Source organism: Blautia sp. BIOML-A1 (assembly GCF_009883055.1).
GTDB lineage: Bacteria > Bacillota > Clostridia > Lachnospirales > Lachnospiraceae > Blautia_A.
Genome location: NZ_WWVR01000012.1, coordinates 323 through 57993, shown reverse-complemented (window position 1 = coordinate 57993; position 57671 = coordinate 323). Strand labels below are relative to the sequence as shown.

Sequence of the window (57671 nt, the reverse complement as noted above, 5' to 3'; positions counted from 1 at the left end):
GTTATAAGAATCAAAATTTGCATCATATCCGATTGGAAATACAATTGGCAGGAAGTCTTTTTCGAGAAGATCATGAAGAACTTTCGGATTCACCTTCTCGATATCCCCTACGAATCCAATATCCTCTCCTCCGGAGAGTTTCTTATGGCACTGAAGAAGACCGCCGTCTTTTCCGCTGATACCAACCGCCTGTACACCAAGAGATTCTACCAGTGCAACCAGTTCTTTATTCACTTTTGCAAGAACCATTTCCGCAATCTCCATCGTATCCTTGTCTGTCACACGAAGTCCATTGACGAAACGCGGCTCCATTCCTACCTTGTTTACCCAGCGGCTGATTTCCTTGCCGCCGCCGTGAACGATGATCGGTTTAAACCCGATCAGTTTCAGAAGAACAACATCCTTGATCACATTTGCCTTGAGAGTTTCATCAACCATTGCACTTCCGCCGTATTTTACCACCACGATCTTACGGTTAAAACGCTGAATATAAGGAAGTGCCTCGATAAGTGTTTCTGCCTTGTCCAAATATTTCTGATTTACCATTTTTCATTTCTCCTCGATTCCATTATTTATAACTGCTGCCGCTGTCTGATATCCTATGATCTGTAATCCGCATTGATCTTGACATAATCATAGGTAAGATCGCATCCCCATGCAGTGGCACTGCAGTCGCCCATCTTGATGTCTGCGATCGCTGTTACGGCATCTTCGGAAAGAATCTTTGTCGCTTCTTCTTCACTGTAGTCTACTGCCACACCATTTTCGATGATCTGGATCTTTCCTGCTTTACTTTCAAAATAGAGATCTACTTTTTCCGGATCAAACTGTGCTCCCGAATATCCCATTGCACAGAGGATTCTTCCCCAGTTTGCATCATGACCATAGATTGCCGCTTTCGTAAGAGAAGAAGTAACAACTGACTTACTCAGGGTCACAGCCTGTTCCTTACTCTCCGCTCCGATGATTTTTACCTCGAACAGGGCAGTCGCACCTTCGCCGTCCCCTGCAATTTTCTTCGCAAGTGTGGTATTGATATAATTCAGTGCCTCACAGAACTTCTGATAATCTTCATTTTTCTCACTGATCTCAGGATTTTCTGCCATTCCGTTTGCCAGAAGAAGCACCGTATCATTTGTAGAAGTATCTCCGTCAACAGACACCATATTGTAGGTATCCTTAACATCCTGGCTCAGTGCCTCCTGGAGAAGCTGTTTGGTAATGCATACATCTGTCGTGACAAATCCAAGCATGGTACACATATTCGGATGGATCATTCCGGATCCCTTGCACATACCGCCGATGGTAACCGTCTTTCCACCGATCTCGATCTGCACAGCAACTTCCTTTTCTCTGGTGTCTGTAGTCATGATCGCTTTTGCCGCTTCATTTCCTGCTTCCAGAGTTCCCTGAAGCTTCGGTGCCATTGCTTTGACACCATCTGAAAGTTTCTCGATCGGAAGCTGCATTCCGATCACACCCGTAGATGCAACCAGCACACTGTTTTCATCTACCTTCAGTGTCTCTGCTGCTGCTTTGGCAGTTGCCCGGCAGTAGCTGAAGCCTTCTTCTCCTGTGCACGCGTTGGCAATGCCACTGTTGCAGATGATCACCTGTGCTGTCGGATGTTTATATACGATCTCCTGGTCCCATTTTACCGGTGCAGCTTTTACAATGTTGGTTGTGAAGGTTCCTGCTGCCACACATGGCTTCTCACTGTAAACCATTGCCATATCCGTTCTTCCCTGATATTTGATCCCGGCTGCCGTTGATGCCGCCTGAAAGCCTTTCGCTGCGGTAACTCCACCTGTGATAATTTTCATAATATATTTCCTCCTCGTTATATGAAAAGTGCTCCGCTTTCTTTGTATTTACGGAAGCATCGGAATCTGATGAAGACCTTCCGCCTCATCAAAACCAAACATCAGGTTCATATTCTGTACAGCCTGTCCTGCAGCACCCTTTACAAGATTATCCATTGCTCCCATCATGATGATACGTTTCGTTCTCGGATCGATCTTGAAATTAACATCTACATAGTTGCTTCCTTCTACACATTTTGTCTGCGGACACACATCTTTATCCAGAACACGCACAAATGTCTCATCTTCATAATATTTGTCATAGACTGCCTTCACTTCCTCATAGGAAACTTCTTTCTTAAGAGAAGCATATGCAGTTATCAGAATACCTCTGTTCATTGGGATCAGATGCGGTGTAAAGTTGATCAGAACTTCCTGTCCGCATGCATATCCAAGCTGATCCTCTATCTCCGGAGTATGTCGGTGAGTTGCCACGCCATATGCTTTGATATTTTCATTTACTTCGCAGTAAAGATTGGCAACCTTGGCTCCTCTTCCGGCTCCTGAGGTACCGGATTTCGCATCAATGATGATCGTATTCGGATCGATCAGTCCTTCTTTGAGAAGCGGATAAACAGATAAAGTAGAACAGGTAGGATAGCATCCCGGATTTGCGATCAGTCTTGCCTTCCTGATCTCCTCACGGTTGATCTCGCACAGACCATAAACCGCTTCCTCAATAAACTGAGGAGATTTGTGCTCGATGCCGTACCATTTTTCGTATTTCTTTACATCCTTGATACGAAAGTCTGCACTCAGGTCAATAACCTTAGCTTTAGAAAGGATCTCTTCATTAACAAGAGAAGCACAGAGTCCCTGCGGTGTTGCCGTAAAGATCACATCTACCTCGTCAGCCAGTGCTGCCATATTATCATCCATACATTGCGCATCGATCAGTCTGAAAAAATTCTGATATACATCTGCGTATTTCTGATCAATATAGCTTCTTGATCCATACCATGCCACTTCTACTTCCTTATGTCCAAGGAGCAGTCTTGCCAGTTCATTTCCTGCATAACCGGTTGCTCCAATGATTCCTGCTTTTATCATTTTCTTTCCTCCTGAATCACTAATCAGCAGTTATCTCCTGTCCATAACTGCCTGAGACTTTGTATTTTTATACAATCCTCTCGTGTAAGTTGTATAGATTATACATCTTCGTTGCATAATATGCAATATATATTTTCATGGTTTTCATGCCTGATTTTTGTGATTTTATCCAATTTTATCATGTGTTTCCTATTTAAATATTATCTTGCCACAAAAAAATTTTTTTTATTTTTTTTGCATATTGCTATTGCATATTTATAACAATTGTTGTATATTAACTATTGTCAAAGCACGACAGAACCCATTTCTTTGCTTTACCACTAAGTCACACTAAAGCAAAGAATTCTTTATCATTTATCATAACAAATATTTACGCATCTGCCAAGTGCGAAGCGTTATTTTTCAGGAGGAATATATTATGAAAGAAAAAGTTGTACTTGCATACTCAGGCGGTCTTGACACCACAGCACTGATCCCATGGCTGAAAGAAACATTTGATTACGAAGTTATCTGCTGCTGTGTAAACTGCGGACAGGGTAACGAATTGGATGGCCTGGATGAGAGAGCCAAACTTTCCGGTGCTTCCAAGCTGTATATTGAAGACATCGTAGATGATTTCAGTGAAAACTATATCATGCCATGTGTACAGGCCGGTGCTGTATATGAACACAAATATCTGCTCGGAACTTCTATGGCACGTCCTGCTATCGCCAAAAAGCTTGTCGAAATCGCACGTAAGGAAAACGCCGTTGCCATCTGCCACGGTGCTACCGGTAAAGGTAACGATCAGATCCGTTTTGAACTGGGTATCAAGGCACTTGCTCCTGATATCAAGATCATTGCTCCATGGAGAATGACAGATGTATGGACCATGCAGTCTCGTGATGACGAGCTTGCATTCTGCCAGGCTCATGGAATCAATCTTCCATTTGATGCAAGCCACAGCTACAGCCGTGACCGTAACTTATGGCACATCAGCCATGAAGGTCTGGAACTTGAGGATCCTTCCCAGGCTCCGAACTATGACGACATGCTTGTTTTAAGCGTGACTCCTGAGAAAGCACCTGACAAAGAAACAGAAATCACCATGACTTTCGAAGAGGGCGTTCCGAAAACAATCAACGGAAAGGCCATGAAGGTTTCCGAGATTATCACTGAGCTCAACCGTCTCGGCGGCGAAAACGGCATCGGTATCATCGATATCGTAGAAAACCGTGTTGTCGGTATGAAATCCCGTGGTGTATATGAAACTCCTGGTGGAACTATCCTGATGGCAGCTCACGAGCAGCTTGAAGAACTGATTCTTGACCGTGATACAATGGAAGCCAAGAAGAAACTTGGAAGCCAGTTTGCACAGGTTGTATATGAAGGAAAATGGTTCACACCACTTCGCGAGGCAATCCAGGCATTTGTAGAATCTACTCAGAAATATGTGACCGGTGAAGTCAAATTCAAACTTTACAAAGGAAACATCATCAAAGCCGGCACTACATCTCCATACAGCCTGTACAACGAATCTCTTGCATCCTTCACAACCGGTGATATGTATGATCACCACGATGCAGACGGATTCATCACCCTGTTCGGTCTTCCGCTCAAAGTTCGTGCAATGAAATTACTGGAAGTAGAACAGAATAAAAACAACAAATAATCTTCTTTCTTATTTTCCGGCAGTCTGAATGATCAGACTGTCGGAATTTTTTTCTTTATTCTGCATATAGAATTTTATAGGTTTTTTTTGTATATTATTACCCGCAAAACTGATGATTTTGTATTTGACAGAAAACATTTCCTAATTTATAATAATTTTATAAACAAAAACCGTAACTGTTCTGCATCTTTACAGTTACACAACATCAAACTTATATAGGTCCATAATTGGTTGGACGTTTCTACCAACTACCGTAATAGTTGCATCTATAAGTTTCTTTCGGGGAACTTTTCGGGCATAAATATTCGGTATTTTTTTTGTCTGGAAATCCCCGACAAAAAGGAGGTAGCCCATATGAAACCAACCACATTTGCCATCAGAGGTGCCGTCTGCTTCAGTACAGCACCAGAGAAACTGACCTGCTTTGAAAATGCTTTTGTCATCTGTCAGAACGGTCGCACCGTCGGTGTTTTTCCACAGCTTCCGGCACAGTTTGACGGAATTCCTGTCAGAGATGTCGGTGAACAGCTTGTCATTCCCGGAATGAACGATCTTCATCTTCATGCCCCACAGTATGCATTTCACGGTATGTACATGGATCTGGAACTGCTGGAATGGCTGAATCAGGTCACCTTTCCTGAAGAAGCCCGGTACAGAGATCTTTCCTATGCCAGGAAGGCTTATTCTATCTTTGCCGAAGATCTCCAAAAAAGCTCCACCACCCGTGCCTGCATATTTGCGACTCTGCATGTGGAAGCCACTGAACTTCTGATGGATCTCATGGAAAACACAGGTCTCAGAACCTATATCGGCAAGGTCAACATGGATCGCAACGGAACTGCTGAACTTCAGGAAGAAAGTGCTGCTGTTTCCACGAAAGATACAATCCGCTGGATCAATGACACTGCTGAAAAATACGAGAATGTAAAACCGATTCTCACACCACGTTTCACGCCTTCCTGCACAGATGCGCTTATGCATGCACTGGCAGAGCTTCAGAAAACTTATGGTCTTCCGGTACAGTCCCATCTTTCCGAGAACCAGAGTGAAATTGCCTGGGTGCACGAACTGTGCCCAAATACTTCTTTTTATGGAGAGGCATATGATCAGTTTGGGCTTTTTGGCGGTATCAACTGTCCGACGATCATGGCACACTGCGTTTACAGTTCAGATGCCGAGATCTCTCTCATGAAAAAACGTGGAGTATTTATCGCACACTGTCCACAGTCCAACACCAATCTTTCTTCCGGTATCGCCCCTGCAAGGCGCTATCTTGACGAGGGACTTCGCATTGGACTGGGTACAGACATCGCAGGCGGGCATTCTCTGTCTATGCTTCGTGCGATCGCTGATGCGATCCAGGTATCCAAGCTTCGATGGAGACTTGTGGATGATTCCCTGAAACCACTTTCACTGGAAGAAGCCTTTTATATGGCTACTATGGGAGGTGGGGCTTTCTTTGGAAACGTCGGAACTTTTATGGAAAACTATGAGTTTGATGCTCTCATCCTGGATGACAGTATTCTGCGCCATCCCCAGCCATTAACGGCAAGGGAGCGGCTTGAACGGCTGATCTATCTTTCGGATGACAGATGCATCACCGGAAAATATGTTTCCGGAAATAAAATCTTTTAGTACACAGACTGTGTACTGTATGAAGGGGGTATTTATATGAATCTCGACAAACTTTTTCACCTGAAGGAAAACCACACGGATGTCAAAACTGAAATCATGGCGGGAATCACTACGTTCATGACAATGGCTTATATTCTTGCCGTAAATCCCAACATCCTGTCCGCTTCCGGCATGGACCGCGGCTCAGTCTTTACTGCCACCGCGCTATCCGCTTTCATCGCAAGCTGCCTGATGGCACTCCTGTCCAATTATCCATTCGTTCTCGCTCCTGGAATGGGTCTGAACGCATACTTTACTTACACAGTAGTCCTTGGTATGGGATATACCTGGCAGCAGGCTCTCTCAGCAGTATTTGCTGAAGGTATCATCTTCATCCTGCTCTCCCTCACCAATGTACGTGAAGCGATCTTCAACTCTATCCCGATGAACCTGAAACATGCTGTATCTGTAGGAATCGGACTGTTTATCGCATTCATCGGACTTCAGAATGCCAAGATCGTTATCGGAAATGATTCCACTCTGGTAAGCATCTTTTCCTTTAAGACTTCCATGTCCGATGGAACATTTTCCTCCCAGGGTATCACAGTCCTTCTTGCGCTGATTGGAATCCTGGTCACTGCCATTCTTCTTGCCAAGAATGTCAAGGGCGGCATCCTCTGGGGTATTCTGATCACCTGGATCCTCGGTATCATCTGTCAGCTCACACATCTTTATGTGCCGAATGCTGACCTTGGATATTACAGCCTGCTTCCTGATTTTTCAAACGGAATCTCCATTCCAAGCATGGCTCCGACCTTTATGAAGATGGACTTTTCGATTGTATTTTCACTGGATTTCGTAGTCATCATGTTTGCATTCCTGTTTGTAGATATGTTTGATACTCTCGGAACCCTGATCGGCGTAGCTTCCAAAGCCGACATGCTTGATAAAGATGGTAAACTTCCTCAGATCAGAGGGGCACTGCTCTCTGACGCTGTCGGAACAACCGTAGGTGCCATGTGTGGAACCTCTACCGTTACAACCTTTGTAGAAAGTGCTTCCGGTGTTGCAGAAGGCGGACGCACAGGTCTTACCGCCCTGACCTCAGGTATCCTGTTTGCACTCTCTCTTCTTCTCTCACCGATCTTCCTGGCAATCCCTTCCTTTGCCACAGCACCGGCGCTGATCATTGTTGGTTATCTGATGCTGACCTCTGTTACAAAGATCGACTTTGATGATATGACAGAAGCTGTTCCATGCTTTATCGCAATCATCGCAATGCCGTTTATGTACAGCATTTCCGAAGGTATCTCCATGGGAGTTATCTCCTACGTGATCATCAATGTAGTCACAGGAAAAGCAAAAGAAAAGAAGATCAGTGTACTGATGTATGTTCTTGCTGTTGTATTTATTCTGAAATATATTTTCCTGTAAATTCAGGAGCATTTATGGGGCATCCAGGTGCCCCATAAAATATTTTATAACCACGAGGAGACATTTATTGTGAAAAAAGAAACCATTTCTGTCAGAAATTCTCTTCTTCTTTTACTGACAGCAACTATCTGGGGTGTAGCTTTTGTTGCTCAGAGTGTCAGCATGGACTACATCGGAGGATTTACTTTTAATGCCATTCGAAATCTTATGGGATCTGTTACTCTTTTACCTGTCATCTGGGTACTCGGCAGGACAAAATCCACCGGGGCAAAGGCTGAAGCTTCCCCGGCAGAGCGCAAAACCTTACTCACCGGAGGCATCTGCTGTGGTATTCTGCTCTGCCTTGCAAGCAATTTTCAGCAGTTTGGAATCAAATATACCACCGTTGGAAAAGCCGGTTTTATCACTGCCTGTTACATCATCATTGTTCCCATACTCGGGATCTTTCTGAAGAAAAAATGCAGTTCCTTCATCTGGATCGCGGTGATCCTTTCCCTGTGTGGCCTGTATCTTCTCTGCCTGACACCAGGTGAGGGCTTCGCCATCGGAAGGGGCGAACTGCTCGTCCTGATCTGTGCGGTACTTTTTTCTCTTCATATTCTGGTCATCGATCATTTCTCGCCTCTGGTGGACGGAGTAAAAATGTCATGCATACAGTTCCTTGTCTGCGGCATCCTCTCCGGAATTCCGGCACTGCTCTTTGAAAGCCCGGATCTCAGTGGCATTCTTGCTGCCAAGATCCCGCTCCTCTATGCCGGAGTCCTGTCCTGCGGTGTTGCCTACACTCTGCAGATCGTCGGTCAGAAAAACATGAATCCTACCGTAGCCTCTCTGATCCTCAGTCTCGAATCCTGTATCTCTGTGATCGCCGGATGGCTGATCCTGGGACAGAGTCTGAGCGGACGCGAGATTCTGGGCTGTGTGCTGATGTTCGGTGCGATCATCCTCGCTCAGCTGCCTCAGAAAAAAGCAACCTGCAACACCTGTATTTCATAAAAAGAAGGTCATCACTTTCAGATTTCTCTGATTGTGACGACCTTCTTTTATTTCGTATCCTTTAAATTCTCACCTTTCGCGGTCAGATGTTCTTTGATCTTTTCAAAGCTTTCATCGCTGACATCATGCTCCATCTTGCAGGCATCTGCTCTGGCATTCTCAGGTGTAACTCCAAGTCCCTCAAGCATCCTGGTCAGAACTGTATGTCTTTCATAAATTCTATGTGCAATCTCTGCGCCTTTCTCAAGCAATGTAACTGTACCATAACGGTCCATTGCGATATAGCCATCTTCTCTTAATAACTTCATTGCATGACTGACACTTGGCTTTGAAACCCCCAGCATAGATGCAATGTCAACAGAGCGCACTCCTTCGCCTTTTTTGGATAAAACCAGAATCGCTTCCAGATAATCCTCCGCTGATTCTCTAATCTGCATAAAAATACCTCCCACTTATGCTATCCTATCATAAAAATCGACATATTTCAACTCTCATGGCGGTTATATAGATAACTGTTGTAACTGTTCACAGGTAATATTCCGCGAGGTGTTTTGTCATGTATATGACAAAATCCCGAGACATACGGGGCAAAATGCCATCACCGAAGGTGATTTGGAATGCATTTTGACCAAGTTACTGCGAACGGAGTGAGCAGTAACTAACTGTTTTTATCATTAAGATTGCTGCCATTCTCTTTACAATTCCTATTTATCATCACCTGTCAGGCGCAGGACATCTCGGATCTCATCTACTTTCATGTCAAGAATGATCGCAAGTTCATCTATACTGAATGCATTTTTATCATCTTCATCATCATTCAGTTCCCGAACAGCACTTTCCAGTTTTTCTACTCTGGCCACCAGGCTGTCATCTGCAAATTTTCTCTGGGTCTGTTCCTCCAGAACCCTGATAAGACCTTTTCTTACCTCTCCCATGAGCCATTTTTCATCTCTTAATTCCGTTCCGGCCTCTCCCAGTGCCTGAATCAGGGATAAATTGGCCTCCTGGATCAAATCCGCAAGAAAAATCTCCTCGGCATTCATATCCGCTGCCATCCTTGCAGTTTCTTTCATATAATGGGCTGTAAGAGCCTGTAATGCTTCCTGATTTCCCTCTGCAAGTCCTGCAAAAGCCTGCTTTGTATCTATGGAAAGCTCCGGAAGCTCTGAAAGATAATCCTTAAAATATGCTTCTTCTTCCGGAGTCAGCGGAACCTTCTTATACTTTGGTTCTTTTGTCTCTTCTGCAGCCGTTTCTTCCATTCCCTCAATCTGAATTCCCTGTGAAGTCAGATATTTGAGTACTCCAAGGAGCTGACTCTTATCAAGCTCCAGTCCCGCAAAAGTATCTCTGATCTGAACAGTCGTGAGAGAATTCTCGTTTTCTCTGGCAACAGACTGTATCTCTTTTAATTTGTTCTGAAATTCCTGTACGTTCATTTTGTATCTCCCTCTGATTTGAGTGTCCTGTTCTGCAACTGTCGTGGTATTGCATAATCATTTTTATTGTATCATTTTCATAGATTTTTTCCAACCAGAAGCGACATCAAAGTAATTTTTTTTGCCCGCAAACCCGCATAAAATAAGGCTTTGCGGCGTTTCGAAAATTTTTTTAAAAAAATTTCAAAAAAGTTGTTGACATTTGGATATGCCTAATATATAATATGTCTTGCGTTGAGCGACAGAGCGAAGCGCAAACAACTAAATACCGTTAGCGGGGTGTGGCTCAGCTTGGCTAGAGCGCCTGGTTTGGGACCAGGAGGCCGCAGGTTCGAATCCTGTCACCCCGATGCTGTAAACAACTTTTACCGTTTCAGCGAATTGCGGGTGTAGTTCAATGGTAGAACACCAGCCTTCCAAGCTGGATACGTGGGTTCGATTCCCATCACCCGCTTCTCTGTAAGCGAAGCAGAGAAATGTGTCTGTAGCTCAGCTGGATAGAGCAACGGCCTTCTAAGCCGTGGGTCGGGGGTTCGAATCCCTTCAGGCACGCTGTGGTGGGTATAGCGCAGTTGGTTAGCGCGCCAGATTGTGGCTCTGGAGGCCCAGGGTTCGAATCCCTGTATCCACCCTTTCGCCTTTGGGCTATCGCCAAGCGGTAAGGCACAGCACTTTGACTGCTGCATTCGCTGGTTCGAATCCAGCTAGCCCAGTCTAATACTATGGGATATTAGCTCAGTTGGTAGAGCACTTGACTTTTAATCAAGTTGTCCGGGGTTCGAATCCCCGATGTCTCATTTGGAACACTATCACTCATATGATAGTGTTTTTTATTACTCTTCTGCGGATATGGCGGAATTGGCAGACGCGCCAGATTTAGGTTCTGGTGTTTTGTGACGTGCAGGTTCAAGTCCTGTTATCCGCACACGAAAGAAAATGGTTTGTATAAGTTCTTCTTCAGACTTATACAAACCATTTTTTAGTGGTGGATTACCAGTGCAACAGCTATAACACTGACTTATTATTCGCTGCACCGGACTTCAGACATTAATAATAATAATATGTATGAGTATAAAATGCACTGATCGGAAGATTCCATTTTCCTCCATTTACATTTCTGTAAGGAATCAGTTTAAAATAAGTATACCCTGATAATCCTGTAAGTTTACAGGATGTCGCACCTCCTGACAATGTCTTGTAGAGGGAATATCCTGAATTTTTTGATTTTGACCTATACAGTCTGTATCCATTGGCTCCATAAAGCTTTTTCCATCTGATTGTCATATTTCTGCCGGAACTATTGCCCGCAGATACATTTCTTGATGAACATACATATTTCTGAGTTGCTGTACTGAACGCTCTGTTTCCATTATAATCATAAAAATATGCACTTACCAGTACACGGTTTACCTTGTTTCCATCTCTGTTTATTGTATAATAAACTTCGGAATACTCGCTTGCATAATTCTCATCAATATATACTTTCTTGACAGCTCCGGTTACCAAATCATAATATTTGATCAGATAGCCGTCCGCATCACTCTGTGTTTTCCACTGTACCCTTAATTTGCCATTGCCGGAATATCCGCAATATGTCACCCGCGGTTTGGATGGGGCATACGCACTTACCGGAACCTGTACAGCTAATACAAGCATTACTGCCAGTAATACCGCCATTAATTTTTTCAATTTTTTCATATATTCTCCTTTCCATACTTTCTGAATATTATTTCCACCACCTCTTTTATTTCCTCAACTTAAGAGTAACTTTTTTATTGTGTAGTGTCAACCTGATTTTCACAGATATCTGATTTCCGCTGTCATTTTACCCTTCTCATCCATCTCCAGGACAGCGTAGCTTGGTCTTTTGCCCCTTTGTCTGGGATAGGTAAGACTTCCCGGATTAAGGGTCAGAATACCGTCTATATCCTCCAGAAACGGCTTGTGAGTATGTCCAAAAAGAGCAATATTACATCCGCGGTCCCTGGCCTCATCTACGACTCCTGAAACATCCATGGAGACACCATAATAGTGCCCATGAGTGACAAAAATCCTGTTGTTTCCCACCTCTATGATCTCTTCTCTTGGAAGGTCTGAGAAGAAATCATTGTTTCCGGAGACAATATGGCAGGGACATTCTATAAATGCTTCTATAAAAATCTCTCTGCCCTCTACATCCCCACAGTGGATCAGCATATCAAACGGTGTTTCCTGCATAACCGCCTGTTCCAGATTTTCATCTCTGCCATGGCTGTCACTGACTACAAGGATTTTCATCGAAGTACGTCCTTAATAGCACGCAGAGCCTTCCCTCTGTGGCTGATCTTATTTTTCTCTTCCATGGAGAGTTCTGCCGAAGTACAGCCATATTCCGGAAGATAAAAGATTGGATCATAGCCAAAACCATTCTCTCCTCTTTCTTCGTATCCGATTCTTCCTTCCATCGCTTCTCTCACAGTTCTGATGTTTCCATCCGGAAAGGCAGCTGCAATGGCACAGACAAATCTTGCCGTTCTCTCTTCATCCGGAACCCCCTCAAGACGTTCGATCAGCTTTGCGTTTTTGATATGATAGGAAGTATCCTCTCCCATGTAGCGGGCAGAGTAAATTCCAGGCTCTTTGTTCAGATGATCGATCTCAAGTCCTGAATCATCTGCAAGAACGATCTCTCCTGTCAGATCACAGATTGCCTTTGCCTTGATCTGTGCATTTTCCTCGAATGTCTTTCCATCTTCTACAATGTCAGCATGAATTCCGGCATCCTTTAAAGAAAGAAGTTCAATATCAAGATCTCCGAGAATTTCACGGATCTCTTTCATTTTTCCCTCATTTCCTGTAGCAAAAATTACTTTTTTCATCAGTCTTTCCTCCTCTTTGGCGGCTTCGGACCAAGGAACTGATAGTAATAAGTCTTCAGCATACCATTATAGATCTTGCGGTTTTTGTCTGCTTTTTTTCCAATATCGTTTTCTGTATGATCATAAGATGTGATCAGATACATGGACCATTTATCCAGACGACGGAAGCTTTCTCCAATCTCACGGTACAGTGCCGGAAGTGCTTCTTTTTCTTCCAGACGCTCACCGTACGGTGGATTTGTGATAATGAATCCATATGGCTTCGGATGGCTCAGATCTTTGACTGCTCTCTGCTGAAAATGAATCAGCTTGTCCACTCCTGCCATCTTTGCATTGGAACGTGCTGCCTTGAGTGCCTCCGGGTCAATATCATAACCCTGAATATCTGTCTCAATATCAAGATTTACGCGGTCCTGAGCCTCTTCCAGGGCATCGTACCAACATTTACGCGGAACAAGATGCTTCCAGTCCTCCGCAAGGAAAGAACGGTTCATTCCCGGTGCCATGTCCGCAGCCATCATTGCCGCCTCGATCGGGAAGGTTCCACTTCCACAGAAAGGATCGACCAGAATTCTCTCTTTGTTCCACGGAGTCAGCATGATCAATGCAGAGGCCAGAGTCTCTGTGATCGGAGCCTTAACTGTCATCTGACGATATCCCCTCTTATGAAGAGAAACACCGGAAGTATCAATTCCAATCGTTGCCACATCCTTCATAAAAGCGACACGGATCGGGAAACTTGCTCCGTCCTCCGGAAACCAGGAGATTCCATAAACACTTTTGAGTCGTTCTACGATCGCTTTCTTCATGATCGACTGAATATCCGACGGGCTGAACAAGGCACTCTTTACGGAGTTTGCCTTTGCCACCCAGAATTTTCCATCCTTCGGAATATAGTCTTCCCACGGAATTGCCTTTGTCTTTTCAAACAATTCATCAAAAGTTACCGCCTTGAATTCTCCTGTCTTGAGAAGAATACGCTCCGTAGTACGAAGGAACATATTTGCCTGTGCGATCCCATCCGCATCTGCCAGAAAAGTAACCTTTCCATCCTCTACTTTTCTGATCTCATAACCAAGATCCAGGATCTCACGCTTCAGAACCGCTTCCATTCCAAAATGACAGGGTGCGATCAGTTCCATATATTTCATGCAAGCCTCATTTCCTTGATGATATTTCCATCAAAATCTTTAATTGTAAATACTTTGTCCTCCAGCACCGCGTAGGTCGGTGGATTTCCTTCCTTCGGAATCGATACAGATCCCGGATTCAGAAGAATATATCCATCCCTCTGCTCTGCCTTGAGAACATGTGTATGTCCGTGAATAAGGATATCTCCCTCCCGGAAAGGCGGAAGATTATTTTCATTATAGACATGTCCATGTGTGGCGTAGAAAGTCAGTCCGTCAATTGCCAGAATGCAATAATCTGCCATTACCGGAAAGTTTAAGACCATCTGGTCCACTTCTGCCTCACAGTTTCCCCGCACTGCATAAATATCATTCTTCATCTCATTGAGCATTGCGATCACTTCCTTCGGCGCATATTCCTTCGGAAGATCGTTTCTTGGTCCATGATAGAGCAGATCTCCCAGCAGTACCAGTCTTTCTGCTTTTTCTTCTCTGTATGCCTCCAGCATTTTCCGGCAGAAAAATGCTGAACCATGTACATCTGATGCAAACATGTATTTCATAATAATTTCTCCTATCCATTTTTTTTCAGTATATCATTCTTTTATTCCACTTTCAAAACATTTCCGCATTCCTGATACTCTTCCGGAATCTTCTCTGTCAGAATGTGCATATGTGCAAATTCTTCGAATGTCACCGAGCTGACCTGTCCAAACTTGGAGCAGTCTGCAAGAACATACGCATCCCTGCACTGTCTGACTGCCTTTTCCTTCACAAGTGCCTCATTTGTATCCGGTGTGGTAAAGCCTTCTCTCTTTGTGATCCCGTTCGTTCCAAAAAATCCTTTGGTAAAATGATACATCGAAAGCATTTTGATGGCCTGACTCCCGACAACCGCCTCTGTGGAACTCTTAAGTTCTCCTCCGATCAGAAAAACATGAATCCCCATCTTGGCCAGTCTCTGTGCATGAGAGACCGCATTCGTCACAAAGGAAGCCTTGGTTCCCTCCAGATAATCCAGAATCAGCCCTGTAGTCGTTCCTGCATCCAGGTAAACAAAATCATCTGCCTTTATCAGGCTGGCCGCATATTCTGCGATTTTCTCTTTTTCCTTTTTGTTCAGTTCTGATTTCTGGGCTACAGTCGGTTCATATGCCGTTACTTTGCGCTCCAGCACTACTGCCCCGCCAAATACTTTGGTCAGTCTTCCGGCCTTGTCAAGAGCTGTGATGTCTCTCCGCACGGTGGACTCAGATGTATCGAGGATATCTTTTAATTCTGTGACAGTGATGCTCCTCTTTTCCTCCAGAAGTTTCAGAATAATTTCATATCTTTGTTCTGTAAGCATAGTTTGCCCCCAATTACTTTTGTATTTTTATTATAACAGAAACAGGAGATGACTGCATCATCTCCTGTTTCAAAAGTCTGATATTCATTCTTTCTGTGATTGTAACTGTTCAGTACTCTCGCGGGATATTACCTTTTGAATAGTTACCTGTAATTACAGATTTTCCTGCATGAATTTGCTTACTGCCTCATATGCAGCCTCTTCATCTGCTCCCTCAAAGGTAAAGGTAATTTCATGGCCTTTCTTAACTCCAAGTCCCATCAGTGCAAGGAGTTTTCTGCAGTCTACTTTTTTGCCGTCTTTTTCGATAGATACAGTAGATTCAAATCCTTTGACAAGCTTTACAAGTTCTCCTGCCGGACGAGCATGGATTCCTTCGTTGTCTGTAACTACATACTTAAATTCTTTCATTTCTATATCCTCCATTTTTTTATTTTGATCATATCGTTTCTGTCATGACCGACAGAGTATTTATGCTACTTTTTTCTTTAATATACCAAGTAAAACTGCTGAAACTACGGTTCCGACAACAAGTGCTGCCAGATACATAACTGCATTTCCTACTACCGGGAATACAAAGATTCCACCGTGAGGTGCCATCAGAGTACAGTTGAATGCCATGGACATCGCACCGGCCACTGCTGATCCGATGATACAGGAAGGAAGTACATGCAGAGGATCTGATGCTGCAAACGGAATCGCACCTTCCGTGATAAACGCAAGACCCATGATAAAGTTTGTAGGACCTGCCTCTCTCTCCTCTTTTGTGAACTTATCCTTAAACAGCAGGGTTGCAAGAGCGATCGCACACGGAGGTGTCATACCGCCGATCATAACTGCTGCCATAATATCATAGTTGCCTGCTGCAATAGCGGCTGTACCAAATACATAGGCTGCCTTGTTGAACGGGCCGCCCATATCAATTGCCATCATTCCGCCTAATACAATACCTAATACTACTTTACTTGAACTTCCCATACCTGTCAAGGCGTTGTTAAGCCCCGTATTGATACCGCCCATGATCGGCTCTACAATGAAGGTCATCAGTAAGCCCATAAGCAGGATTCCCACTACCGGATAAATAAAAACCGGAGCGATTTTTTCCAGTGCTTCCGGAAGCTTTTCGCATACTTTTCTAAGAGCGAGGATCAGATATCCTGCTGCAAAACCTGCAAGCAGGGCACCAAGGAAACCTGATTTACCGCTGGCTGCCATCATTCCACCTACCAGACCAAGTGCAAGTGCCGGCCTGTCACCGATTGCCATGGCAATAAATCCTGCCAGGATTGGAAGCATAAAGCCAAATGCGGTGCCGCCGATTCCTTTAAGCAGTGCTGCTGCCGGTGTGATCGTACCAAAGTTTGCTCTCTGATCTGCCGGAAGGGAATTAAGATCTATGCTCAGCCCATCGATCAGGAAGGCGATCGCAATCAGAATACCACCGCCGACAACCAGTGGAAGCATATGAGATACACCATTCATCAGCTGCGTATAAATCTTATGTCCTGCACTGCCGCCGGATTTTGCAGCCGCTGAAGATGAGGAAGCTGCTGATACATGGTAGATTGGAGCATCACCATTCAGTGCTCTCTCGATCAGCTGATCTGCTTTGCTGATTCCGTCAGATACCTGGCATTCAATGACTTTCTTTCCATCGAAACGATCCATCGGCACCTGTGCATCTGCAGCTACGATAATGCAGTCTGCCTCTGCAATCTCACTGTCTGTCAGTACATTCTTGGCTCCACCGGAACCTCTTGTCTCGATCTTGACGAAACAGTTCTTTGCTTTGGCAGCTTTCTCGATTCCCTCTGCTGCCATATAGGTATGTGCGATACCCGTCGGACAGGAAGTAACCGCAAGGATCTTTGCCTGTGTTCCCTCTGCCGAACCTGTATCTGCAAGTCTCTCATCAATATCTTTCTTCTCACTGTCAGCCTTATCAATGATGTCCATAAACTCATCTACGGAAGAAGCATTTCTGAGGGATTCTGTAAATTCTTCATCCATCAGCATCACCGAAAGTTTACTGAGTACATCCAGATGAATGTTATCCTCTGTATTTGGTGCTGCGATCAGAAACAGTAATGTTACCGGCTCATCATCCAGTGCTTCAAATTCCACACCATTTTTGATGACCATTGCAGCAAGTCCCGGTTTCTTAACTGCATCACATTTTCCATGAGGAATGGCAATTCCCTCTCCGATTCCTGTAGTGCTTTCTTCTTCACGTAAGTATACCTGTTTGCGGTAAGCTTCACGGTCGCTGATCTTCTCACTCTTTACCATGAGATCAACAGCCATATCCAAAGCTTCCGATTTGCCTTTCGGAGCCGCAGTCAATGACACGCTCCGTCTGTCAAGCAGATCTGTGATCCTCATCCCTTTCTCCTCCTTTTATCTTTGCGTTACCTGGCGGTAAACTTCTTCAATTTCTTTCCTTGTCGCAAGATTCTCTGAAAAAGCACTTGCACTTCCTGCTGCAATTCCCATATGGAATGCATGTTCATAGTTCTTTTTCTCCATCCAGCCAGCTACAAAACCCGCTACCATGGAATCTCCTGCACCCACTCCATTTACCAGAGTTCCCTTCGGAGCCGGTTCCTCGAACACCTGTCCATCTTCAGAAACCAGGACGGCTCCTTCTCCTGCCATGGAGATCAGCACATTTCTTGCACCCTTTTCCTGAAGCTTCTTTCCGTACGGGATCACATCTTCTCTTGTCTTTAATTCTACGCCGAAGATCTCGCCCAGCTCATGATTGTTTGGCTTTACCAAAAACGGATGATACTTAAGGACGTTGACCAGAAGATCTTTCGTTGCATCTACTACGATCATTACACCCTTTCCGTCCAGTCTTGCCATAATCTGTTCATACATATCATCCGGCATGGAGGATGGAATACTTCCCGCCAGGAAAAGCACATCGCCCTCTCCCAGTGTATCCAGCTTCTCCATCAGTTGTTCTACTTTTTCTTTCCCGATCACCGGTCCTGCACCGTTGATCTCTGTCCCGTCAATGGATTTCAGCTTTACATTGATTCTGGAAACTCCGTCTCCGATCTGAATGAAATCTGACTTTACTCCCATTTCCTGTAATCTTCGGATAATCTCATCGCCCACAAAGCCGGCTGTAAATCCAAGTGCGGTATTTCCAATCCCAAGATTCATCAGGACTGTAGAAACGTTGATTCCCTTTCCGCCCGGAAGCATCAGTTCTGAACTTGTCCTGTTGGTCAGACCCAGTTTAAAATCCTCCACAGATACGATATAGTCCAGAGACGGATTAAAAGTTACTGTACAGATCATTCTCTGCTCCCTCCCGTTCCTCTTTCTCATTTGTGGCTTTAGTATAACGTCAGAATCAATCAAAGTCAATCAAACTATTTCACAGAATTATTGATTGATTTTGGTTTATATTGCACAAAAAAGCGTGTTTTCGAGTCACCTCTGACCGAATCCGTTCATATTCAGTCAGAGGGTTACGGAATAGTTACGGAATACTACATTCTGAATTGTTACGAAACATCAATATTTCTTCCTCTGTATGCTGCAAATCCGCCTGTCACAGAGCTTGTTTTATACCCTCTTCGGGCAAACTCTCTGGCAGCTGCCATACTTGCACCTCCTCTGTCGCAGTAAAAAACAAGGAACTTATCCTTTGGAAATGCATATCCACCTTCCAGTTCCTCATATGGTACATTGACTGCTCCCTTTATGTGACTTCGCTCATAAACACTGTGTTCTCTTAAATCTATGATCCACGCATCCGGCTGCCCGACAAAATAATCGAGCATCTTTGCAGAAATGGTTTTGATAGGCGACATGGCAAACTTTCCTTTTTCTTTATCATATGTAGGAATTCTGTTCCTGCAACCATCTGCGTTTTATATGAAAACAGGCTTCGCAGTTTCGCGAAGCCTGTCTTCTGCTTTCAGAAGGGAAAAGAGTTGCCTGAAATTCTGTTTTATATTATTTTTTGTCGGAGTAATCGTCCTGTTCTCTGTTGTATGCACTGGATGCTTTGTTGCGGGATGTGTTTTTTGAAGAATTTGCAGAACTGTTTTTACCGCAGTTCTGGCTGTCTACCGCATTTCTGGAAGTTGTTTTGTCAGTACTGTAGTTGCCTGTTTTGTTCTGATTTTCATAATTTTTTGCCATTTTAATATTCCTCCTGGTGTAATCTTGTGACTGCCGGATTCGACAGCCGTTTTTTTATTACATCAGCTATTATTTCTCTTTGCGACAGAAATTATACAGGATTTATAAATTTTCATTGATAAAGAAAAAGGAAATCCCCGGCAGGGGAGCTGCCAGGGATTTCCAGGGGAGTATAAATAATTAAATAAGGGGTTATGTAAAAAAAATTTTTGAAGGGTAAATTCTTTTTACAAGAAAGATTATAATATAATTCCATGAAAAAAGCAATAACATTTCGCGATTTATGCTTTGTATGTTAAGCATAAATATTATCTTTTCCTTTATTTATGAGTCTTTTTGATACTTTTTTTCGCTGATTTTTCTATTTTTGAGCTGATTTTTCGATATTATATACTGTTTCTGTAAACAATTGCGACAAAATAGATGGAATAAACGTGTTAATATTCCCTCCCTGTTCAGAATTCTTTATTTGTGCTAGAATATAAGCTATAAAAAATTTCTACAGGATGATATTATGACAAATTCAACGAATTCATTCAAAAATAAAGTGATACGAAAACTCAAAAGCGGCACCTGGTATCCTTTTTATAACACCTTTTATGAAAAAGTGCCAATCGACCGACGCGAGATTCTTCTTGCGTCCAGAAGCGGAATTTCCCTGGAAAGCAATATTCTGGCCATTCTGACAGAGCTTTCCCGTCCGGAATACCGCAGATTCAAAAAAGTCCTGGCTGTTCAGAAGAATTCCAGGGAACAGATTGAAAAGAAGCTCGCTCACTATCATATTTCTGTGGACAAGATCGTCCATATGAGTACGCCGGATTACTACTATCATCTGGCAAAAGCCGGATATCTCATCAACGATACCACCTTCCCCGGACGCTATATTAAGAAAAAGGGACAGATTTATCTGAATGTCTGGCATGGGACTCCGCTTAAACGAATGGGGCAGGACAATGAAGAAGAACGTTATGATATGGGAAATATCATGCGCAATCTCCTGATGTCTGACTACCTTGTTTTTCCTAATCTATATATGGAAGAAAAAATGTCAGGAGCGTTCAATCTGACCGAACTTTATCAGGGAACTGTTCTGCATGAGGGCTATCCGCGAAACTCTGTTTTCTTTGATCAGGAGCATGGAAAACTACTTAAGGAAACTCTCGGATACCAGGACTGCCAGCTCAGTGTTTATATGCCGACCTTCCGCGGACATACTGATGATGTGGAGGGTGATACTTATGTTGAGCAGGTACGCCGTTATCTTGAAGTTCTGGATCAGGGTATGCAGGATAACCAGATTCTTCTGCTCAAGCTGCATCCTCTTGTTCAGAAGGGGCTCGACCTTGACAGTTACCATCATATCCGTCCTTTTCCATCAGAGCTTGATACCTATGATGTACTGAATGCCTGTGATGTACTGATCACAGATTATTCCAGTGTCATGTACGATTTTGCAAATACAGGCCGCAAGATCATTCTTTTTGCCTATGATCTGGAAGACTATATGGGGCACCGGGGAATGTATGAAGACATCCGTTCTTATCCATTCCCGATCGTCAAGACACCAGAGGCACTCCTTGCGGAGCTTCGAAATCCGGGCGGCAGTGCTGACAGAGAATTCCTTGATAAGTACTGTAGCTTTGATCGACAGCAGGCAGCCCGAAATATCTGCCGCCATGTACTTCTCGGCAAATATCTGTGTCAGGAACACAGGATGCCGGTGACGACGAAGAAAAAAGTTCTTCTCTATGCCGGAAGCCTCAAGCCCAACGGAATCACGACTGCATATTTCAGTATGCTCCGGCACCTCGATACAGATGCCTGTGATTATTATATTTCCTACCGTTCACCATCTCTCAAGGAACATCCGGAGCGTCTGAACGGAATGCCTGAAGGATATCACTACTATCCTCTCGCCACAGAAATGAACCTCGATGTTCTCACCGGAATAGCCCAGATTCTGTATCTCAAATGGGGAATTACCTCCTTTGGCGTACAGAAGCGTCTTCAGAAAGCCTACCGCCGGGAATGGCAGAAACATTTCAGATCAGCCGCCTTCGATCAGGTCGTTCACTACGACGGTTACGAAAACTATATGATCGCACTGTTTGAGCAGGCCCCCTGTATCAGAACCATCTGGGTCCATAATGATATGGAACGGGAAATCCAGGCCAAGGGAAATCCAAGCCTGCCTCTTCTGAAGCATGCATATGCCACCTACGACCATGTTGTTCCTGTCGGCGAAGATATCCGTCCTGCTGTGGAGCGTATCGGCGGCCGGACAGACAATGTGCAGGTGATCGAAAACTATATGGATATCGAGGATATCCGTTCCCGTGCACAGCTTCCACTGACTTTTGATCCGGAAACCAGATCCAACGCTTCTCTTCGAAAGCTTCAGAAGATTCTGGACTGTTCCGATACAAAATTCATCAATATCGGACGATACGCACCCGAAAAGGGGCAGGAGAGACTGATCCGTGCTTTTGATCAGTTCTGGCATACTCATCCAAAGACATGGCTGATCATCATCGGCGGAATGGGTGATCTGTACGAAAGTCTTCGCCGCCTTGCCAGAAGTCTGGATTCCGGGAAACATATCGTACTTCTGAAATCCATGAGTAATCCGATGCCGGTTCTGAGTCGATGTGACTTTTTTATCCTCTCTTCCTTCTATGAAGGACAAGTACTTGTTGTTCCAGAGGCAGATGTACTCGGCCTTCCGGTCGCAGCCTGCGATGTCAACGGAGCCAGATCCTTCCTCAAAGAATATGGCGGTACACTTTTGCCTGACAGTGAAGAAGGAATTCTTCAGGGCATGGAAATGTACGCTGCGGGTGAAATACAGCCTCTTCATGTCGATTACGAAAAAAGAAATCAAAAGATCATTCAGAAATGTGAGGTTCTTTTCCAGGAATGAGGCTCTGACTGTCTGTCTTTTATACACTATAATGAACGGAGAAAACATTTATGAAATCTTATCACCAGAAATTTATATCCGACCATCCACTTGAATCTACACCTATGGCTGAAATTGCAGGTTTTCCGGTCCGTCCGGGTATTTTTGACCTGAATGGAGCTTCCCCTCTGCAGAATGGTGTAAACTTTACCATCCATACCTGCGGCGGAACTTCCTGTGAGCTTCTTCTCTTCCATCGGGCCCAGGAGGAACCCTTTGCGGTTCTTCCTTTCCCGGAGGCCTACAAGATCGGAGATGTCTATTCCATGATCGTCTACGGACTTAATATCGAAGAATTCGAGTATGCCTACCGCGTGGACGGTCCTTACTGTCCAGAAAAGGGACTCCTTTTTGACAAGAACAACATCCTTCTGGATCCTTACGCCAGAGCCGTTGCCGGTCAGCGAACCTGGGGAATCCGCTGGGATCACACCTACCATGCACGAGTTGTAAAGGATACCTTTGACTGGGGTGATGTCCCTCAGTCCAAAAAAGAACTCTGTGACCTGATCATCTATGAACTTCATGTAAGAGATTTTACTCACCATCCGTCCTCCGGTGTACAGCACAGAGGAACCTTTGCCGGGCTTATGGAAAAAATCCCCTACCTCAAAGAACTCGGAATCAACGCAGTAGAACTGATGCCTATTTTTGAGTTCGATGAAACCATGAATGCAAGAACTGTAAACGGAACACAGCTTCTGGAATGCTGGGGGTATAATACGGTCAGTTTCTTCGCACCGAACAGCAGCTATTCTTCTGCCAATGAACACAACCGCGAGGGAACAGAGCTCAAGACTCTGATCCGCGAACTTCATGCAAATGGCATCGAAGTTATCCTGGATGTTGTATTTAACCACACTGCAGAGGGAAATGAAAAGGGACCTTCCTTCAGCTTCAAGGGATTCGACAACAACATTTACTATATGCTGACTCCTGACGGAAATTACTACAACTTCAGTGGCTGCGGAAACACTCTGAACTGTAACCATCCTGTCGTTCAACAGCTGATCCTGGAATGCCTGCGCTACTGGACCATCAGTTACCGTGTTGACGGTTTCCGTTTTGATCTCGCCAGCATTCTCGGACGAAACGAGGATGGTTCTCCGATGAACAACCCTCCTCTTCTGCGTACCCTCGCTGATGATCCGATTTTAAGCAATGTCAAGCTGATCGCAGAGGCATGGGACGCCGGCGGTCTTTATCAGGTCGGCAGCTTCCCGGCCAGCGGACGCTGGGCCGAATGGAACGGACGCTACCGTGATTCTCTCAGAGGTTTTCTCAAAGGTGACTGCTGGCAGGCATGGGACGCTGCCTGGAGTATATCCGGATCCGGTGACCTCTATGGCGGTTTTTATGAAAATAACAAAAGCAACTATGCAGGATATAATTCCTGTGTCAACTTCCTGACCTGTCACGACGGATTTACTCTTTATGACCTTTACGCCTACAACAACAAACACAATGAAGCAAACGGATGGGACAATGCAGACGGTGCCAACGACAACCGCAGCTGGAACTGCGGTGCTGAGGGTGAAACCGATGATCCTGAGGTGCTTTCCCTTCGCTACCGTATGATCCGTAATGCCTGCGCTGTCCTGATGTGCAGCCGCGGAACTCCTATGTTCCTCTCAGGTGATGAATTCGGAAATACAAAATTCGGAAACAACAACAGTTACTGTCAGGACAGCAGGATCTCCTGGCTCGACTGGCGCATGCTCGAAAAGAACCGTGATCTCTTTGAATTCTTCAAATTTATGATTGCCTTCCGTAAACAGCACACTGTTATCCACAAAAAACTCCCGGATTCTGTCTGTGGCATGGATCCTATCCACACTTATAACCTCAATGCAGAAGAAGTGGATATTCCAAGAGATGCACGTACCTTCTGTGTCAGCTTTACAGGTTATGACAAGAATAAAGGAAAAGATGATCTTGTCTACATCGCAGTCAATACCTACTGGGAGGACGTAACCATCACCCTGCCAAATCTTCAGGGACACGGTGCATGGCACTTAAGCGTCAATACCTATGGAGATGAGAACGGACGTTACTGCTACCCGGATGGTCAGGATCCTCGTATTGACAGTACTTTTATCCTTCGTCCTCGAACGGTTGCAGTATTTACCGGAAAGGATCATTGAGTATTTTTTAAAGCTTCAAAAACAAATGAGCTGGTATATCAATTTACACCAGCTCATTTGTTTTATTTATTTCTTAATCTGTCCATAATAAGCATTTGCACCATGTTTACGATAGTAATGCTTGTCCTGTAATTCCTGAGGTGCCGGTTTCACCTGTGGATTGATCGTCTCACAACGGCATGCCATTTTTGCTACTTCTTCGAGAACCACTGCATTGTGTACCGCCTCGTGAGCGTCCTTGCCCCAGGTAAAAGGTCCATGATTCTTGCAAAGCACTGCCGGAACAGCCTCATAATCACTGTTCTTGAAATACTCCGCGATCAGAACACCTGTATTCTTCTCATAAGCTTCATCAATCTCTTCTTTTGTCAGATTACGTACGCACGGAACTTCACCATAAATATAATCTGCATGAGTTGTTCCATAGCATGGAATAGATCTTCCTGCCTGTGCCCAGCTTGTTGCCCACGGAGAATGTGTATGCACGATTCCTCCGATATTCGGGAAGGCATTATAAAGAACGACATGTGTTGCAGTGTCAGAAGACGGATTGTATTCCCCTTCAACTTTATTTCCCTCAAGATCCACAACTACCATATCTTCCGGTCTGAGTTTATCATAATCCACACCACTCGGTTTGATAACGAACAGCCCCTTTTCACGGTCAATACCACTGACATTTCCCCAGGTAAAAGTAACCAGTCCGTATTTCGGAAGATCCATATTGGCTTTATATACTTCTTCTTTTAATTTTTCAAGCATTGTCTTACTCCTCTATACAAAACTCAAGTCCCTGCTTTTCTATGTACAGTAACTTATGTTTTATCCTTTAACTCTACCAGATATCAGACTCTACTGCTGCTCTCTCAACAGGAAGACCTTTGAGATATCTGTCCATAAACTCATTGAATCCCTGAACTCCTTCTGGTTCCGGATCCAATGTACTTCCTTCATTGCCTGCAAATACACGGTTATCCAGGAATTCATCCAAAGTCTCTCCGTCTTTCTTATCCACCAGATAAGCTGCCAGAAGTGCAATACCCCATGCGCCGCCCTCACCTGCTGTTGACATAACGGAAACCGGTGCATTCACTGCATCTGCAAGAATCTGCTGTCCGACACCTTTGGTCTTGAACAATCCGCCATGACCTAAGAGTCTTTCAATCTTTACATGCTCCTGATCGATCAGGATATTTAATCCAACGCGCATTGCTCCAAGACAGGTGTAAAGATTTGTTCTCATAAAGTTTGCAAGTGTGAATTTACTCTCAGGAGAACGGACAAATAACGGACGGCCTTCTTCAAAGCCTGTCATATGCTCTCCGGAGAAATAACAGTAGGACAGAAGTCCACCACAGTCCGGATCGCCTTCCATAGCTTTATTATAGAGGGTTCCAAAAAGTTTGTTCATATCCACTTCCATTCCCATTGCTTCTGCAAACTCTTTAAATACATTTACCCATGCATTCAGATCAGAAGTACAGTTGTTGGAATGCGCCATGGCAACTGCATCACCTGCAGGTGTAGTTACCATATCGATTTCTTTGTATGGTTTGGAAAGTGCCTTCTCAAGAACGATCATTGCAAATACGGAAGTACCTGCGGAAACATTTCCTGTACGCTGTTTTACGCTGTTGGTTGCCACCATACCGGTTCCTGCATCGCCCTCCGGAGGGCACATCGGTATTCCGGCCTTCAGTTTACCAGTCGGATCAAGGAATCTGGCTCCTTCCTCCGTCAGAGTACCGGCATCCTGTCCTGCAACCATAACTTCCGGCATAATATCGCGAAGTTTCCACGGAAATCCGTAAGATTCTACCAGACTGTCAAACTTATCAACCATCTCCTGGTTGTAATCTTTCGTCTTTGAATCAACAGGGAACATACCTGCCGCATCACCAATACCAAGAACACGCTTTCCTGTCAGCATACGATGCACATACGCTTCCAGTGTACACATATAGTCGATGTCCTTCACATGCTCTTCTCCGTTCAGGATCGCCTGATACAGATGTGCGATACTCCATCTCTGCGGAATATTGTACTGGAAAAGCTCCATCAGCTTCTCAGATGCCTCACCTGTGATATTATTTCTCCAGGTACGGAACGGAACAAGAAGTTTACCCTCTTTGTCAAACGGCATATATCCATGCATCATGGCACTGATTCCAAGTGCACCGACACTTGTCAGCTCTACACCGTATTTTTCCTGTACATCTTTTGTCAGATCACTGTAACTTCCCTGTAATCCTTTATGAATATCATCCAGAGAATAGGTCCACACACCGTTTTCGTAGCGGTTTTCCCATTCATAGCTTCCGGATGCGATCGGATTATATCTGTCATCTACCAGAACCGCTTTGATTCTGGTAGATCCAAATTCTATTCCAAGTGCTGTTTTGTTGTTCAAAATAGCTGTCTTTGCTTCATTTACACTCATTGTAAATCCTCCCAACTTCTGTGATTGCCACATCCGCCGCTTTATTTTCTGAATGCGATCTCATTCCATCTCAGTTCATTTTTGAAGTTGCGGATGGTTGTGTCTTTGTCAATGTAGACAGCTTCGATTCCCATTGCTGCTGCCCAGTCACCCATCTGTTCAGCTGTCAGATCATATGAGAATGCAGTATGATGAGCACCGCCTGCGAGGATCCATGCCTCTGCTCCTGTTGCCAGATTCGGCTGCGGAGTCCAGAATGCACTTCCTACCGGGAGCTTCGGCATCGGTTTCTCAACCTTCTTGCAGTCTACATCATTGATGATCAGACGGAAACGGTCTCCCAGGTCTACCAGAGAGGTTGCGATTGCCGGACCTGTCTTAGATGTGAATACAAGTCTTGCCGGATCTTCTCTGTCACCCATGGAGAGCGGGCATACCTTAATGCCGATCTTTCCATCAGCAACCGTCGGGCATACCTCCAGCATATGAGACTGAAGAATGCCTTCTTTGCCAGGAACAAGATTATATGTATAGTCCTCCATGAAAGAAGTTCCCTTTGCATCCTTCACACCTGCAGTCATGATCTTCATCAGACGTACCATTGCTGCTGTCTTCCAGTCACCTTCAGCGCCAAATCCATATCCCTTCTCCATCAGACGCTGCATGGCCAGTCCCGGAAGCTGCTGTAAGCTGCCAAGATCACCGAAATGAGTAACCACTGCCTGGTAGTTTTTCTCTTCCAGGAATCTCTCAAATCCAATCTCGATCGCTGCCTGTACTGCTACATGACGTTTGAATTCCTCCGGGTCTCTGCCCTCAAGAAGAATATCATATTTATTATAATATTCTTCAACTAAAACATCAACATCACCTTTTTTGACATCTTTTACATATTCGCATACTTCGTTGATCGGATATGCATCCACTTCCCATCCGAATTTAATCTGTGCCTCAACTTTGTCACCTTCTGTAACAGCGACGTTTCTCATGTTATCAGCAACACGGCATACACGGATATGACTGCTCTCCATGATTCCGACTGCGGTACGCATCCAGGATGCCAGTCTTTCCTGGACAGCTTTGTCAGCCCAGTGACCAACGATTACTTTTCTTTCAATTCCCATACGGGTAACAATATGTCCATACTCTCTTCCACCATGAGCAGACTGGTTTTCATTCATGAAATCCATGTCAATTGTGTCATACGGAATTTCCTGATTAAACTGTGTATGCAGATGGCAGAGTGGTTTTCTGTATTCTTTCAGACCAAGGATCCATGATTTTGCCGGTGAGAAGGTATGCATCCATGTGATAACACCAGCACATTCATCATCTGCATTGGCATCGTTAAAGGTCTTACGGATCAGCTCATTTGTGATCAGGGTCGGCTTCCACACCAGTTCAAAAGGAAGTACTCCTGATTTGTTCAGTTCCTCTACAATGATTCTGGAATGTTCTGCTACTTTTCTTAAGCATTCATCCCCGTAAAGATCCTGTGAACCTGTGCAAAACCAGAACTTATAATTTTTTCCTGTGATCATAATTTAAAACCTTCCTTTTTTTATATTTTTAATGTACAAAAACATATTGTAATTTTTTAAACATATTCTAAATTTTTAATATTATTTTTTCTTCTTTGCAGATGCCAGTACTGACTGGATGACGATGAAGAAGCAGAGCAGTGCGGAGAGTACGATTCGTACCCACCAGCTTGATAAAGTACCCTGTGCAGTAATCAGACTGGAGATCGTTCCTTTGATCAGTACACCAAACATGGAACCGATCGGAGTACCAACACCACCTGAAAGAAGAGTTCCACCGATAACGGCTGAGGAAATTGCATCCATCTCGAGACCTTTTGCCTGCTCTACGAATCCTGCACAGCTGTTCAGGCAGAAAAGGAATCCACCAAGACCTGCCAGAAATCCATCCAGGACATAGGCACGGAACATGGTTTTCTTAACATCCAGACCCATCATAAGAGCACTCTGTCTGTTTCCGCCGATCGCATACAGTTTCCGTCCAAATTTAAAATATTTCAGAAGAACTGCAATGATCAGAACTACAATAATTGCGATCACAACTGTCGGCGGAATGTATGCCGGAATAAATTTACCCTTTTTATTCGTAGAACCAAATGGCATATAGAAACGGTAATTTGCCCATTTCAGAAACAGTTCATTTTTGATAGAGATCATGTCTGTACTGATAATGGCTGTCATACCACGTCCGAAGAACATACCTGCAAGTGTTACGATAAATGGCTGAATACCCATATATGTAACCAGAAATCCCTGTACAACACCAAAGGCAAGACCGATCAGAAGTGCTGCAAGTACTGCAACATATGCACTCACGCCTTTATTTTCCATAAGATCCGCCATGACCATGCAGACAAGTGCTGTCACAGAACCAACGGAAATATCAATCCCTCCGGTGATCATAACAATCGTCAGTCCACAGGAGATAACCAGAAGACCTGCATTGGATACAAAAAGATTCAGAAACATCTGTGGTTTTGCAAAACCTTTATCTGCAAAGATCACCATGCCTGCCGCATACATTGCAAAGAACAGGACAATTGTGATCAGCAGCAGAAATCCGGAACTTGTCATTTTCTTTTTCTGTTTCATCATTTCTGACCTCCCTCTGCTGCAACGGAAACTTTTTTGCTTCTGTGGCTTTCAATAAATTTCTTGAACACATCACTCTGCAGGGTAACAATGATAATAACGACGATCGCTTTGTAAACCGGAAGCTGATCGGCTTTTACATTCATTGCATACAGAGTTGTCGTCAGTGCCTGGATCGTATAGGCTCCGATCACAGAACCAATAAGACTGAATTTACCACCACCGAGGAAATTGCCGCCAAGCGCGACTGCCAGGATGGCATCCATCTCAAGGTTCAGACCAATGTTGTTGGCATCTGCAGAATAAATACGGCTGGATGCCACCAGTCCTGCGATTCCTGCAAGAACACCGCAGATCACATAGGTCAGGAATTTGATCATTGTAGAATTTAATCCTACAAGTCTTGCTGCCTTTCCATTGATACCAACGCTCTCAATATAAAGTCCAAGAGCTGTTTTCTTCAGGATAAGTGCAACGATGACTACCGTTACAATTGCAAAAAGCACTGGTGTCGGAACCGGAGATTTTCCGATATATCCACCTGCCATCTGGAAGGACTGAACACGGATATAAGTGATCTGTCCGTTTGTCACAAGCTGTGCAATACCACGTCCTGCCGTATAGAGGATCAGGGTTGCTACCATCGGCTGGATATTCAGCTTCGCTACCAGAAAACCATTAAATGCTCCGCAGAGTGCTGCCGCAAGAAGTGCTGCGATCACGGCAAGAATCAGAGAATTCTGATATGCCGTCACAGAAGATGCCCCACCGGATAAAATCTGACAGCAGACAGCCGCTGCAACTGCCATGACTGCTCCAACGCTGATATCCTGTCCTCCGGACGCTGCGGTTACAAGTGTCATGCCGACTGCAAGAATAACCAGTTCGGATGCACGATTGATAACATCAATAACATATCCATAGAAAACACCATTTCGAATCGTAATATTGAAGAAGTCCGGGGTCTTGATCACATTGATCAGAAGAACCGCTATCAGACACACGACAGGAAGAAAAAGCCGTGCACTTGTGATCTTTTTGAATTTACTTTTATTCATTCTTATCGTCACCTCCTGCAATTGCTTTCATGATATTACTCTGTGAAAGCTCGCTCTCTTCCAGTTCTCCTACCTTTTCCCCGTCACGGAGAACTGCCATTCTGGAACAGGTACGGAGCATTTCTTCTACTTCTGAAGAGATAAAGGTTACTGCCATTCCCTGATCGGCCAGATCAAGAACAATCTTCTGGATTTCTGTCTTGGTACCGATATCAATGCCTCGTGTCGGCTCATCCAGGATCAGATATTCCGGATTTGTCAGAAGCCAGCGTCCAAGGATAACTTTCTGCTGATTACCACCGGAAAGACTCTTGATCGGAGTTTCCCGGCTTGCCGTCTTGATCTGAAGCATTTCAATATATTTATCTGCTGCCTCTTCCATCTCCTTACGGCTCAGTGGATGGAACATCCCCCTCTTGGCCTGAAGTGCAATGATAATATTTTCTCTTACTGAAAGATCTGCAATGATTCCTTCTGCCTTACGGTCTTCCGGAAGATATGCCATTCCAAGCTTCATGGCATCCAGCGGACTGCTAATCTTCGCTTCTTTACCATTTACTTTCAGCGTACCACTGTCAGCCTTATCAGCACCATAGATGGCACGCACCAGTTCCGAACGTCCTGAACCCAGAAGCCCGGTAAGTCCGATAACCTCACCTTTGTTGATCTTGAGATTAAATGGTCTGATCGTTCCCTTATGCCCGATACCATTTGCCTCAATGACCGGAGTTTCTGAGAACATTTTCTTATCCTTATGATTTCCCTTGATGTCTGCCAAATCATCAAAATCCTTGCCCATCATCTTTGCAACCAGCATAACTCTTGGAAGATCTTTTGTCTCATATTCTCCTACCAGTTCTCCGTTACGAAGTACTGTAATGCGGTCGCAGACTGCATATACCTGTTCCAGAAAATGTGTTACGAAAATGATTCCTACACCTTCCTCACGAAGTCTTCGCATCAGGACAAACAGTTTCTCAACCTCTTCATCATCCAGAGAAGAAGTAGGCTCATCCAGGATGAGAACCTTACATTTCATATCTACGGCTCGTGCGATCGCGATCATCTGCTGGATTGCTACAGAACATTCATCCAGCATCTGTGTCGGCGGAACATTGATATTCAGACTTTCCAGAAGCTTTGCTGAACGTGCATTCATCTCTTTCCAATTGATCATTCCGACCTTGTTTCGTGGCTCACGTCCGATAAACAGATTTTCCGCAACTGTCAGATTCGGGCAAAGGTTTACTTCCTGATACACTGTGCTGATTCCATTTGTCTGTGCCTCCTGCGGAGAGTGGTTGATAATGTCTTTATTTTCACCATTCATATGAATGGAACCGCTTTCGAATTCATGTACACCGGTCAGAACTTTGATCAGTGTTGATTTTCCGGCTCCGTTTTCTCCCATCAGTGCATGGATCTCACCCTTGCGAAGGGTAAAGTCCACATGGGAAAGGGCACGGACACCGGTGAAATTTTTGCTTATATCACGCATTTCCAAAACAATATTTTGTTCCATTTTCTTTCCTCCATTCCCTTATTTTTCTTGATTTTCCCTGTTTTTGAGCACAAAAGGGGCGTGGCCCATAAAATCCTCTTATCTGGATCCTGTTCCACGCCCCGGGCTCGTTTCTTATCAATCTCTTTCAGTTTACAGTTTTATGTCTCAAGGATTAGTATGCACGTCCGTCGATGATTTCCTGAGTGATTGGAGTGATTTCATAGTCTGTTCCATCAACAGTTACTTTTGTTACAGTATCGTCAGCTGCAAATGCAACTTCATCTACATATGCCTGTTTCTCAACTTCTTCTCCTGCTTCCAGTTTCTGGATGATCTCTTCTACACGTGGTCCGTGAAGCGGATTACACTCTGTATCACAGGTGATCTCACCGGAAAGTGTCTGGGTAAGACCTGCATTTGTTGTATCGAAGGACATTACAAGAATCTGACCTTCCTCGCCGCCTACTTCATATCCGGCTGCTTTGATTGCATCAATTGCACCGAATGCTTCATTATCATTCTCACAGTATACAACATCGATATCATCACCGCTCTGTTTCAGGATGGACTCCATAACTTCCTGACCTTTGGCCTGTGTAAATTCACCAGACTGCTGAGCAAGTGTTGTCCAGTTGTCATGAGCTTCTACAGCTTCGTCAAATCCTTCTGTACGTCCGATCTGTGCAGATGCTCCGATTGTTCCCTGGATATCAACAAGGTTGATTTCTTCATCGCCGCGGCCTTTGGCTTCCAGATATGCATCCAGCCATGCCATTGCTTTCTGACCTTCAAGTTTGAAGTTGGAACCTACCCATGCTGTGTAAAGGCTGTCATCAGATACATCTACCATACGGTCAACGATGATGACCGGAATTCCTGCATCCTTTGCTTCCTGAAGAACGGTATCCCATCCGGTCTCGGTTACAGGTGCAAGTACGATATAGTCAACTTCCTGCTGAATGAAGTTACGGATCGCTGTCAGCTGATTTTCCTGTTTCTGCTGTGCATCATCAAAGATCAGTTCATATCCGTTCTCCTCAGAGAAAGTAGATTTCATGGATTCTGTGTTTGCAGTACGCCAGTCAGATTCTGCTCCTACCTGAGAGAAACCTACTGTAATTGTATCAGCGCCATCATCGGCTGCCATAACATTCACTGCGGAAAGTCCTGCTAACATAGATACTGCCAAAAGCGCTGTCACCATTTTTTTCTTCATTTTGTAATCCTCCCTTTACATTTGTCCGTGTTTTTTAAGATGGTTTTATTATAGCAATTTCAATATAAAACTCCATAGATTATTTTCGGAAAAAAGTACACTCTTTTATCTGCTTTGCAATAACAATCTTAAAAAGTTGATTTTTTTACGATTTTGGTTGAATATTTTTTCCAAGTCGAATTTCTATTGTTGTGCCTTTTCCTTCCTCGGATGAAATCTGCATTCCATATCCCGGTCCATAATACAGCGAAATACGTTCTGCGACCGCCGCAAGCCCAAATCCTGCCCTCTTTCCTGTGCGGATCGCCTCCTGTACTTCATGCAGCCGTTCCGGCGTCATTCCCTGTCCGTTATCACTGACCGTAAGAACCAGGGCATCCCCTTCTTCTCTTCCTTCTATCAGAATCTTACCTTTGCCTCGTCGATTCTTGATCCCATGATAAATGGCATTTTCTGCCAGCGGCTGAATGGAAAGCTTGGGAACGGGAATTCCCCCGAGTTCCTCCGGTATATGGATCTCAAACTCCAGAATATCCCTATAGCGGTACTGCTGTATCTCCAGATAACTCAATGTATGACGCTCTTCCTCTAAAAGAGGGATAATATCATTTCCCTTAGAAAGCGACGTCCGAAAAAAAACAGACAGACTGGAGATCATATCCACTGCATCCTCTGTCATCCCGCCCTCGATCAGCCAGACAATCGTGTCCAGTGTATTGTACAGAAAATGCGGGTTCACCTGTGCCTGGATCAACTGCAGTTCTGTCAGATGCTGCATTTCCTTTTCCTGACGGACATTCTCCAGAAGAGCATTGATCTTTCGTGCCATCTTATTGATTCCTTCATCCAGTTCCTCAATCTCTTCAATCTCCGCCCCAACCGGAAGAAGATCAAAATTCCCCCGTCCGACTTTTTTGACTTTATTAAGCATTTCTGTTACCGGATGCGTGATTCCATCGGTCAGCCGGAAGGAACGGCGCATCAGGATCATCAGTGTTCCGATCAGAAGTGCGGTCATTCCTGTGATCAGGATCTTTACCCTATGCGTCAGACTCTTTGCTACATTTACCAGGTACATAGATTCATTATAAATATAATTCTGCATTTCCTGCATGATCAGACTGGTAATGATACGGATGTTACTGTCCATAAATTCCATCCGTTTATCATATTCTTTGATCTCTGTAAGCTGGATCATCCTTTTCTTCAGATTGTCAAGATAGGATTCCAGGCTTTTCAGAGACTTCATTCCACTCGCGTGATAGGTATTCTGACGCAGCTTCTGCATGATCGCCTGTGCATCCTCTACCTGACCGAGAACATCCTCCAGTTCGCTGCTCTCCTTCGAACCGATCGCTATATAATACATTTCAAGATCCAGATCATCCTTGAAACGAAGATTAAATTCACTGCTGACAGCAAGATTCTCCGAAAGTTTATTGTACTGTCCTGCATAATGCCAGAAAATGATAAGCAGTAATATCATAAGACAGGTCATCGGGATCATGGTAGTGAACAGAAGACGCCGCATACGTTCTTCCAGTTCCATCCGCCTCTTCGGTCTTGCTTCTCTCATTCGCAGCAGCTTCATGCCTTTTCCTCCCGTGCCTTACGGTAATCACTCGGTGTCATTCCCTGTGTCTTTTTGAACAGGTAACTGAAATAGTGTGCATCCTTATATCCAACCTCACCTGCGATCTCACTGGAGCGCATACCTGTACATCGAAGATATTCTTTTGCCTTGTCCATACGAAGGGATGTCAGATATTCAATAAAAGTCTGTCCCATATTCTGGCTGAACAGGGCACTGAAATGGTTCGCACTGAAATTTGCAGCATTTGCCGCTTTATTTAAGGACATATCCTCTTCCATATAGTGCTGATCAATAAAATCAACTGCGGTCTTCAAAATACTGCGGTTTTTGTTTCCTGAATTGCGGTCACGAAGCTGGATCGCCTGTGAAACCAATTTCTCCGCATACGCAATGGTGCTCTCCATATTTCTTCCGCTTTCTGCCAGAATTTCCTCTGTATCTTCCGGTTCCAGTGTCTTTGTATCACAGCCCAGTTCCTTGAGAAAAGAAAGTACCGAAAAGCGGACATTGAGTATCACATAACTTCTAAACACCACAGATTCCATCGGCTCCTGACCAATTGCATAAAAATAATCCTGTACAAAATTTTTCGTCTCTTCCAGAAGTCCGTTACTCAGAAATTTCTGTAAAATCGTCGGATTCAGTGCATTGACATCCACTTTCTGCAGATATTCACTGTCATCATTTGTCACATTCTTTTTTTCCATGGCTAACATTTCATCATAGCACAAAACCTTCCCATCATACAGGTACCTCTGAGAAAAGGCTCTCGATGCACTGTGATAGCTTTTCTGAATCTGGCTCAAACGCTCCACAGACTCTCCGACAGCAACAAACCACTCTTTATTATCCTCCTTACGATCAAAGATTTTTCTTATCTCTTCGACACAGATTCTGGTATTTTCCCTGATACTGTTTTTCTCTCCCTTTATCAGGACACCATAAGAAAAAACATTGCTTCTGAACAACATCGCAAAAGGATGCCCTGTAAAAAATTTTTCCAGCATTTCCAGTGACTCCGCTTCCCAGGAAGAGTACCCCTCTCTCCGCCCTGAAAAATCTTCGTTGCAGTTCATAGTAAAGATCAGAACATTATACGACTCCGCAACAATATCCAGCCCCAACTTTTCTGCTCTTTTGTAAACCTCCATCATATCCAGAGAACCACTTACCAGTGCTTCAAAAAAGTCACGGCTGCTGTTTTTCTCATAGGCCTGCATCTCTCTGTGAAATTTTTCGTAATACTCCCTCTGTGTCTTTTCATCCTCATATCTGCTTCGAATTTCTGTAAGCCTCTCGATCAGTGCATTCTTTGTAATAGGTTTCAGAAGGTAGTCCTCCACCCCGATATTAATCGCCTGCTTCGCATAATTAAAGTCATCGTACCCACTTAAAATCACAACCTTAAGTCCCGGTACTTCTTTTTTTGCCAGTCTTGCCAGCGTCAGCCCATCCATAAACGGCATTTTAATATCTGTGATCAGAAGATCCGGCTGCTGTCTGATAAGAAGCGGCAGTGCCATTTCTCCATCTGCTGCCTCTCCTACCAGTTCAAACCCTAGATTCTCCCACGGGATCATCCTCTTGATTGTCTCCCGGACGATCACCTCATCTTCTGCCAGAAAAATCTTTAACATATCTCCACCCCTTTATCCTATCTCTTATCATCAGCTAAATCTTTCGTATATACTATACCAGTTGTATTATTTTCAGACAAGTTTGATTTTTACATCCTGATTTTCCTCAAAAAAACAAGCAGTAAAACGAAGAGTTCTTCTTTCTCCGTTTTACTGCTGTATTTTGCCGGTTACTATCTGGGGCGAAAACGCACCAGATAAATGATCACGCCTGCCACCACCATGATCGGAATAAGGATTCCAAGTAAAACAAACAGGATGATCAGCACAACTGCTGCGATCAGAATTGCGATCAACTTGCCATACCATGTAGAGAAATCCAGTTTGAATGACTTCTGCTTCACCTTCCCACTGTCGGATTTCTGCTCATAGTCAAAACTTGTGTCAGAATATGGCATACCTGCTCCTGTGTCCAGAAGGGTTCGTGCGATCAGCCTGGGATCACCCAGCTCCCTCAACACTTCCGACTCACTGTTGCCTGCTGCAGTCCTTTCTTCAATATAACTGCTGTAGTACTGAATATGTGCGGCAATCTGCTGCTCCGACATCTGTCCGGAAAGCTGACTGCGTAAAATATCTAAAAATTCCTTTTTATCCATATTATTTCTCCATACAACTATAGATATAATAAAGGTATTTTACCACATATATACGTTCAGGCAAAGCTATTGAACTATAAAATTTTCATAAAGAATTATTTAAGTAACTGTTCACAGGTAATATCCCGCGAGGTGTTTTGCCATGAATATGGCAAAATCCCGAGACATACGGGGCAAAATGCTATCACCGAAGGTGATTTGGAATGCATTTTGACCAAGTTATTGTGAACGGAGTGAACAGTAACTTACTTACTTAACGATCATTCCGGTCTTTCTGTCACTGAACAGTGCTACCTCTGCCAGGAAAATCACTCCAAGGATCAGCTGCTGAAGCTGTGTCGGCATCATCAGCATGACCAGTCCACTGGACAAAACTTTATAAGTCATAACACCAAGAATGATATTGTAGAATTTTACTTTTGCACCACCGTTGACCGGCATTCCGCCAAGTACCAGAGCGATCATGATCTGTGTCTCAAGCTGATTTCCTGCTGTGGAGGTCACGGAGCCGACCTTGATCGCATTTACGAATGCGGCAAGTCCCGTAATGCATCCTGCTGCCATAAAGATAAGGATCTTTGTGCGCTCTACCCGGATACCTGCATATCTTGCAGCAGTTTCTCCTGCACCGATTGCTTTCAGTCTGTAACCAAGTCCTGTGTATGTAAATACAAGATACATAACCACAAAGATGATCACTGTAAAGGTCAGCATAAACGGCAGTGTATTGTATTTGGAAATATCACTGACTGCGTAAACCGGAGAATTTGTTGTCGCATAGGCACAGACTCCGCGGAACAGATACATACTGCAGATGGTAACAATAAAGCTTGTGATTTTTCTCTTGACATTGAAATAACCGTTGACCAGACCGATCAGGCCACCTGTCACGATTCCGCCGATTGCTGCCAGAACCATATTATAATGAGACAGCCAGCAGACTACGATGGACGCTACACCAAGCATGGAACCCTGTGAAAAGTCAAGTCCTCCCATGGTCATGACCATAAATACACCTATAGAAGAGATCAGAAGCATATAGGACTGGCTGAGCAGCAGAGAAAGGTTCTTTGGCTGAAACAGTCTTCCATCTGTCAGAAATGCAAACAAAATACAGATAACAGCAAATCCTGCTATAGGAAGGATCGTACGCACAATAGGACGTTCCAGAAATGGTACTTGTTCAGATGATTTTTTTGTTGTATCCATTTTTTCTCCCCCTTAAATCATATTATCGATCAGATCGGTGTCTTTCAGATCCGGAGACCGGAAAAATTCACCATTGATCCTGCCGTCTTTCATGATCAGAATACGGTCAGCCATACCAAGAAGCTCCATGATTTCTTCGGAGATCATGATAATGGACTTTCCATTTTTTCTCATATCATTCATCATGGCATAAATATCTGCTTTTACCTTGACGTCAATACCACGGGTAGGGGAATCAAGGATGATCAGATCCGAATCCTTGCCAACCCATCGTGCAAGAACGACTTTCTGTTTGTTACCACCGGAAAGTGCAGACACAAACTGGTCAACACCTGTCATTTTGGTACTCATCTGTTTTGCATACTTGTTAGAAAATTCTCTCATTGCCTTTCCACGTAGGAATCCATGTGTCTTAAGATCCTCCAGAGATGGCAGACAGATATTGTTTCCAATCGTATCATTGATGACCAGAGATTCATTATCTCTGTCCTTCGATGCATAGGCGATGCTGTGTTTGATCGCATCCGGAATAGAGTTGATCTGTGTTCCGTCTCCTAAAGTTACCGTTCCCTGACGATAGTAAGAAGCACCAAAAAGAGCTTTTCCAACCTCATGCATACCACATTCAGAAAGACCTCCGATTCCAAGGATTTCTCCTTTGTGAAGCTCCAGATTCAGATCCTCGATCTGCCCTTTCACAGTCACATTTCTGGCAGAAAGAACTACTTCTTTCGATATTTCTTCGCCATAATCTGTACGGTAATAGCTGTCACCGATCTCACGGCCTACCATAAGTGCCTTCAGTCTGTCCGGTGTCGCCTCCTGTTTACTGATGGAACCAATCTTTACACCATCTCGAAGTACGCTGATATTGTCTGACTGCTCAATGACTTCTTCCAGATCATGTGAAATAAAGATTACGCAGTTTCCTGTATCACGTACTCTGTGCATAACTTTAAAAAGTTCTTCACGACCTTTTTGTCCAAGTGCTGTTGTTGTCTCATCTACAACAAGAACCTTCGGATTGAAATAGGTTGCCTTTACGATCTCAACCAACTTTCTGTCCTCAAAGTTATAATCATCAATAACTTTCGTAGCATCGATATAATTAAATCCGTAGCTGTCCAGATATTCCTGTGCCTTTTTATTCATGGCCGCTGTGTTTTTGATGCCGTGTTTTGTAAATTTTTCTTCGTTTCCAAGGAAAATATTTTCTGCTACCGTCAGTCCGGAAAGTGTTCCGATCTCCTGCACAATGATCGCAACTCCCTGATGATTTGCCTCTACCTGGTTTGTTGCCGTAACTTCTTTGCCCTCCAGGATAAACTTACCGGAATCCTTCTGATAGATACCTGTCAGACAGGAAGTAAGTGTGGATTTACCGGAACCATTCTCACCGATCAGGGCATGGATCTCACCTTTTTCGAAGGTAAAGGAAACATTGTCCAGGGCATGTGTGATACCAAAATGTTTATCAATATTTTCCGCTCTTAATAATATCTCACCCATAATCGTCCTCCTATTTCACTACAAGACCTTTGACCGGTTTGGTTGTCAGTGCAACGATCAGAAGCAGTGCTGCTCCGGTAACCACATTCTGAATGGTGGTCGGCGCACCGAGTGCAACGAAACCATTGAACATAAGCTGAATGATCATCTCACCGATCACAATTGCCACTACTGGATGACCATATTTCTTAAACGCCAGTCCAAAGAAGGTTCCCATCAGAGGCGTAAAGTTACGGCTCATAGAAGAAAGGTTCGAAGCAGATGTCATGGAAGTACCAAAGCTGATCGTCAGGATTGCCTGAAGTCCGAAGAAAAATCCGGCAAGTGTAAATGCCACGATTTTGTATTTGGATACATTTACACCCATGTTTTTTGCAACTACTTCGTTGCTTCCGATCGCATAAGTGTAAGTACCGATCTTGGTATATTTCAGAATAAATGCACAGAGGCAGTATGCGATCAATGCCAGGATCAGGTTTACCGGATAATCACCAAAAGCTCTGTATTCTGTAGAAAGGATTACGTTCTTTCCGTTTGTCGCATAGACACTTAAGGCCTCATAGATCAGAGAAAGTGCACAGGTAACGATCAGGGAAGAAATATGTAATTTAATATATACGATTCCGTTGATCAGACCAATGATCGTACCGCAGATCAGCGGTGCAATGATAAGACCTGCATAACCAAATTTTACGCTTGCATTGCAGGCAATGATGGAAGAAAGTACAATATTTGCACCAACACTCATATCAAAAGGTCCCATAACACAGATAAAATAGAGACCGCAGCCGCCCACCGCATAGATCAGGGCAGATTTCATATAGGTTGCCAGCTTGTCCGGGGAACCGAAGGTAGTCGGAGCGAGTACTTTAAACACCGCCCAGAAAACTACAAGCATAACTACCAGAATGCCAATTCCATAATACCGGCTTTGTTTGAGTTTTTTCATAACCATTCTCCTATTCATTTCTTCGCCCGCCAGAAGCAGGAGGCCAACCGCTCATCTGATTGGTCTTTTGCTTCTGGCGGGCGCATAATACAGCTTCTTTTTATATCTGCCGCCCTCCTTTTGGAAGGCAGCAGATTTCGGAGGCATCTCATTTAGTTGCTGTGACGGGAAATAACATCATCGATGGAGAGAGATGTTGCTGCTTTGTTCAGATCATCAAAGCTGTATCCTGCCATCTCAACGATTTCTTCGTCTGTATACGGATCATCGTCAACAAAGTATTTCTGATAGTTCTCATAATCTTCCGGTGAAGATACATACAAGTATGGGAACTCGATCTCATATCCGAAGGAACCTTCATCTTTTGTATAGTTGCCTTTTACTGCATTATAAGTCATAAGGAATGCGAATAACGGGTCACAGAAATGTCCGCCTGATTCTGCAAACATTCCGCCTGATTCGAGCTGCTCTTTCAGGTCATCCAGGAAGTCTGTGGAAACAACATCAATCTTGCCTGTAAGTCCTTCGTTTGCCAGAGCACCGATGGAACCAACCAGCGGGTCACCGCCGCCGCCTGCAACGATCAGAGCATCCATATCCGGATTGGAGTTATACAGAGAAAGGGCTGCTGCTGCACCTTCTTCGGAGGAAGTGTTTGCATATACAGGCTCTGTCATAGTTGCCTGATCATCCGGGTTTGCTTCGTTCCACTCATCGACTGCTTTCTTATATCCTGTCCATCTCTGCTGGAATGTAGCATCACCTACAGTCCATGCTTCCAGTCCGATGTTTCTGTCACCGTTTTCAAGAAGCAGATTTACAAGTGTGTATCCGTTTGTAACCTCATCTTCATGTACCGCACCAAGATAATATGGAGAATTGCATGCTGTCTGATATACTTCCGGACTGTTTTCTTCAGAAATAATACGGAAGAACTGAGTCAGATAAACCTGATTTGCTTCGCATGTCTGAATTGCAGATGTCATTTCTGAATCAGCAGAGTTACAAATCACAATACCGTCACATCCTGCTGCGCAGAGCTGTTCAACAGAAGCTGTAACCTGCTCTGATACATGGCCCTGATCTACATACATTACATTTACATCAAGTGCTGCTGCAGCCTTGTCAATGATCTTTTTGCACTGGCTTCCGAGTACGTCTGTGGAACTCCAGATAGAAACACCAATCGTAATATCATCATCTGCTGCGTAAGTTGTCACTGCACTTACCGGTAAAGAACCAACCATTGCTGCTGTTGCTGCAATAGCAACCAACTTTTTCATTCTGTTTTTCATCTTGTAAAAACCTCCTTAAATAAATGTTTATAAAAGCCAAAGTATGTTTTCGTTCTGTATCTGGCTTCGTGGTAATTGTATTAAAACATACTTTGGCTTTATTCAGTTAGGACATATTTGGATTTTTTTGTTGCACATTTTTGACTTGTATGTCTCGGGATTTTGGTAAAAAATATCCCAAAACACCTTGTGGGATACTACCTGCTGAACAGTTACTTATTTACATATGTTATTGCGGTATTCTCTTGGACTTACCCCTAATTTCTTACGAAAAACACGGCTGAAATAGTTGTAATCATCATAACCGACCAGAAAAGAAATCGTCTCCAGCTTCTTCTCTTCATCTCCCATAAGGCGAATTGCCTGCTCCATCCGAACTCTGGTCAGATATGCGATGATCGTCTCTCCATAAGTCTGACTGAACATTCTGGAGAGATAACTGGCATCCATATGATAAGCAGATGCCAACGCTGTCAGCGTGATATTCTCGTGATAAGAAGTAAGAATATACTGACGGATCTGCTCCACCTGGCTTCCCGCCGAATCCGCATTGTTCTCGGAATCATTTTCCCACAGACTGTTCAGCAGGATCTTAATCGACGACATTACAGAATCTGCATCCAGACATTTCATGTAATAATCAATATCATCCATCGCTTCCTCTGCCTGTGCAGTCAGTTCCGGCTGCTGCTCCTGTACATAACGATAAAGAATCCCTGTAATCCTCCGTATATACTGTTTCACGTCAAGACAGGACCAGCTCCCATTGTCACAGTTTCTGAAATCGCAGGTCTGGAAAATCAGTTTTCTGGTTTCATTTTTCTGACTCGTATTCAGGAAATGATACAGTTCCTCCTCGATCCGGTGTGAAATATTTTTGCCGACTGTCTGACATGCAGAAGTACTTTCGCCCTCCGGACAGGACAGAATACAGTGTGTATATGTAAATGGCCTGGTCACAAGAACAGCAATCATATCTCTGTAAATATTTCCGATATCATCAAGAGATCCGGTCTGTTCATGCAGGATCACAGAGACCGGTCCATAATCGTCAAGTGGAAATTCCTTCAGTATTTTTTCCGCAAAGATCTGCAGGGATTTTGTACGCAGAGAGGTAAAAATAAGGAACTCACTCATCTTATTACAGTTATTAAAAATGATCGCATCTGGATCTCCATCTGTCAGTTTCCGCAATTTTGTCTTGATATCCAGAGACATCTGAAGACTGTCATGGTCAAATTTCTCTGCAATCTCCGCAATATTATAAAATTTTACCATCAGTGCTGCCATGCCAGAAAACTCTCCCGTGGAGGAGACATGTGGCTGTGCCTGAAACTGTCCGTAAAGCTTACCGGAAAGCAGTGCGGAATATTCACTGTCTTCCATGAATGATGACAGTTTGTGCTCCTTCTGCCGATTTGTCTCCGTATTTCTTCGCAGAGTCTCCCTCTCTTCCAGAATACCGAGGGCTTTTGTAAGAATCCGGACAAGTTCTTCTTTTCCCACCGGTTTCAGGAGATAATCCAGACCACCCGATACAAAAACGCCTTTTACTTTTTCAAAATCATCATATCCACTCACCGCGATCGTGATGATCTGCGGATATTCTGTCTGAAGCTTCTTCAGAAGCTCCAGGCCATCCAGAAATGGCATGTTGATATCTGTGAGAATAATATCCGGCTTTTCCTCTTTAATCCGTTCCAGAACCTCCTCCCCATCACACGCAGGATCCAGAAACTTGATAGCATAATCCTCCCATGAGATCAGACTCCGGAGATTTTCTCTGCTCCAGTATTCATCATCCGCTGCCAGTACTTTATATTTCATTTTTTGCATAATGGGCACCTCCTGTTTCCCCATCATTTTCTTCACTATAAACAATCGGAACCGTGATCGTGACCGTCGTCCCCTCTCCGACCTGACTTTGTATCCACAGTCCGTATTCCGCTCCAAACAACTGTTTCAGACGTGCATTTACGTTTAAGATTCCGATGGAAACACCTGTCTCCACACGTTTCCTGTCGTTTCGTTCCAGAAGTACATTCATGGCTTCCGCGTCCATTCCTGTACCATTATCTGCAATTGTAATGACCAGGTTTTCTCCGATATGTTCTGCTCGTATCAGAAGCTTTTTATCTTTTCGCCTGGTATTTCTGAGGCCATGTGTAAGTGCATTCTCCACCACAGGCTGAAGACAGATCCTTGGAAGCCTGTCATTCAGCGTCTCATTATCGATCTGATATTCATACGCTACAGTAGAACCATTTCGTACATCCATGACATAAAGGTAATTCCTCACATGATCCATCTCATTCTGCATGGTGGACAGCTCATCTGTCATATTCAGACTGTAGCGAAAAATTGCCGACAGAGAATGGCAGATCCCACTCACCAGTGGACAGTTCTGTGCATTCGCAATACCGCTCATGGTATTCAGTGTATTGTACAGAAAATGTGGATTGATCTGCGCCTGAAACATCTTAAATTCCGTTCTTTCTACCAGCATTTTGTTCTGCAGTTCCTCTTCTGCCATTGCCTGAATACGGTCCAGCATTTCATTAAACTCCGTTCCAAGCACCGTCAGTTCCTCCGACCACCCGACCGGACTTACACGAAGAGAGGCCTCCCCATTTTTGATACGGACAATGGTATTTCTCATCTCCTCTACAGGCTTTGTCATCCATCTGGACAACATAAAAACAAGCAATACGATCAGACCGATCATTGCCGTCATAATGATCAGAAGTGTCCTTATCAGTGATTTCTGTGTTGCCGTCAGAAGAGACTGCGATACCAGAACAAAAGCTTCCAGATTATACTCTTCCTGAGGTACCTGAATGAGATAATTTCCCTCATATTCCTGCTCCAGCTGACCCGAACTGTAATAATTTTCAATTACTTTGGAAAGCTGTTTCTGAATCCGTTTTTGTGATACAGAAACCTGTCCCGTCTTTGCAATGACCTGATCTCCCACGGGCTGCAGCCACAGGCAGACCTGTTCGATATCTACATACTTTGCCATGATCGATGTAAATGCAGAGCTGTTGATATCGCATACCAGATATCCGATGTTTTTTCTTTCCTCATCATAATTGTGAAGCTTCAGGACAAAACGAACCACACTTCTCTTTGCATCTGGATTATAATAGCCGGAAATCATAAAGTCTGTTCGTTTGTCATGTACATAATCATAAAGTCTTTCTGTGTTGGAATCATACTCCGTCTGATACAAATTTCTTGGAAACGAAGAGGCGTTGTATCTGTATGCACTGACGACTTTGTCCTGTGTATCATACAGATACAGTGCAAGAAGCTGATCCTCTTTTGTAAAGCGTTTTCTCGCAAAATACCAGCTCCGCCAGTAATAATCCTTCATACTGCTGCCTTCTTCCTCTGCTGCTCTGAGGGCACTGATCAGATCCTGTTCACTATAGATTGTCAGCATTTCCGTTCTTATATTATGGATAAAAGAAGCAATATCCGTCTGCATTTTGGTAAGTGAAATCTCATGATCGGAAATACTTTCTGTCCGGATCTGCCGCCGCAGAGTCTGATGAAACAAAAAGGTCTGCAGAAGAAGTGCAAATACCACACTTGTTATACAGAAAATAAGAAGTGCATTTCGCATGGTGATTTTTTTACGTTTCATATATTTTTCCTTTTGTTCTTCCGTTTATCTAATTATAAGTACGCTGATTTTTAAGGTAAATACAGATTCTTACGAATAAAGTTGGTTTTTTTATCCATATAAAACAAACCGGTCTGTCAGCCAGTATCCTCTTATTTGATACTGACCGGCAGACCGGTCCTGTAATCTTTTATTTTTATGGAATTTCTAATGTTTATATGCGTAGTTCAGAAGGATCCTTGAATCTCTCCAGCGAGCCTTGGATGTCGGCCCTCCAAGAACAACGGAAATATATGTATTTCCTTTTTGTGAGCGGCACAGCCCAACAAAACAATGGCCGGCCTTGTTGGTATATCCTGTTTTCATACCTGTTACACCTGGCATATTTCCAAGAAGTGCGTTTGTTGTATTTACCGAAAAACGTCTCCGTGTATTCAGACTTCTGAAAGCATAGCTTTTGGTGTTGATGAGTTTCAAAAAAGCTGGTTTTTTGATTGCATAGCTGGCAATCCTGGCAAGATCAGAAGCCGTTGTGTAATGGTTATAACCGGCATCCAGTCCATTTGCGGTCACAAAATGAGTATTGCTGCATCCAATCTGTGCGGCTTTCTGGTTCATAAGCTTTGCAAACTTACTCTGCGAACCACTTATATGTTCTGCGATTGCCACTGCGGTATCATTATGAGACGGAAGCATCAGAGAATAAAGCATATCTCTCATATAAAACTTTTCTCCTATTCTGGCATACAGCTTCGTTGGTTCCTGTGCTGCTGCCCGTGCAGAAAAGTTCACTGTTTCATTCATTTTGCTGTTTTCAAGAGCAAGTATACAAGTCATTATTTTGGTCGTACTTGCATTGGCATGCCGCATATTTTCGTTCTTTGCGTATAAGACCTTTCCTGTATCGGCATTGATGAGAAGCGCACAATCTGAAGCCAGATCATAATACAGCCCCGAATGATTCAGTGCACCATCTTTTTCAAAATAATATGTCGTCTTGTTTATTTTCTTTTTCCCGGTATATGCTTTTCCACTGGAATCGAAATAATATCGTTTACCGGAAGGAAGTGTGTACCAGCCACCGGTGATAAGAATTCCCTTCTTGTTCACGTAGTAATAATTCTTGTTGTAACGGAACAGACGGTCTCTGTACATATATCCCTCTGAACGGATTCCAAAGTAATATTTTCTGCCGTGGATCGTATGCATTCCATACCAGGCTTTTCCTGAATTATCAAAATAATAGTTCTTTCCCTTGATACGCAGATATTTATTTCTGGCATAATTTCTTTTTGAGTAACGATAATACAGGTTGTTGTTTTTGCTGACAATCTCACCCGTTCTGGCTATCTCTAATCGCGGAAACGAAGCTGCTGATACAGCAGTACTTCCACTAAACAGAGATACAAACAAAACAGCAAGAACCAGCAACAGTAGATTTTGTTTCTTTTTCATTTGCATTTCTCCTCATATAAAATAATTCTGTCAAAATTCTAGCATGGATGTCTCCTTTTTTCCAGCATGAAATTCTGACAGAATTTATTTTTTATTTGTAACTGTTATGCACTTTTCTTTGTCATAAACGACTCAAATCTCACATGGTGATCCATCTTATCACCGATCATTCCAATCACTTTTCCCATGGAAAAAGCAGCCAGGATTGTACCAATCCCAAGTCCGTCCAGATGTCCGAGGATGATACAGGTCATCAGTGCAGTCACTGCAAGGCAGATAACATCGAAGCTGATCTTGATTCTGGAATATTGTACTTTTGTGATATCTGCCAGTTCCCGCGGAAACAGATCTGTCGGGATAATAGGCAGACCACAGCGGTTGGAGAGTGCGATTCCTATACACAGAAGCAGGTAGCTGATAATAAAATAAAGTACCCTGTAACCAATAGCTGTTGGCAGGACATTAATCCACATTTCATGTACATCAAGCATCTCACTGAATGCAAATCCAACAACAAAACTAAAAAGATACGGTGCAACAAATTTCCTTCGCATGATCATCAGTGATAACACCAGAAGTCCCTGAAAAATGTAAGTCCAGGTTCCAAGAGAAATCTTTGTAAACACTTCTGAAAATGCATATGGTACACTGGAGATTGCCGAAATCCCAGAGCCGGAGTACAGCATCAGCACGACTCCCAGACTGTTGATCAATATCACAACCAGCAGAGCCAGCTCGCCCCGCAGGACTGATAATTTTTTGTTCTCCTGTGCTTCAATTTCTTCTATCACTTTATATTTCCTCCATAGGTAATTTATGATAACTCTTCAGTAGGTAATATCCCTTGTCTATCTTAGCACTCGAGAAATCTTTTTTAAAGTGACAATACACTGATTTTGTAAAAAATTTGTCGAGTGTTGTGATTCAAAAAAACAGTAATCATTTATATATGTTCCATTTTGTTCTAAAGCGTGATGTACTAGCTATGTTGTCCAGCCGATACCCGGCAACGGGAGGAGGTGAAGTCTATATGGAAATCGTCATTTCTTTTTTTGTCTCCTGTACGGCAAGCATAGCCGCCTATTATGTTTGCAAATGGTTAGACGGCGACAAGTGAGGCAACACTAGCCTAGTGGTTTCTTATCCACTGTAAATAAACAAGAAGAAACCCCCAGTATTCGCAGTACTGAGGGCTTCACTCTTTTTCGTCCACATGGACTCGTCATTTCTTTTCGCCTATAGCAATTACAGCATATGCCTTTTCGAAAATCAATATGCCTAATCTCGGTGTTTCTATGGATTTTTCTCCATTTGTCACAAATTTATCACAGAATCAAATTCTACATCCTGCAAAGCCCTGTATTTCCTTCATTTCTCAGAAGTTTATATCAAGTGTTTTTCTTTGACAAATGCAAGCTTCTTGCCAAGAACTCTGGCAATATATCCAACCAGAAGTGCCGCAATAACTGTACCTTCACACACACCATTGAGGCGTCTGGTGAATGCAAAAGACAGTGCTGCCGCAATCACTGCCATGGAAACGTCAAAGCAGATTTTTGTCGTACCAAAGTTGGTTTCCCATGTCAGAACGATCGCACGGACAAAAGATTCTCCCGGCAACATAACAACGTCTGCAAGTACTTCCATATACACACCAAATCCAAGGATCAGACATCCGATGAGAAGATCTACGATCTTCATAACATATGCCTGCGGGTTTACCCATGTAAACAGAAGCATGGTCAGATCAATGAAATATCCAAAGATAACAGATACCGGAATCTGCAGAACATGTTCCAGTTTAAACCAAGTTGTATATCCACATTTCATGTACATCAAGCATTTCACTGAAGGTAAATCACAACAAAACTGAAAAGATACGGTACAACAAATTTCTTTCGCATGATCATCAGCGATAACACCAGGAGTCCCTGAAAAATATAAGTCCAGGTTCCCAGAGAGATATTTTTGAACACTTCAGAAAATGCATATGGTACACTGGAGATTGCCGAGATTCCAGAGCCGGAGTACAGCATCAGCACAACTCCCAGGCTGTTGATTACCACCACAACCTCGACTGCCGGTGGCTCGCTCATCCGATGATGCATCGTTTAGTGCATCCTCTGCGTCTTCCAGTGCCTCTGCACCCTGATTCCATAAGTTTCCGGGAATTTTCCACCGGACGGATCACTCCGTATAGGTATTCCCATTCTCATCGGTCCAGGTTCCATCACCGTTATCGGTGTATCCTACACCGTCTGCATCACGGTAATAATAATCCCCGTTTGTAGTCTCTTTTACATCGACAGTGCCGTTGCTGCCCTGAAGTTCATGCTGACCCAGCTGGGTTCCGAAATTGTAATCTTCGTCATTCCAGGTGCGGTAGGAATTTCCATTGGCATCTGCCCAGTTTCCATCTCCCTGATAACTGTATTTGAAGCCGAGATCATCAGAATAAGTTCCGTCTCCGTTATCATAAAGAACTCTGGATTCCTCATCGCCTTCCCCTGCTGCCACAATAGATGCCACACCGGAAGGAGTACTGAATCCACTGGTATATGGCACACCTTCCGGCAGATTCTCATAATAGGACGCAGATCCGTCGCTGTCAGGATCACTTCCATCATCTGTCGTTTCGTTTATCTGTCCACTGTTTTCCACAGCCACTTCAGAATTTGTTTCCGTATCTGCATTTTCGCCTGACTTTACAGAATCTTCTGGATCTACATTCTCTGCCGCTTCCTCTTCGCTCTGTGTCTCTGCATTTTTCTGCATATTTACCATTTCAGAAAATGGTGCATAATCCGGTGTATTCTTTTCTTCTGGATCTGCATTCCTTTCCTGGTCAGATTTCGCCATCCTGACCGGAACTGTGTCTGTCCCTGCTGAAACAGTAAATACCAGGTTCCCGCCAACAAGCAGCATCGCCAGCAAAACTCCCGGCAGAATTCCTCTCCTCAGCTTTTGGATATTCACCATATACAGAATTCTGTCTTTAAACACCATTCCACTGTCATTAAGACTTGCCGTCACATACGGAATCTGACTGTTCATCGCCACTGTGCGAAGAAGCAGCTGTCGATACAGTTTATGTTCCTTCTTATTGACTCTGTGTACAACTGCCGTGTCACACAGATTCTCAATGTCTTTATCCGCTTCTTTCAGCATGATAAGGAGAAACGGATTGAACCAGTATATCGATGCACAGATTCGAAGAAGCATCTTATACCAGAGATCCCGGTGACAATAATGGGTAAGTTCATGATAAAAGACCAGTTTTCTTTCTTCTGCGGAATATCCGGCTGCCGGAAGATACAACTTTGTATGAAAAAGTCCGGCAAGAAGCGGTGTGGTAAGGCCTGCATTCTGCCTGAGTTCTGGTATTCTGCGTATCTGTCTTCTCCGACATACCTCTCTGTACATCTGAATACTCACCGGATCACTTACCGGCAGACTCATCCGCTCCATTTTCTTCATGGAGAGACAATATGCCAGCAGTTCTCCTGCCAGTTTAAGCACCGCCACACTCAGCCAGACAGTAACAAAAATCACAGTCACAATTTCCATCCATTTATCTGGCTCCCACATGACCGTTCTCTTTTGTTCCGGGATTTCAGTCATACTCTTCCTGTTGCTGTTCGAAGATGACACTGTTTCTGCTATCTTCTGACCTTTTCCTGATCTGACTGTGTGATCCTCTGTCTTCGGCTCTTGTACATCCCGTTGACTGTTATTCTGTATCTTAACATCCACCAATGCCAAATTCGCCGGGAGACGCACCGGAACACAAAGGGTTACCGCAAGCAGCAGCCAGATAAAATACTTCCATCTAGCTGATACTCGCCCTTTAAACAAAATTGCCAGTACCCTGACCAGTAAAATTACAACTGCTGCAATAATGTTCAGTTTTAGAATATGCAGAACAAAAACCTCCATAATTTGCTATTCCTCTCTGTTCTCCAGCTCCTTGAGAAACTCACTGAGATCCTGAATCTCTTCAGAACTGATCTTCTTCCCATGATAAAGCGAAGTCACAAATTTTTTCAGCGAATTTCCATAAAGCTTCTCAAGAACACTCTGACTTTCGTGCGCCTGATAATCTACCTGCGAAACCAGTGGAGTATACAGGTTTAATTTTCCCTGTTTCGTCACTTCCACAAAGTTTTTACTCTCCAGTCTTGTCAGCAGCGACAGAATTGTTGTCGATGCAAGTTTTTTCTTTGTATTGATCACCTTTTCAATCTCCGGCCTGGTCATCGGAGGAGTACCATTCCAAAGAACAAGCATGATATCCAATTCTGATTCAGGTAATCTCTGATATGTTTTTTTCACTCTTTTTCCACCCTCCTGTTTCACATCTGATATATTTTCTACAAATGTAGGAATAATTTTATTTTACCACGGGGCCAAAAAATGGCAAGAGCTTCTGCATATTTTACAGAAGCTCGTCGCTATCAATTCATTTCGGTATAACTGTTGCCGTTTTCATCGCTCCATGTTCCGTCTCCGTTGTCCGTGAATCCGGTGCCATTGTCGTCCCGGAAATAATAATCACCATTTGTAGTCTCTGTAACCGTCACAGTATTGCCGTCTACATCCTGAAGATCATGCTGTTCCAGCGTATGTCCCAGATGATGTGTATCATCATTCAGAGCTGAGTAGGTATTTCCATTTTCATCTGTATAAGTTTCATCCCCGTTATCCGTATATTCCATTCCGTCATCTCCACGATATTCATAGGAATAATCCTTGTGGAGAATGTAATTGATCTCAATTGTATTTCCATCGCTGTCAACTAATGTCATCGGCGAGGTACTAATAATATCTGAATCATCACTGTTATCTGCTGCATCTGCGGAAGCATTTTCTTCCGTATCAGGGGAATTTGCATCTTCTCCGGAAGTCTGTCCGGACGTCTGACCAGAAGTATTCGTACCTGTTTTATCAGCATTTCCTTCCGCATCTTCGTCCGCCTGTCTGGTAAGAGACGGGTTGCCCGGATAAGAAATATATTCCACAAATTCCCTTACATCACCTATATCATCTGCATCTTTTGCATATCCTACTACCATATACAGGCTGTTTCCCTCTGAATAAATCGTCTGGTAGCAGGCCTCGTAAGTGTCGTTACATTTGGCGATTCCAGTTTTAACATCCTCCAATGAATATTTATAGATGTTAACATAATCACTTCCATTTGTATAACTGGCATAGGTTCCTTCCGTATCTGACTTCTCCCAGGCAGAGCCAGCCGGCGGCTGCGTATAAAAATCATTATTTCCTGCTGCCCTGACAGTTCCTGCTGAAAAAATCCCCAGTGCTGCTACGGTCATAAATGTCATAAATTTTGTTGTTCTTGTCTTCATAGTGGATTCTCCCTGAATTTTATTTTCTACATCTGTAGAAGTTGATTGTATTCTACATCTGTAGAAAGTAAAAGTCAACCATTATTTCTACAATTGTAGAAATAATGGTTGACCAAACAAAATTTATAACAATTCGTCTTACATTCCCTTAGCTTTATTCACACATGTTGTCTGCGCTTCAAACACTGCACTGCGAAGCCCCTTTTCTTCCAGTACACGTACTGCCTGAATGGTAGTTCCTGCCGGAGAGCATACCATATCTTTGAGTTCTCCCGGATGTTTGCCGGTCTCAAGCATCAGCTTCGCACTTCCAAGTACCGCCTGTGCAGCAAATTTGTATGCCTGTGCTCTCGGCATTCCATCTGCAACTGCTGCATCCGCCATTGCCTCAAGGAACATAAAAACATATGCCGGGGAACTTCCGGAAACACCTACCACTACGTCCATCAGACGTTCCGGAATCACTTCTGTCTTTCCGAAGGTATTGCAGAGTTTTACTGCCAGTGCTGTATCTTCCTCTGTCACAAGATCATTCACACAAAGAGCTGTCATGCCTTCTCCGACCATTGCCGGTGTATTTGGCATTGTACGGATAACCTTTGTCTTCTCGCCAAGCTTGTCTGCAAACCACTGGAGAGTTTTGCCCGGTGCGATAGAAATAAAAATCTGATCTGCTTTTACGCTGGCTTTGATCTCATCCAGAACACCTTCCAGGAACTGCGGTTTCACTGCCAGAAATACTACATCGGCAAATTCCACAACCTGTGCGTTCGTATCCGCCTTCTTAATACCGAGTTCTTTCTCAATCTTTTCGCGGGTTTTGTCTGATTTAGCAGATGCAATGATATCTGTTGCTGCCACCTCACCGCTTTTCAGAATTCCTTTTAAAATGGCTGTCGCCATATTTCCACAACCGATAAAACCAATCTTCATGATAATCTCCTCCTTGGGTGCAAACGTTGTTACCCATATGATACTCGTTTCCACCCCAAAAGTAAAATACTATCTTTTTATTTCTCTCATTCTATGACGTTATCAGTCAAAATGCAGGGTCTTGTGATATTTTGCATACTGGTCGAGAAGATTGCTCCACTTCTGACCCTCTGGTTTGTTTTCATTATTGTTGTAATTATCCGGTCCCTTCAGTTCATCCATGTACTGAATATAGTCCAGAATATAGATGTCAACGGTGGAAATATCTCTGTCCTGGATTGTAAAATTATTGCAGTTTCCGGTGGAATCATTATATGGAAGTTTGTTTCCATTGGCATCAAGTGCAACCATAAAACAATCACTGGCAGAGCCATCCTCATAAAGCTCATTTACCGTCAGCTCATATGGTGTACGGATTACGGATCTGAGTCCAATACCTGTATCATTTGTATCGTTCAGTTCCAGAACCTCGGTCTGAGAATCGTCTACTGTAACCGGAATATCAAAGTTCCAGTCACCTTCATATTTATAATAACCGGCATCCGTTCCATATTTTTCATAGTCATCTTCTGACCATTCATAATCTGCTTTGAGACCTTTTACCTTGGTAATGTCCAACTGGAGGTTAAAAGTATCCGGGATCTCAACATTTTTGATATAGGTTTCCAGTGCCCCGCCTCTTGCAGAAACTTCATCTAAGAATTTACTTAGTAATTCATATCCTTCATCTGTCTCATCATTCAGATCATCCAGTGTTATTCCCATTTCATCCAGCACCTGCTGTGACATCTCATTATATTTTTCATTATATTCCGTGTAATCTTGTGCCGCCTGAGCAAGATCATATCGGAAAATGCATGCATAGGTGTTGTCATCCAGAAACTGTCCTTCCACCTGACCGTCAATGATTGGATCTGCCTCCTGGTTAAAATCCACACTTCCAGTCATATCAAGAGTTATAACAGGTTTGCCACTCTCAGCCAAAGTTTCTGTCTTCGGAAATGGCTGCCCGCTCTTAAACTGCATAGTTATATAGACCGCCTGACTGTTCGCGTATACTTCCGAGCATGTGATTGTCAAACCATCTGCCGTCTTGGTATATGCAGTGTCTTTTTTTGTCCTATCCGGTCCCACCTCAGTATCTTCCGGTGAATTTTCTTCTATATCTGATTCAGTGTCTGCCGCGGTTCCTTCTGTCTCAGTTGTATCAACGGCTTCCAGAGTCGTTGCATGATCAGAAAAATCCCCGAAAAAGCTCACGTTATCCTGCAGCATTTCAAAGAGTCCTCCAACCACCGGAAGATTTTTGGCCATGACTGGATTCACCGCACAAAGTACAAATCCAACTGCAAGTACTGCTGCCATACCTCCTGCAATTCTTCCTCCGATCTTCATCCAGTGATATGGTTCTTTTGGCATCTTTTTCTGCACAGCAGTATTATTTTCGATCAGATGATATGCCTGCTTTACACGCTCATGCACAATCACCGGTATTTCTGTTTCTTCCTGAAGTTTTTTCTGGAAATCCTTTTCATTATCATTAAGATTCATCATTAGGCACGTCCCTCCCTGACCTTATATTCGTACAATTCTGCAACCTGTTTTCTTCCTCTCTGAAGACGGGATTTCACAGTACTTTCTTTCATATCCAGGATGTCACTGATCTCCCGGATATTGAAGCCTTCCATATAGTACAGAAGGATCACCAGACGATATTTATTATCCAGTGGTTCCAGCATCTGTGCCCATTCTTTTGCAGCATACTCTTCCTCATAAAAAGGAGTCTCCGGCATCTGATCCGTGTATGTAACCTGTTTCTTCTGCTTCAGAATATCCTTGCATTTGTTGATCAGGATCCGCAGCATCCATGTCTTAAAATATCTGTTCTGCTTCAGACTTTTCAGGTTTTCATAGCAGGAAAGAATGGTATCCTGGATCGCATCGGCAACATCCTCATCGTTTTTGAGATATGCAGATGCCATCTTGTACATGCACTGCAAATGTTCATCCATCAGCCTGCAGAAAGCATCTTTGTCGTCTTTCTTCGCCCTTCGTATCAAAAATTCATTATTCATTGATTTCTCCATTCTCCTGTCTCTGACCGGTCATCAGGAAATGTTGTGTAAAAGCCTCTGTTTATGTGCTTCTACTTATTAGACGACAGAAACGCCAAAAGGGACGCAAATTTAAGTATTTTATTTTGCCAATAGCATGGACAAATATGAGGTTCGTGTCGTATCCTGCATGGAATATCCCAGGATCTGAAGTACCTCTTCTATCTGTTCCAGAGCCTGTTCTCTCTCTGTATTGGAATCAGCGATCACTTCAAGCTCCAGATAATCCCCAAGCCCCGTGACCGAATCTGCACAGGCCGTGATATTTTCTTTGTGATAATACTGCCGAAGCTTTTCTACAGAAGGAACCGGACAAAAACCAATATGCTCTAATATATTACGGCAGATTTCTGCATCACCTACCGTTGTCTCCAGTTCCTGCCTGCTCATGGAAATCTTATCCAGTTTCGCGCCCTTATAAGTGATGGCAGCAGACTTCTCACCTGTTGTCCTGTTTTCCGTACTGCGTACACGAAGTGCCTCATCCAAAGCTACAAAATCATGATGCGCCGCCATATAGTAAGTATCTGACTCCCCAACAAGTGCACCTTTTTGGAAACCAGATTCTGCCAGTTTCTCTTCTATGCTTTTCTTCTCATTAATCTTTAACTTGATCTCAACTTCTATACTCATAACCCGTTCCTTCTCTTCATTTTTTTACCAATATACCACAGTATAAGCAATAGGTCATTGAATTTATGTACTCTGTTACTATTTATACTTCTACCGTGGTCATCCAATCTTTCGTTTACCCATAGTATGGCATACAACAGAACAATCCTTCTCCATTACACAGCAGGCCTCAAGAATCCCAAGTTACTGTTCACTCCTTTCACAGTAACTTGGGCAAAATGCATTCCAAATCACCTTCGGTGATGGCATTTTGCCCCGTATGTCTCGGGATTTTGCCATATTCATGGCAAAACACCTCGCGGGATATTACCTGTGAACAGTTACAATCCAAACACAAAAAGAGGAATCCTTCACACGAAAATCTCCCCACCTGAAACACCAGGAGAAATTTTCAAAGGATTCCCCATACGATTAAATTTTTTTAAATTACATAATCTTTCTAAAAAGATCCTTCAGATCTTCTACACTTGCATTCTTCGGATTTCCCGGTGCGCATGCATCTGCATGAGCAGACTCTGCCAGGAACTGAAGGTCTTCTTCTTTGATTGCTTCCAGTTTTGTCGGGATTCCAACATCGACTGAAAGTTTTCTTACTGCATCGATTGCAGCTTTTCTGTACTCATCCTGTGTCATGGAATCTACATCTTTGACACCCATTGCACGTGCGATCTCACGATATTTTTCACCAGTGCATTCCTGGTTGTATTCCATAACGATCGGAAGCATCATAGCACATGCAACTCCATGTGGTGTATCGTAAACAGCGCCCAGCGTATGAGCCATGGAATGAGCAATTCCAAGACCTACATTTGAAAATCCCATACCTGCGATATACTGTCCAAGAGCCATTCCCTCACGGCCTTCTTTGGTGTTATCAACTGCTCCACGAAGAGATTTGGAGATCAGTTCAATTGCTTTCAGATGGAACATATCTGTCATTTCCCATGCAGCTTTTGTGGTGTAACCTTCGATTGCATGAGTCAGTGCATCCATACCGGTAGAAGCAGTCAGTCCTTTCGGCATAGAGGACATCATTTCCGGATCAACAACTGCGATGATCGGCATATCATGTGGATCAACACACACGAATTTACGTTTCTTTTCTACATCTGTGNACTGTTCACTCCGTTCGCAGTAACTTGGTCAAAATGCATTCCAAATCACCTTCGGTGATGGCATTTTGCCCCGTATGTCTCGGGATTTTGCCATATTCATGGCAAAACACCTCGCGGGATATTACCTGTGAACAG

General features: G+C 43.7%; 47 protein-coding genes, 7 tRNA genes, 2 pseudogenes and 1 riboswitch (1 of these 57 cut by a window edge). Of the genes and pseudogenes, 13 read left to right on the top strand and 43 right to left on the bottom strand.

Annotated features, from left to right (window positions below; all coding sequences use genetic code 11):
• The 3 genes in view from argB to argC are tightly spaced (at most 53 nt apart) and all read right to left on the bottom strand, a layout consistent with a single transcriptional unit that may run on beyond the window.
• Positions 1 to 546 carry the 5' portion of an acetylglutamate kinase gene (gene argB / locus GT674_RS07725; protein ID WP_161285177.1) on the bottom strand. 351 nt of this gene lie to the left of the window's left edge, so 546 of the gene's 897 nt are visible here — the first part of the coding sequence; the start codon lies at positions 544 to 546; the stop codon falls past the left edge of the window.
• 53 nt (positions 547 to 599) lie between these two features.
• Positions 600 to 1823 (bottom strand): bifunctional glutamate N-acetyltransferase/amino-acid acetyltransferase ArgJ, encoded by a 1224-nt coding sequence (argJ, locus tag GT674_RS07720; RefSeq protein WP_161285176.1) that lies wholly within the window; start codon positions 1821 to 1823, stop codon positions 600 to 602.
• A 48-nt stretch (positions 1824 to 1871) separates the two neighbouring features.
• The gene (gene argC, locus GT674_RS07715) at positions 1872 to 2912 is read right to left on the bottom strand and encodes an N-acetyl-gamma-glutamyl-phosphate reductase (RefSeq protein ID WP_161285175.1); all 1041 of its coding nucleotides are present in this window, start codon (positions 2910 to 2912) and stop codon (positions 1872 to 1874) included.
• 418 nt (positions 2913 to 3330) lie between these two features.
• On the opposite strand from argC, the gene GT674_RS07710 reads away from it, so the two are divergent.
• The 4 genes from GT674_RS07710 (at position 3331) to GT674_RS07695 (ending at position 8607) form a co-directional block, all read left to right on the top strand.
• Complete coding sequence (locus tag GT674_RS07710) at positions 3331 to 4563, top strand: argininosuccinate synthase (RefSeq protein ID WP_161285174.1); 1233 nt, start codon at positions 3331 to 3333, stop codon at positions 4561 to 4563.
• Positions 4564 to 4754: 191 nt separating this feature from the next.
• Positions 4755 to 4852: riboswitch (purine riboswitch) on the top strand.
• Positions 4853 to 4917: 65 nt separating this feature from the next.
• On the top strand, positions 4918 to 6198 hold the full coding sequence (locus tag GT674_RS07705; RefSeq protein ID WP_161285173.1) for an amidohydrolase family protein: 1281 nt from the start codon (positions 4918 to 4920) through the stop codon (positions 6196 to 6198).
• A 36-nt stretch (positions 6199 to 6234) separates the two neighbouring features.
• The gene (locus tag GT674_RS07700; protein ID WP_161285172.1) at positions 6235 to 7611 is read left to right on the top strand and encodes an NCS2 family permease; all 1377 of its coding nucleotides are present in this window, start codon (positions 6235 to 6237) and stop codon (positions 7609 to 7611) included.
• An 84-nt stretch (positions 7612 to 7695) separates the two neighbouring features.
• Entirely contained in the window at positions 7696 to 8607 is a 912-nt protein-coding gene (locus GT674_RS07695) for a DMT family transporter (RefSeq protein ID WP_161285199.1), read from the top strand.
• 47 nt (positions 8608 to 8654) lie between these two features.
• Here GT674_RS07695 and GT674_RS07690 read toward each other — a convergent pair whose 3' ends face one another.
• Together GT674_RS07690 and GT674_RS07685 are read right to left on the bottom strand one after the other, a co-directional pair.
• Positions 8655 to 9044 (bottom strand): metal-dependent transcriptional regulator, encoded by a 390-nt coding sequence (locus GT674_RS07690; RefSeq protein ID WP_161285171.1) that lies wholly within the window; start codon positions 9042 to 9044, stop codon positions 8655 to 8657.
• Between the two features lie 267 nt (positions 9045 to 9311).
• Complete coding sequence (locus tag GT674_RS07685) at positions 9312 to 10046, bottom strand: hypothetical protein (protein WP_161285170.1); 735 nt, start codon at positions 10044 to 10046, stop codon at positions 9312 to 9314.
• 275 nt (positions 10047 to 10321) lie between these two features.
• Here GT674_RS07685 and GT674_RS07680 point away from each other — a divergent pair.
• From GT674_RS07680 to GT674_RS07650, 7 genes are all read left to right on the top strand, one after another.
• Positions 10322 to 10396: transfer RNA gene (locus GT674_RS07680), tRNA-Pro, on the top strand.
• 33 nt (positions 10397 to 10429) lie between these two features.
• Positions 10430 to 10500: transfer RNA gene (locus GT674_RS07675), tRNA-Gly, on the top strand.
• A gap of 24 nt (positions 10501 to 10524) precedes the next feature.
• Positions 10525 to 10598, top strand: a tRNA-Arg gene (locus GT674_RS07670).
• A 5-nt stretch (positions 10599 to 10603) separates the two neighbouring features.
• Positions 10604 to 10677, top strand: a tRNA-His gene (locus GT674_RS07665).
• 10 nt (positions 10678 to 10687) lie between these two features.
• A tRNA-Gln gene (locus GT674_RS07660) sits at positions 10688 to 10759 on the top strand.
• An 11-nt stretch (positions 10760 to 10770) separates the two neighbouring features.
• Positions 10771 to 10843 (top strand) — tRNA-Lys (locus GT674_RS07655).
• Positions 10844 to 10889: 46 nt separating this feature from the next.
• Positions 10890 to 10971: transfer RNA gene (locus GT674_RS07650), tRNA-Leu, on the top strand.
• Between the two features lie 122 nt (positions 10972 to 11093).
• Here the strand turns inward: GT674_RS07650 and GT674_RS07645 are convergent.
• The 11 genes from GT674_RS07645 to GT674_RS07595 all read right to left on the bottom strand — a co-directional run bounded on the left by GT674_RS07645 (position 11094) and on the right by GT674_RS07595 (position 19543).
• Positions 11094 to 11744 carry a fibronectin type III domain-containing protein gene (locus GT674_RS07645; RefSeq protein WP_161285169.1) on the bottom strand — a complete coding sequence of 217 codons (651 nt, stop codon included), beginning with the start codon at positions 11742 to 11744 and terminating at the stop codon, positions 11094 to 11096.
• Positions 11745 to 11843: 99 nt separating this feature from the next.
• Positions 11844 to 12323, bottom strand: coding sequence for a metallophosphoesterase family protein (locus GT674_RS07640; RefSeq protein WP_161285168.1), 480 nt, complete (start codon positions 12321 to 12323; stop codon positions 11844 to 11846).
• Entirely contained in the window at positions 12320 to 12904 is a 585-nt protein-coding gene (locus GT674_RS07635) for an XTP/dITP diphosphatase (RefSeq protein WP_161285167.1), read from the bottom strand. The genes GT674_RS07640 and GT674_RS07635 overlap by 4 nt, the downstream gene beginning before the upstream one ends.
• Positions 12904 to 14055, bottom strand: coding sequence for a THUMP domain-containing class I SAM-dependent RNA methyltransferase (locus GT674_RS07630; protein ID WP_161285166.1), 1152 nt, complete (start codon positions 14053 to 14055; stop codon positions 12904 to 12906). The genes GT674_RS07635 and GT674_RS07630 overlap by 1 nt, the downstream gene beginning before the upstream one ends.
• Positions 14052 to 14597 carry a phosphodiesterase gene (yfcE, locus tag GT674_RS07625; protein ID WP_161285165.1) on the bottom strand — a complete coding sequence of 182 codons (546 nt, stop codon included), beginning with the start codon at positions 14595 to 14597 and terminating at the stop codon, positions 14052 to 14054. Before yfcE ends, GT674_RS07630 begins: the two co-directional genes overlap by 4 nt.
• Before the next feature lie 41 nt (positions 14598 to 14638).
• Entirely contained in the window at positions 14639 to 15382 is a 744-nt protein-coding gene (locus GT674_RS07620; RefSeq protein WP_161285164.1) for a DeoR/GlpR family DNA-binding transcription regulator, read from the bottom strand.
• A gap of 153 nt (positions 15383 to 15535) precedes the next feature.
• A complete protein-coding gene (locus GT674_RS07615; RefSeq protein WP_161285163.1) occupies positions 15536 to 15793 on the bottom strand; it encodes an HPr family phosphocarrier protein in 258 nt (85 codons plus the stop codon).
• Positions 15794 to 15853: 60 nt separating this feature from the next.
• Complete coding sequence (locus GT674_RS07610; protein WP_161285162.1) at positions 15854 to 17764, bottom strand: PTS fructose transporter subunit IIABC; 1911 nt, start codon at positions 17762 to 17764, stop codon at positions 15854 to 15856.
• Between the two features lie 15 nt (positions 17765 to 17779).
• On the bottom strand, positions 17780 to 18691 hold the full coding sequence (gene pfkB, locus GT674_RS07605; protein ID WP_161285161.1) for a 1-phosphofructokinase: 912 nt from the start codon (positions 18689 to 18691) through the stop codon (positions 17780 to 17782).
• A gap of 209 nt (positions 18692 to 18900) precedes the next feature.
• Positions 18901 to 19209 (bottom strand): rhodanese-like domain-containing protein, encoded by a 309-nt coding sequence (locus GT674_RS07600; RefSeq protein WP_161285160.1) that lies wholly within the window; start codon positions 19207 to 19209, stop codon positions 18901 to 18903.
• A 145-nt stretch (positions 19210 to 19354) separates the two neighbouring features.
• Positions 19355 to 19543, bottom strand: a complete 189-nt coding sequence (locus tag GT674_RS07595) for a hypothetical protein (RefSeq protein ID WP_161285159.1) — start codon at positions 19541 to 19543, stop codon at positions 19355 to 19357.
• Positions 19544 to 20057: 514 nt separating this feature from the next.
• Here GT674_RS07595 and GT674_RS07590 point away from each other — a divergent pair.
• Both GT674_RS07590 and GT674_RS07585 read left to right on the top strand, forming a co-directional pair.
• Positions 20058 to 22466 carry a CDP-glycerol glycerophosphotransferase family protein gene (locus GT674_RS07590; protein ID WP_161285158.1) on the top strand — a complete coding sequence of 803 codons (2409 nt, stop codon included), beginning with the start codon at positions 20058 to 20060 and terminating at the stop codon, positions 22464 to 22466.
• 50 nt (positions 22467 to 22516) lie between these two features.
• Complete coding sequence (locus tag GT674_RS07585) at positions 22517 to 24649, top strand: glycogen debranching protein (RefSeq protein WP_161285157.1); 2133 nt, start codon at positions 22517 to 22519, stop codon at positions 24647 to 24649.
• 66 nt (positions 24650 to 24715) lie between these two features.
• On the opposite strand, the gene GT674_RS07580 is transcribed toward GT674_RS07585, so the two are convergent.
• The 27 genes and pseudogenes from GT674_RS07580 to GT674_RS07445 all read right to left on the bottom strand — a co-directional run.
• The gene (locus GT674_RS07580) at positions 24716 to 25411 is read right to left on the bottom strand and encodes an L-ribulose-5-phosphate 4-epimerase (RefSeq protein ID WP_161285156.1); all 696 of its coding nucleotides are present in this window, start codon (positions 25409 to 25411) and stop codon (positions 24716 to 24718) included.
• Positions 25412 to 25484: 73 nt separating this feature from the next.
• Positions 25485 to 27089 carry a xylulokinase gene (locus GT674_RS07575; RefSeq protein WP_161285155.1) on the bottom strand — a complete coding sequence of 535 codons (1605 nt, stop codon included), beginning with the start codon at positions 27087 to 27089 and terminating at the stop codon, positions 25485 to 25487.
• Positions 27090 to 27130: 41 nt separating this feature from the next.
• Positions 27131 to 28630, bottom strand: coding sequence for an L-arabinose isomerase (gene araA / locus GT674_RS07570; RefSeq protein WP_161285154.1), 1500 nt, complete (start codon positions 28628 to 28630; stop codon positions 27131 to 27133).
• Between the two features lie 81 nt (positions 28631 to 28711).
• Positions 28712 to 29722, bottom strand: coding sequence for an ABC transporter permease subunit (locus GT674_RS07565; protein WP_161285198.1), 1011 nt, complete (start codon positions 29720 to 29722; stop codon positions 28712 to 28714).
• Positions 29722 to 30780, bottom strand: coding sequence for an ABC transporter permease (locus GT674_RS07560; protein ID WP_161285153.1), 1059 nt, complete (start codon positions 30778 to 30780; stop codon positions 29722 to 29724). Before GT674_RS07560 ends, GT674_RS07565 begins: the two co-directional genes overlap by 1 nt.
• Positions 30773 to 32302, bottom strand: a complete 1530-nt coding sequence (locus GT674_RS07555) for a sugar ABC transporter ATP-binding protein (RefSeq protein WP_161285152.1) — start codon at positions 32300 to 32302, stop codon at positions 30773 to 30775. Before GT674_RS07555 ends, GT674_RS07560 begins: the two co-directional genes overlap by 8 nt.
• Before the next feature lie 154 nt (positions 32303 to 32456).
• Positions 32457 to 33500 (bottom strand): ABC transporter substrate-binding protein, encoded by a 1044-nt coding sequence (locus GT674_RS07550; protein ID WP_161285151.1) that lies wholly within the window; start codon positions 33498 to 33500, stop codon positions 32457 to 32459.
• Between the two features lie 145 nt (positions 33501 to 33645).
• Entirely contained in the window at positions 33646 to 35091 is a 1446-nt protein-coding gene (locus tag GT674_RS07545) for a sensor histidine kinase (RefSeq protein ID WP_243149075.1), read from the bottom strand.
• Positions 35088 to 36731: a response regulator gene (locus tag GT674_RS07540; RefSeq protein WP_161285150.1), complete on the bottom strand. Its 1644-nt coding sequence runs from the start codon at positions 36729 to 36731 to the stop codon at positions 35088 to 35090. The genes GT674_RS07545 and GT674_RS07540 overlap by 4 nt, the downstream gene beginning before the upstream one ends.
• 173 nt (positions 36732 to 36904) lie before the next feature.
• Positions 36905 to 37330: a DUF1700 domain-containing protein gene (locus tag GT674_RS07535; protein WP_161285149.1), complete on the bottom strand. Its 426-nt coding sequence runs from the start codon at positions 37328 to 37330 to the stop codon at positions 36905 to 36907.
• 249 nt (positions 37331 to 37579) lie between these two features.
• On the bottom strand, positions 37580 to 38539 hold the full coding sequence (locus tag GT674_RS07530; protein WP_161285148.1) for an ABC transporter permease: 960 nt from the start codon (positions 38537 to 38539) through the stop codon (positions 37580 to 37582).
• 12 nt (positions 38540 to 38551) lie between these two features.
• Complete coding sequence (locus tag GT674_RS07525) at positions 38552 to 40048, bottom strand: sugar ABC transporter ATP-binding protein (RefSeq protein ID WP_161285147.1); 1497 nt, start codon at positions 40046 to 40048, stop codon at positions 38552 to 38554.
• Positions 40049 to 40058: 10 nt separating this feature from the next.
• A complete protein-coding gene (locus GT674_RS07520; RefSeq protein ID WP_161285146.1) occupies positions 40059 to 40997 on the bottom strand; it encodes an ABC transporter permease in 939 nt (312 codons plus the stop codon).
• 152 nt (positions 40998 to 41149) lie between these two features.
• Positions 41150 to 42292 (bottom strand): sugar ABC transporter substrate-binding protein, encoded by a 1143-nt coding sequence (locus GT674_RS07515; protein ID WP_161285145.1) that lies wholly within the window; start codon positions 42290 to 42292, stop codon positions 41150 to 41152.
• Positions 42293 to 42508: 216 nt separating this feature from the next.
• Positions 42509 to 44128: a response regulator gene (locus GT674_RS07510; RefSeq protein WP_161285144.1), complete on the bottom strand. Its 1620-nt coding sequence runs from the start codon at positions 44126 to 44128 to the stop codon at positions 42509 to 42511.
• Positions 44109 to 45941, bottom strand: coding sequence for a cache domain-containing sensor histidine kinase (locus tag GT674_RS07505; RefSeq protein ID WP_161285143.1), 1833 nt, complete (start codon positions 45939 to 45941; stop codon positions 44109 to 44111). Before GT674_RS07505 ends, GT674_RS07510 begins: the two co-directional genes overlap by 20 nt.
• Before the next feature lie 186 nt (positions 45942 to 46127).
• A complete protein-coding gene (locus GT674_RS07500) occupies positions 46128 to 47375 on the bottom strand; it encodes a D-alanyl-D-alanine carboxypeptidase (RefSeq protein WP_161285142.1) in 1248 nt (415 codons plus the stop codon).
• A gap of 104 nt (positions 47376 to 47479) precedes the next feature.
• Positions 47480 to 48163 (bottom strand): DUF6198 family protein, encoded by a 684-nt coding sequence (locus tag GT674_RS07495; protein WP_373089776.1) that lies wholly within the window; start codon positions 48161 to 48163, stop codon positions 47480 to 47482.
• A gap of 595 nt (positions 48164 to 48758) precedes the next feature.
• Positions 48759 to 49483 (bottom strand): annotated as a pseudogene (locus tag GT674_RS18235) (YczE/YyaS/YitT family protein).
• Between the two features lie 79 nt (positions 49484 to 49562).
• Positions 49563 to 51311, bottom strand: coding sequence for a M56 family metallopeptidase (locus GT674_RS07480; RefSeq protein ID WP_161285140.1), 1749 nt, complete (start codon positions 51309 to 51311; stop codon positions 49563 to 49565).
• Positions 51312 to 51317: 6 nt separating this feature from the next.
• Entirely contained in the window at positions 51318 to 51707 is a 390-nt protein-coding gene (locus GT674_RS07475; RefSeq protein WP_161285139.1) for a BlaI/MecI/CopY family transcriptional regulator, read from the bottom strand.
• 122 nt (positions 51708 to 51829) lie between these two features.
• On the bottom strand, positions 51830 to 52741 hold the full coding sequence (locus tag GT674_RS07470) for a hypothetical protein (RefSeq protein WP_161285138.1): 912 nt from the start codon (positions 52739 to 52741) through the stop codon (positions 51830 to 51832).
• Between the two features lie 138 nt (positions 52742 to 52879).
• A complete protein-coding gene (gene proC / locus GT674_RS07465) occupies positions 52880 to 53674 on the bottom strand; it encodes a pyrroline-5-carboxylate reductase (RefSeq protein WP_161285137.1) in 795 nt (264 codons plus the stop codon).
• 102 nt (positions 53675 to 53776) lie between these two features.
• Positions 53777 to 55228 carry a DUF4179 domain-containing protein gene (locus tag GT674_RS07460; protein WP_161285136.1) on the bottom strand — a complete coding sequence of 484 codons (1452 nt, stop codon included), beginning with the start codon at positions 55226 to 55228 and terminating at the stop codon, positions 53777 to 53779.
• Positions 55228 to 55749, bottom strand: coding sequence for an RNA polymerase sigma factor (locus GT674_RS07455; protein ID WP_243149074.1), 522 nt, complete (start codon positions 55747 to 55749; stop codon positions 55228 to 55230). Before GT674_RS07455 ends, GT674_RS07460 begins: the two co-directional genes overlap by 1 nt.
• Before the next feature lie 120 nt (positions 55750 to 55869).
• On the bottom strand, positions 55870 to 56421 hold the full coding sequence (gene cyaB, locus GT674_RS07450) for a class IV adenylate cyclase (RefSeq protein WP_161285134.1): 552 nt from the start codon (positions 56419 to 56421) through the stop codon (positions 55870 to 55872).
• 426 nt (positions 56422 to 56847) lie between these two features.
• Positions 56848 to 57534: pseudogene (locus GT674_RS07445) on the bottom strand (lactaldehyde reductase); the annotation flags it as partial.
• Between the last annotated feature and the right edge of the window lie 137 nt (positions 57535 to 57671).

Coding starts and splice junctions, on each gene's coding strand:
- GT674_RS07470 (WP_161285138.1), bottom strand. CDS start 52,741: ATGAAGACAAGAACAACAAAATTTATGACATTTATGACCGTAGCAGCA.
- GT674_RS07460 (WP_161285136.1), bottom strand. CDS start 55,228: ATGATGAATCTTAATGATAATGAAAAGGATTTCCAGAAAAAACTTCAG.
- GT674_RS07545 (WP_243149075.1), bottom strand. CDS start 35,091: ATGAAGCTGCTGCGAATGAGAGAAGCAAGACCGAAGAGGCGGATGGAA.
- GT674_RS07540 (WP_161285150.1), bottom strand. CDS start 36,731: ATGTTAAAGATTTTTCTGGCAGAAGATGAGGTGATCGTCCGGGAGACA.
- GT674_RS07645 (WP_161285169.1), bottom strand. CDS start 11,744: ATGAAAAAATTGAAAAAATTAATGGCGGTATTACTGGCAGTAATGCTT.
- GT674_RS07700 (WP_161285172.1), top strand. CDS start 6,235: ATGAATCTCGACAAACTTTTTCACCTGAAGGAAAACCACACGGATGTC.
- GT674_RS07565 (WP_161285198.1), bottom strand. CDS start 29,722: ATGAAACAGAAAAAGAAAATGACAAGTTCCGGATTTCTGCTGCTGATC.
- GT674_RS07575 (WP_161285155.1), bottom strand. CDS start 27,089: ATGAGTGTAAATGAAGCAAAGACAGCTATTTTGAACAACAAAACAGCA.
- argC (WP_161285175.1), bottom strand. CDS start 2,912: ATGATAAAAGCAGGAATCATTGGAGCAACCGGTTATGCAGGAAATGAA.
- GT674_RS07580 (WP_161285156.1), bottom strand. CDS start 25,411: ATGCTTGAAAAATTAAAAGAAGAAGTATATAAAGCCAATATGGATCTT.
- GT674_RS07480 (WP_161285140.1), bottom strand. CDS start 51,311: ATGGAGGTTTTTGTTCTGCATATTCTAAAACTGAACATTATTGCAGCA.
- GT674_RS07550 (WP_161285151.1), bottom strand. CDS start 33,500: ATGAAGAAAAAAATGGTGACAGCGCTTTTGGCAGTATCTATGTTAGCA.
- GT674_RS07515 (WP_161285145.1), bottom strand. CDS start 42,292: ATGAAAAACAGAATGAAAAAGTTGGTTGCTATTGCAGCAACAGCAGCA.
- GT674_RS07620 (WP_161285164.1), bottom strand. CDS start 15,382: ATGCTTACAGAACAAAGATATGAAATTATTCTGAAACTTCTGGAGGAA.
- GT674_RS07685 (WP_161285170.1), bottom strand. CDS start 10,046: ATGAACGTACAGGAATTTCAGAACAAATTAAAAGAGATACAGTCTGTT.
- cyaB (WP_161285134.1), bottom strand. CDS start 56,421: ATGAGTATAGAAGTTGAGATCAAGTTAAAGATTAATGAGAAGAAAAGC.
- GT674_RS07560 (WP_161285153.1), bottom strand. CDS start 30,780: ATGAATAAAAGTAAATTCAAAAAGATCACAAGTGCACGGCTTTTTCTT.
- yfcE (WP_161285165.1), bottom strand. CDS start 14,597: ATGAAATACATGTTTGCATCAGATGTACATGGTTCAGCATTTTTCTGC.
- GT674_RS07530 (WP_161285148.1), bottom strand. CDS start 38,539: ATGGATACAACAAAAAAATCATCTGAACAAGTACCATTTCTGGAACGT.
- GT674_RS07640 (WP_161285168.1), bottom strand. CDS start 12,323: ATGAAAATCCTTGTAGTCAGTGACAGCCATGGCAGAGATGAAAATCTG.
- GT674_RS07525 (WP_161285147.1), bottom strand. CDS start 40,048: ATGGGTGAGATATTATTAAGAGCGGAAAATATTGATAAACATTTTGGT.
- GT674_RS07510 (WP_161285144.1), bottom strand. CDS start 44,128: ATGCAAAAAATGAAATATAAAGTACTGGCAGCGGATGATGAATACTGG.
- proC (WP_161285137.1), bottom strand. CDS start 53,674: ATGAAGATTGGTTTTATCGGTTGTGGAAATATGGCGACAGCCATTTTA.
- GT674_RS07590 (WP_161285158.1), top strand. CDS start 20,058: ATGACAAATTCAACGAATTCATTCAAAAATAAAGTGATACGAAAACTC.
- araA (WP_161285154.1), bottom strand. CDS start 28,630: ATGATCACAGGAAAAAATTATAAGTTCTGGTTTTGCACAGGTTCACAG.
- GT674_RS07690 (WP_161285171.1), bottom strand. CDS start 9,044: ATGCAGATTAGAGAATCAGCGGAGGATTATCTGGAAGCGATTCTGGTT.
- GT674_RS07555 (WP_161285152.1), bottom strand. CDS start 32,302: ATGGAACAAAATATTGTTTTGGAAATGCGTGATATAAGCAAAAATTTC.
- GT674_RS07600 (WP_161285160.1), bottom strand. CDS start 19,209: ATGTCGCCTATCAAAACCATTTCTGCAAAGATGCTCGATTATTTTGTC.
- GT674_RS07500 (WP_161285142.1), bottom strand. CDS start 47,375: ATGAAAAAGAAACAAAATCTACTGTTGCTGGTTCTTGCTGTTTTGTTT.
- GT674_RS07520 (WP_161285146.1), bottom strand. CDS start 40,997: ATGAAAAAACTCAAACAAAGCCGGTATTATGGAATTGGCATTCTGGTA.
- GT674_RS07630 (WP_161285166.1), bottom strand. CDS start 14,055: ATGAAATATATGGAACTGATCGCACCCTGTCATTTTGGAATGGAAGCG.
- GT674_RS07710 (WP_161285174.1), top strand. CDS start 3,331: ATGAAAGAAAAAGTTGTACTTGCATACTCAGGCGGTCTTGACACCACA.
- GT674_RS07705 (WP_161285173.1), top strand. CDS start 4,918: ATGAAACCAACCACATTTGCCATCAGAGGTGCCGTCTGCTTCAGTACA.
- GT674_RS07595 (WP_161285159.1), bottom strand. CDS start 19,543: ATGGCAAAAAATTATGAAAATCAGAACAAAACAGGCAACTACAGTACT.
- GT674_RS07635 (WP_161285167.1), bottom strand. CDS start 12,904: ATGAAAAAAGTAATTTTTGCTACAGGAAATGAGGGAAAAATGAAAGAG.
- GT674_RS07585 (WP_161285157.1), top strand. CDS start 22,517: ATGAAATCTTATCACCAGAAATTTATATCCGACCATCCACTTGAATCT.
- GT674_RS07615 (WP_161285163.1), bottom strand. CDS start 15,793: ATGAAAGAATTTAAGTATGTAGTTACAGACAACGAAGGAATCCATGCT.
- pfkB (WP_161285161.1), bottom strand. CDS start 18,691: ATGATCTGTACAGTAACTTTTAATCCGTCTCTGGACTATATCGTATCT.
- GT674_RS07505 (WP_161285143.1), bottom strand. CDS start 45,941: ATGAAACGTAAAAAAATCACCATGCGAAATGCACTTCTTATTTTCTGT.
- GT674_RS07610 (WP_161285162.1), bottom strand. CDS start 17,764: ATGAGGATCACAGATCTGCTTGACAGACGGAGCGTGTCATTGACTGCG.
- GT674_RS07455 (WP_243149074.1), bottom strand. CDS start 55,749: ATGAATAATGAATTTTTGATACGAAGGGCGAAGAAAGACGACAAAGAT.
- argJ (WP_161285176.1), bottom strand. CDS start 1,823: ATGAAAATTATCACAGGTGGAGTTACCGCAGCGAAAGGCTTTCAGGCG.
- GT674_RS07535 (WP_161285149.1), bottom strand. CDS start 37,330: ATGGATAAAAAGGAATTTTTAGATATTTTACGCAGTCAGCTTTCCGGA.